The organism is Scytonema hofmannii PCC 7110, from assembly GCF_000346485.2.
Taxonomy (GTDB): Bacteria; Cyanobacteriota; Cyanobacteriia; order Cyanobacteriales; family Nostocaceae; genus Scytonema; species Scytonema hofmannii.
Genome location: NZ_KQ976354.1, coordinates 4935785 through 4993455 on the forward strand (window position 1 = coordinate 4935785; position 57671 = coordinate 4993455).

44 protein-coding genes and 6 pseudogenes (2 of these 50 running past the window's edge) are annotated in these 57671 nt (G+C 41.1%); 30 read left to right on the forward strand and 20 right to left on the reverse strand.

The genetic code is table 11. The features are described 5' to 3' along the window. A protein-coding gene (locus WA1_RS20580; RefSeq protein ID WP_017741651.1) for a TMEM143 family protein crosses the window boundary here: on the reverse strand, positions 1-526 show its beginning. 827 nt of this gene lie to the left of the window's left edge; the window shows 526 of its 1353 coding nt (coding positions 1-526); the start codon lies at positions 524-526; the stop codon falls past the left edge of the window. Positions 527-712: 186 nt separating this feature from the next. After that, positions 713-859: pseudogene (locus WA1_RS52980) on the reverse strand (tyrosine-type recombinase/integrase); the annotation flags it as partial. A gap of 189 nt (positions 860-1048) precedes the next feature. On the opposite strand from WA1_RS52980, the gene WA1_RS20585 reads away from it, so the two are divergent. Further along, positions 1049-1258: a hypothetical protein gene (locus WA1_RS20585; RefSeq protein ID WP_017741650.1), complete on the forward strand. Its 210-nt coding sequence runs from the start codon at positions 1049-1051 to the stop codon at positions 1256-1258. Positions 1259-1426: 168 nt separating this feature from the next. On the opposite strand, the gene WA1_RS60045 is transcribed toward WA1_RS20585, so the two are convergent. Both WA1_RS60045 and WA1_RS20590 read right to left on the reverse strand, forming a co-directional pair. Next, the gene (locus tag WA1_RS60045; protein ID WP_272819189.1) at positions 1427-1561 is read right to left on the reverse strand and encodes a hypothetical protein; all 135 of its coding nucleotides are present in this window, start codon (positions 1559-1561) and stop codon (positions 1427-1429) included. A 44-nt stretch (positions 1562-1605) separates the two neighbouring features. Continuing rightward, a complete protein-coding gene (locus tag WA1_RS20590; RefSeq protein WP_148662728.1) occupies positions 1606-1887 on the reverse strand; it encodes a hypothetical protein in 282 nt (93 codons plus the stop codon). Positions 1888-2799: 912 nt separating this feature from the next. On the opposite strand from WA1_RS20590, the gene WA1_RS55155 reads away from it, so the two are divergent. Beyond that, positions 2800-3027 carry a hypothetical protein gene (locus WA1_RS55155; protein ID WP_148662729.1) on the forward strand — a complete coding sequence of 76 codons (228 nt, stop codon included), beginning with the start codon at positions 2800-2802 and terminating at the stop codon, positions 3025-3027. Between the two features lie 42 nt (positions 3028-3069). On the opposite strand, the gene WA1_RS20600 is transcribed toward WA1_RS55155, so the two are convergent. The 4 genes from WA1_RS20600 to WA1_RS20615 form a co-directional block, all read right to left on the reverse strand. Next, positions 3070-3351 (reverse strand): RNA recognition motif domain-containing protein, encoded by a 282-nt coding sequence (locus WA1_RS20600; protein WP_017741647.1) that lies wholly within the window; start codon positions 3349-3351, stop codon positions 3070-3072. Between the two features lie 40 nt (positions 3352-3391). Further along, a complete protein-coding gene (locus WA1_RS20605; RefSeq protein ID WP_017741646.1) occupies positions 3392-8074 on the reverse strand; it encodes an nSTAND1 domain-containing NTPase in 4683 nt (1560 codons plus the stop codon). A gap of 207 nt (positions 8075-8281) precedes the next feature. Then, positions 8282-9322, reverse strand: coding sequence for a DUF1822 family protein (locus tag WA1_RS20610; protein WP_017741645.1), 1041 nt, complete (start codon positions 9320-9322; stop codon positions 8282-8284). A gap of 30 nt (positions 9323-9352) precedes the next feature. Beyond that, positions 9353-10777, reverse strand: a complete 1425-nt coding sequence (locus tag WA1_RS20615) for a hypothetical protein (RefSeq protein ID WP_017741644.1) — start codon at positions 10775-10777, stop codon at positions 9353-9355. Positions 10778-10909: 132 nt separating this feature from the next. Between WA1_RS20615 and WA1_RS20620 the strand changes: the two are divergent. Further along, a pseudogene (locus WA1_RS20620) lies at positions 10910-11102 on the forward strand (type II toxin-antitoxin system HicB family antitoxin). 329 nt (positions 11103-11431) lie between these two features. Then, positions 11432-12721, forward strand: a complete 1290-nt coding sequence (locus WA1_RS20625; protein ID WP_017741643.1) for a hypothetical protein — start codon at positions 11432-11434, stop codon at positions 12719-12721. 151 nt (positions 12722-12872) lie between these two features. Here WA1_RS20625 and WA1_RS20630 read toward each other — a convergent pair whose 3' ends face one another. Continuing rightward, positions 12873-13922 carry a hypothetical protein gene (locus WA1_RS20630; RefSeq protein WP_148662730.1) on the reverse strand — a complete coding sequence of 350 codons (1050 nt, stop codon included), beginning with the start codon at positions 13920-13922 and terminating at the stop codon, positions 12873-12875. A gap of 356 nt (positions 13923-14278) precedes the next feature. On the opposite strand from WA1_RS20630, the gene WA1_RS20635 reads away from it, so the two are divergent. From WA1_RS20635 to WA1_RS20645, 3 genes are all read left to right on the forward strand, one after another. Beyond that, positions 14279-15484, forward strand: coding sequence for a sigma-70 family RNA polymerase sigma factor (locus WA1_RS20635; protein WP_017741641.1), 1206 nt, complete (start codon positions 14279-14281; stop codon positions 15482-15484). 5 nt (positions 15485-15489) lie between these two features. Next, the gene (locus WA1_RS20640) at positions 15490-16677 is read left to right on the forward strand and encodes a DUF1822 family protein (protein WP_017741640.1); all 1188 of its coding nucleotides are present in this window, start codon (positions 15490-15492) and stop codon (positions 16675-16677) included. A gap of 64 nt (positions 16678-16741) precedes the next feature. Further along, positions 16742-19168 (forward strand): CHASE2 domain-containing protein, encoded by a 2427-nt coding sequence (locus WA1_RS20645; protein ID WP_017741639.1) that lies wholly within the window; start codon positions 16742-16744, stop codon positions 19166-19168. On the opposite strand, the gene WA1_RS20650 is transcribed toward WA1_RS20645, so the two are convergent. Further along, positions 19156-19464, reverse strand: coding sequence for a S1 RNA-binding domain-containing protein (locus WA1_RS20650; RefSeq protein ID WP_017741638.1), 309 nt, complete (start codon positions 19462-19464; stop codon positions 19156-19158). The two genes, WA1_RS20645 and WA1_RS20650, sit on opposite strands and share 13 nt — an antisense overlap. A gap of 126 nt (positions 19465-19590) precedes the next feature. On the opposite strand from WA1_RS20650, the gene WA1_RS20655 reads away from it, so the two are divergent. Beyond that, positions 19591-24264: a two-partner secretion domain-containing protein gene (locus WA1_RS20655; RefSeq protein WP_017741637.1), complete on the forward strand. Its 4674-nt coding sequence runs from the start codon at positions 19591-19593 to the stop codon at positions 24262-24264. A 111-nt stretch (positions 24265-24375) separates the two neighbouring features. On the opposite strand, the gene WA1_RS20660 is transcribed toward WA1_RS20655, so the two are convergent. Continuing rightward, positions 24376-25032: a M10 family metallopeptidase C-terminal domain-containing protein gene (locus WA1_RS20660; RefSeq protein WP_017741636.1), complete on the reverse strand. Its 657-nt coding sequence runs from the start codon at positions 25030-25032 to the stop codon at positions 24376-24378. Positions 25033-25313: 281 nt separating this feature from the next. Between WA1_RS20660 and WA1_RS20665 the strand changes: the two genes are divergently transcribed. Then, complete coding sequence (locus WA1_RS20665) at positions 25314-30512, forward strand: two-partner secretion domain-containing protein (protein ID WP_017741635.1); 5199 nt, start codon at positions 25314-25316, stop codon at positions 30510-30512. 28 nt (positions 30513-30540) lie between these two features. Here the strand turns inward: WA1_RS20665 and WA1_RS20670 are convergent, their stop codons facing one another. After that, on the reverse strand, positions 30541-30903 hold the full coding sequence (locus WA1_RS20670) for a hypothetical protein (RefSeq protein WP_017741634.1): 363 nt from the start codon (positions 30901-30903) through the stop codon (positions 30541-30543). A 261-nt stretch (positions 30904-31164) separates the two neighbouring features. On the opposite strand from WA1_RS20670, the gene WA1_RS20675 reads away from it, so the two are divergent. Beyond that, on the forward strand, positions 31165-32346 hold the full coding sequence (locus WA1_RS20675) for a TRAFAC clade GTPase domain-containing protein (protein WP_017741633.1): 1182 nt from the start codon (positions 31165-31167) through the stop codon (positions 32344-32346). Then, positions 32339-33436, forward strand: coding sequence for a hypothetical protein (locus tag WA1_RS20680; RefSeq protein WP_017741632.1), 1098 nt, complete (start codon positions 32339-32341; stop codon positions 33434-33436). The genes WA1_RS20675 and WA1_RS20680 overlap by 8 nt, the downstream gene beginning before the upstream one ends. A 239-nt stretch (positions 33437-33675) precedes the next feature. On the opposite strand, the gene WA1_RS20685 is transcribed toward WA1_RS20680, so the two are convergent. Next, a complete protein-coding gene (locus WA1_RS20685; protein ID WP_017741631.1) occupies positions 33676-33930 on the reverse strand; it encodes a PIN domain-containing protein in 255 nt (84 codons plus the stop codon). A gap of 2 nt (positions 33931-33932) precedes the next feature. Then, complete coding sequence (locus WA1_RS20690) at positions 33933-34166, reverse strand: hypothetical protein (RefSeq protein ID WP_017741630.1); 234 nt, start codon at positions 34164-34166, stop codon at positions 33933-33935. A gap of 328 nt (positions 34167-34494) precedes the next feature. Between WA1_RS20690 and WA1_RS20695 the strand changes: the two genes are divergently transcribed. The 10 genes and pseudogenes from WA1_RS20695 to WA1_RS20730 form a co-directional block, all read left to right on the forward strand. Then, positions 34495-34680: a CHAT domain-containing protein gene (locus WA1_RS20695; protein ID WP_017741629.1), complete on the forward strand. Its 186-nt coding sequence runs from the start codon at positions 34495-34497 to the stop codon at positions 34678-34680. A 217-nt stretch (positions 34681-34897) separates the two neighbouring features. Then, the gene (locus WA1_RS20700; RefSeq protein WP_017741628.1) at positions 34898-35146 is read left to right on the forward strand and encodes a hypothetical protein; all 249 of its coding nucleotides are present in this window, start codon (positions 34898-34900) and stop codon (positions 35144-35146) included. Further along, positions 35136-35555 (forward strand): putative toxin-antitoxin system toxin component, PIN family, encoded by a 420-nt coding sequence (locus WA1_RS20705; RefSeq protein ID WP_017741627.1) that lies wholly within the window; start codon positions 35136-35138, stop codon positions 35553-35555. Before WA1_RS20700 ends, WA1_RS20705 begins: the two co-directional genes overlap by 11 nt. A gap of 97 nt (positions 35556-35652) precedes the next feature. Then, a pseudogene (locus WA1_RS60050) lies at positions 35653-35859 on the forward strand (transposase); the annotation flags it as partial. A 59-nt stretch (positions 35860-35918) separates the two neighbouring features. Continuing rightward, positions 35919-36002 (forward strand): annotated as a pseudogene (locus WA1_RS60055) (IS5/IS1182 family transposase); the annotation flags it as partial. A 221-nt stretch (positions 36003-36223) separates the two neighbouring features. Beyond that, positions 36224-36544: a nucleotidyltransferase domain-containing protein gene (locus tag WA1_RS20710; protein ID WP_017741626.1), complete on the forward strand. Its 321-nt coding sequence runs from the start codon at positions 36224-36226 to the stop codon at positions 36542-36544. 24 nt (positions 36545-36568) lie between these two features. Further along, positions 36569-36931: pseudogene (locus tag WA1_RS20715) on the forward strand (HEPN domain-containing protein); the annotation flags it as partial. A 102-nt stretch (positions 36932-37033) separates the two neighbouring features. Next, the gene (locus tag WA1_RS20720; protein ID WP_017741624.1) at positions 37034-37243 is read left to right on the forward strand and encodes a hypothetical protein; all 210 of its coding nucleotides are present in this window, start codon (positions 37034-37036) and stop codon (positions 37241-37243) included. Further along, complete coding sequence (locus WA1_RS20725; protein ID WP_017741623.1) at positions 37240-37479, forward strand: type II toxin-antitoxin system HicA family toxin; 240 nt, start codon at positions 37240-37242, stop codon at positions 37477-37479. Before WA1_RS20720 ends, WA1_RS20725 begins: the two co-directional genes overlap by 4 nt. A gap of 219 nt (positions 37480-37698) precedes the next feature. Next, positions 37699-37872, forward strand: a pseudogene (locus tag WA1_RS20730) (Uma2 family endonuclease); the annotation flags it as partial. Between the two features lie 271 nt (positions 37873-38143). On the opposite strand, the gene WA1_RS20735 reads toward WA1_RS20730, so the two are convergent. Further along, positions 38144-39766 (reverse strand): IS1634 family transposase, encoded by a 1623-nt coding sequence (locus WA1_RS20735; RefSeq protein WP_017750193.1) that lies wholly within the window; start codon positions 39764-39766, stop codon positions 38144-38146. 223 nt (positions 39767-39989) lie between these two features. Here WA1_RS20735 and WA1_RS20740 point away from each other — a divergent pair, with 223 nt between their 5' ends. The 4 genes from WA1_RS20740 (at position 39990) to WA1_RS20755 (ending at position 45701) form a co-directional block, all read left to right on the forward strand. Then, a complete protein-coding gene (locus tag WA1_RS20740) occupies positions 39990-42548 on the forward strand; it encodes a CHAT domain-containing protein (protein ID WP_081402911.1) in 2559 nt (852 codons plus the stop codon). Positions 42549-42722: 174 nt separating this feature from the next. After that, positions 42723-42953, forward strand: a complete 231-nt coding sequence (locus tag WA1_RS20745; protein ID WP_017747545.1) for a DUF433 domain-containing protein — start codon at positions 42723-42725, stop codon at positions 42951-42953. Continuing rightward, on the forward strand, positions 42937-43308 hold the full coding sequence (locus WA1_RS20750) for a DUF5615 family PIN-like protein (protein WP_017747546.1): 372 nt from the start codon (positions 42937-42939) through the stop codon (positions 43306-43308). The genes WA1_RS20745 and WA1_RS20750 overlap by 17 nt, the downstream gene beginning before the upstream one ends. Before the next feature lie 605 nt (positions 43309-43913). Then, entirely contained in the window at positions 43914-45701 is a 1788-nt protein-coding gene (locus tag WA1_RS20755) for an ABC transporter substrate-binding protein (RefSeq protein WP_017747547.1), read from the forward strand. An 82-nt stretch (positions 45702-45783) separates the two neighbouring features. Here WA1_RS20755 and WA1_RS57110 read toward each other — a convergent pair whose 3' ends face one another. The 4 genes from WA1_RS57110 to WA1_RS58155 form a co-directional block, all read right to left on the reverse strand. Then, positions 45784-45933 (reverse strand): hypothetical protein, encoded by a 150-nt coding sequence (locus tag WA1_RS57110; RefSeq protein ID WP_158516667.1) that lies wholly within the window; start codon positions 45931-45933, stop codon positions 45784-45786. 48 nt (positions 45934-45981) lie between these two features. After that, positions 45982-47451 carry a GMC family oxidoreductase gene (locus WA1_RS20760; protein WP_066612944.1) on the reverse strand — a complete coding sequence of 490 codons (1470 nt, stop codon included), beginning with the start codon at positions 47449-47451 and terminating at the stop codon, positions 45982-45984. 363 nt (positions 47452-47814) lie between these two features. Further along, positions 47815-48615 (reverse strand): DUF928 domain-containing protein, encoded by an 801-nt coding sequence (locus WA1_RS20765; RefSeq protein ID WP_272819190.1) that lies wholly within the window; start codon positions 48613-48615, stop codon positions 47815-47817. After that, complete coding sequence (locus tag WA1_RS58155) at positions 48569-48787, reverse strand: hypothetical protein (protein ID WP_169886875.1); 219 nt, start codon at positions 48785-48787, stop codon at positions 48569-48571. Before WA1_RS58155 ends, WA1_RS20765 begins: the two co-directional genes overlap by 47 nt. A 1227-nt stretch (positions 48788-50014) precedes the next feature. Between WA1_RS58155 and WA1_RS20770 the strand changes: the two genes are divergently transcribed. From WA1_RS20770 to WA1_RS20790, 5 genes are all read left to right on the forward strand, one after another. Next, a complete protein-coding gene (locus WA1_RS20770) occupies positions 50015-52504 on the forward strand; it encodes a CHASE2 domain-containing protein (protein WP_017747550.1) in 2490 nt (829 codons plus the stop codon). Positions 52505-52536: 32 nt separating this feature from the next. Then, entirely contained in the window at positions 52537-53304 is a 768-nt protein-coding gene (locus WA1_RS20775) for a DUF928 domain-containing protein (protein WP_017747551.1), read from the forward strand. A 92-nt stretch (positions 53305-53396) separates the two neighbouring features. Then, the gene (locus tag WA1_RS20780; RefSeq protein ID WP_017747552.1) at positions 53397-54113 is read left to right on the forward strand and encodes a 2Fe-2S iron-sulfur cluster-binding protein; all 717 of its coding nucleotides are present in this window, start codon (positions 53397-53399) and stop codon (positions 54111-54113) included. Further along, the gene (locus tag WA1_RS20785) at positions 54110-55105 is read left to right on the forward strand and encodes an FAD binding domain-containing protein (RefSeq protein ID WP_017747553.1); all 996 of its coding nucleotides are present in this window, start codon (positions 54110-54112) and stop codon (positions 55103-55105) included. The genes WA1_RS20780 and WA1_RS20785 overlap by 4 nt, the downstream gene beginning before the upstream one ends. Beyond that, positions 55102-57216: a xanthine dehydrogenase family protein molybdopterin-binding subunit gene (locus WA1_RS20790; protein ID WP_017747554.1), complete on the forward strand. Its 2115-nt coding sequence runs from the start codon at positions 55102-55104 to the stop codon at positions 57214-57216. The genes WA1_RS20785 and WA1_RS20790 overlap by 4 nt, the downstream gene beginning before the upstream one ends. A 103-nt stretch (positions 57217-57319) precedes the next feature. On the opposite strand, the gene WA1_RS20795 is transcribed toward WA1_RS20790, so the two are convergent. Beyond that, on the reverse strand, positions 57320-57671 hold the 3' portion of the coding sequence (locus WA1_RS20795; protein ID WP_017747555.1) for a Coq4 family protein. The gene runs 311 nt beyond the window's last position; only the last 352 of its 663 coding nucleotides appear in the window; its start codon lies beyond the right edge, outside the window — the gene reads right to left on this strand; its stop codon occupies positions 57320-57322.

The following is a 57671-nucleotide window of genomic DNA, read 5'->3' on the forward strand; positions in this document are numbered from 1 at the left end:
CCACTTCCTTAAACTTAATCAGTAAAACAATTCGTTCAAAAGTCTCAATATTTTTTTCCTGCTGCCAAAAGAAGAATTTTTTCAGAATAATTTTCTTACTGGTATCGCCTTGATAATAGCAGAAAAAGCAGTCAAAGTCCTCAAAATCAACTTGAGTTTTCAAATCAATTAGCGATTTCTTACCTAATGCTCGTTTTACAATTGATTCAGATAAAGGAATGTAATTAGCCCTTTCTAAAATGTGATGAAACGCTTCAACCACTTTTGACTCCATCGCGTCATATTGGTCAAAAGTTGGTTGAGTCAGCGATTGAACATCTGCACTAGGGTTGAAAGGTACGTAGTTGTCTTTGATAATTTCTAAGGTCTTGTGGAAGCGAAAGTGGTAGTATGCAGATAGAATTTGGCAGAAATCTTTAAATTTTTCAGCCTCAGCAGCATTGAACTGACCATCTTGCAGGCAAAGTTCGATAATATCAGTGCGGCGGTAGGGAATAAACGCTTCTCGATTTTCATAGACTGCCATGAGCTTACATTAAGAGGTAAATGCTGCCAAACAAACTTTACAGTGCTGCTTTTGTTATAGAACCACAAGTTAGGTACTTATAGCAATTTTAGTGAGGATAGTCAATTATCAAGAGTAGGGTTAGGGGTAGGAGCGCACGGCATTGCGCACGCACAAAGGTAGTAAGATGACTGCATGGCTCGTATTTTATCCCGACTTTTCACGGGATGTGGAAAAGTCAGCTAAGTACTTCTGCAACTGCTCAAGATTTCGATGCTCGGATATCTCCTGAATTACTCTTAACGGGATGCCAGCATTGCTTATTTGAGTTAGCATGGTTCTTCTAAAGCTATGGTAGGCACATCATGAGGTTTTTCTCATTGTTTTTTCATCATGGTTTCATCTAATTAAAGAACTTTTTTCCATTATGAAATGATGAAAGCCTTGGAATTGAAAAGTCAGTAACGCATTATAGGAATGGGATAAGAAAAGACATTCATCAAATCCCAAAGACAAATAATGAAATCTTGATGGGAAATTAACATGACTAAAATTACAATTTTCCAACTGCATACTGTTGATGCTGACTCTATTCAAAAGTTAACAGATGCTGAGATTGATGCAACAAAAGGGGGACTTGTAACCATCGATGCTGATGTTCGCAATGCCTTTGTTAGTGCCGTCAATAGCGCGGCTTTCGGTGCTAATCTTGTGGTCAATAATGTGCTAAGAAGTATAGGCTTAGGTGCATGAGTGCTTTTCACTCAAGTTCCTTCACAAATCAGGGGGTTAAAGCAAGACAGTTTGAATAAGTAAACCAATACAAACCCGTTCTTTTAAAGAGCGGGTTTGGTTTGGGACAATTTCCTACAAATCATTAACTGATGGGAAATCAGGGATGACATCAGTCGAAGGTAATTTTCACCAGGAGGATGAAAATATTTTTGAGACATAAGTGTTTTCATTAGTATTAGCAACAGGTGATAGCATTGACAAGCTAGCAGCCGCTCCTAACACCTGCTCTTCCGATACTTCCAAGTAATTGTAAGAGGACATTTCTCTATTCACTTAGTCGGTAAGCATTAACCAAGAGCAATAGTCTATCTGATGACTAACAAAGCTCTCTTATTTACATCAAGAGATTCAGATAAGCAGCCATCTACAAAAATCCCTGGATTTAACTGTGTACAGGAATGACACCAACAAAAATAATCAGCCTGAGTTGCATTCAGTTGAATACGCCCAATATAGTAACTTCCGTCCACGGTATCTTTTGCTATAACGCGAAACCGCTCATACACTAAACGTTGGTCTTCGTGTTTAATCGATTCTGTCTCGTCAGAAAAATTCTCGGACTGCAAATGGTATGTTTGTGAATTCATAGTTAAAGTTGGTAAAAACGCAAGTATTAAAAGTAATACGTAGAGTTTCATTACACTATCAAACAATTCTTTATACGTCATGAGAAAAATCTCATGATTTTTTCATCATGGTTTCATGTAATACTCAAATTATCGTAAGTATGCAAACTCATAAGTATGCAAACGCAGACAAACAACTAAACTATCCCCATATCCCTCATGCCGTAATGCAATCACCAGGAGTTGGGGTTTTTTTTTGTATGTAGGGCGTAGTAGATAGATTGTGTCATTCCATCTCAAAAACAAACTGAATAATAATTGTAATTATTGTAGACAGAAAACCACTAATAATTGTTACTATAAGAACTTGGAATAAAGGGACATCTTGAATTGCATATCCTGTGGTCATAATAATCAGAAATCTAAAAAATTTAAAAAAGAAAGGACTTAATGCAATTGATAGAAATTGTGAAACCTGATAATTATTAATTATTGTTTTATGAAAAATTAGCGAGAAGATAACTTGAGCGACTGTATAAAGTACAATAATAGCACTAATCATCTTTTAATTTTCCATTAAGAAGTTTCCATTAAATACTATTAGCAATCTTCTATTGATTCTATTAATACTTTTCTAGATCGCTTTTTTGAAAACTATATCGGCACTCTAGACATGACTCCCAGGAATTTCATGGACTAATAGAAGTTATTTTCACATAACTACTTCTAAAATACTTACCGAAAAAGAACAATTTCATAAAAATCTCTCTTTAGATAGAGAACAAAATACTTTATTTTAAATAACCAATCTTATTAGATAGGTGCAAGCTACTATAACTTATGCAGTTTCTCAGCCAATCTGTAATAAAAATTTGAAACCCTCCCAACCACCCCTTGCCCATCTACCCGCGAGGGGTGAGTAGGATCGCACGCTTGACCGTGAATCTGCTCACAGCCAGGGTGGACGGTAGGGAGTTGGGATTGGGGATTGGATGGACGCGATGTGGAATCCGCCGCCCTGGTTGCGATCGCAAAGAAATACGGCAGAACTTCTTAGTGAATCCCCTGCCTTTAGGCATGGGGAGAAGTCAATGTCGTAGAAACTTGCCGAACACAGCAATGGTCGAACCAACTTGTGTGTACATGGTAGCGTTAAAGTAAAGAAAGGATGTGACAAATCAAACTCGAGTACTGTATTTATAGTTATCTGTTACGTTTTGGTGGTTGACCGCCAGTTCCATGGCTTGTTGGTCTTAACCCTCTACTATCTTCCTCATCAGCAGAGATTGAAAGTATGTTGCCATTAAATTCGCTACCATTCAGTTCTGCAATAGCACTATCCTCAGTTTCTTGATTTTCTAAGTTGACTTCTACTGTATCTTCAGACAAAAATCTAATTCCCTGAACATCTCCGTATTCTGCAAACAAATTCACTAAATCTTGCTCTGTAGATTGTAAAGGTAGATTTGCAACCCTAATAGTCATGTTTTCCTCCTAAGTTAATCAAGCTAAAAAACAACTCAATTTAAGAACAGAGACCGTTATCTTTGGATTGTACATCGGTATTCGTCCGAAGATAATCTCTTAACCACTCACAGCCGTAAAGGAGTAGTTCATCCTGTTGGCGAAAACTCTTCCAATTCCATAAAAGCACTCTCTTGTCTTCATCACCAGAAACAATTGTTTCACCCTCGGGGCTAAACGCGACTTTCCAAACAGTCGCGTTATGACCTTGAAACGTTGTTAGCTTCTTACCATCTGTTGTCCTCCATAATTTCACAGTCCGATCGCCACTTGCTGAGGCAATGATTTGACTATCAGGGCTAAACGCCACCCCAAAAACCTCAGCACTATGACCAGTAAGGGTTGTCACTCTTGTGCCATCAGGTTTCCACAGTTTCACGGTTTTGTCCCAGCTTCCTGTGGCAATTAGCTGACCGTTGGCACTGAAAGTGACTGCGGTCACTGGGGAACCCACGTTCACAGTTCTCACAAGAGTTCCATCTCGTTTCCAAAACTTGATTGTATTATCTTGACTTGCTGAAACAATTGTTTGACTGTCTGGGCTAAAGGTAACAGCCCAAACCTCATCGGTATGACCGTTCAGAGTGGTAATTGGACTGCCGTTGGGCTGCCAAAGTTTCACGGTTTTGTCATCAGAAGCAGACGCTAACATCTGACCGTCAGGGCTGAAAGCCACTGCGTTTACATAGAAGCGGTGATCGACAAGAGATTTTATTAAGCTGCCATTTCGCTGCCAGAGTTTAACTGTCTTATCCCAACTGGCTGTAGCAATTGTCTCACCATTAGGGTGAAACGCAATATCCCATACAGCATTGCTATGACCCGTGAAGGTTGTCACAGGACTACCATTACGCTTCCATAGTTTTACGGTTTTGTCGTCAGAGGCAGTCGCAATGAACTGTCCATCAGGACTGAACTTGACCCCATGCACTGCAGCACTGTGACCGTTCAATGCGGTGAGTAAAGGATGTTTCCAGTGCCAAAATCTGATAGTTTTATCATCAGAAGCGGTGGCGATAGTTTGACCATCGGGGCTAAAAGTGACATCCCAAATGATTCCACTGTGACCTTTGAGTACGGCAATCTCAGTACCATCAAGCTGCCAAAGTCTGACAGTCTTATCCCAACCGACAGAAGCAATCAGCTGACTGTCAGGGCTAAAGGCGACTCCATGAACCTGACCATCGTGACCTTTCAAAATTTGGTAGGGGCGCGTTTCAAATTCTCCTTTAGTATTTCTTTTCCAGAGTTTCACTGTTTTATCAGCACTGGCTGTGGCAAGAAACTGACCGTTGGGGCTAATTGCGATCGCCAGAACTTTGTCATTATGCTGAAGAGTTGTAAGTAACGTACCATCAGGTTTCCACAGTTTAACTGTTTTGTCCCAACTTCCGGAAGCAATGGTTTTACCATCAGGGCTAAACGCGACAGCATCTACGCTTTCTCGGTGACCTGAAATGGTTGACAATAAAGTCCCATCTCGCTTCCGGAGGTGAACGCGTCCATCCCAAGTTGCTGAGGCCAGAGTTTGCCCGTCTGGGCTAAATGCAACTGCGTACACTTCAGATGTATGATTGAGAGTTGTGAGTAAGGTGCCGTCAAGCTTCCACAGTTTGACTGTGCGATCGTCACTTGTTGAGGCAATGGTCTGACCATCTGGGCTGAAAGCCACTCCGTAGACTGCACCTCTATGTCCGGTAAGCGTTTTTAGCAAACTACCATCTTGTTGCCACAGTTTGACTGTCATGTCTGCACTGGCTGTGGCGACGATCTGACCGTTAGGGCTGAAGGTCACTTTGTGTACTTTAGCACCGTGTCCTGACAGGCGGTTGTACTCATTGGCTCCATATATTGCCTGATTGAGTGCTAAATCAACTTGAGTCTTTGTTTCTGGTATATTTGTACCAAATGTTATTAATTTATGCTTTGCTCTCAGTGCTTCTACGAGGGCATCCAATCTTCTATCGGAAGCAAACAGAGCTTGTGAAGATTTAGTGGTTGCCTGAATTTCATTAATCCGAGCTTTTTGCCACTGCCACCCAGCAAACGCGGCAAGTATTGATGCGATCGCCATCCCACTGGCAAGACCTAGAATAGTTGTTTGCTGCCGTCGCTTTTGCTGTTTGACTTCCCGTTCCCGCAGTTCTAAAGAAGAGTGAATAAAATTGCGATCGCTAACACTCAGTTCTTCCCATCGTTTTGTTTGCCAATATTCTGCATCGGAAAGGGGTTTTCCTCGTAACAATGCCCCTTCATCTAAATTGCTACTCTCCCACTGACCAATTGCCACTCGCAACTTTTCTTGCCAGTTACGAAACTCTCCATCCATTTGCAGCCAGTATTCCAAGCGTCCCCAACTTTTAATCAGGGCTTCATGCACAATTTCTACTGTTTCATAACACGTGTGTCCCTTAAAATTTGTCACGACCAAACGATTTGATGCCAAGTGGGTTACTAAATCCCAGTTTTCTTCTTTGACTTCAGCACGAGTGGCTAACCTCCGGGTTGCTTCACCACCTTCTGCTAATTGAACTAGCTGCATGAATACTCGTTGCGATCGCTGTCTGTCTGTCTCGGAAAGTTGGCTGTATACTCCCTCTGCATGATTCGCTAGCGCTTCTTCCACACCACCAATCTCTTCGTAAGCCTCAATAGTCAGCAATCCCTCAGTTTGTTTTGACCAGAGTTGGGTCAGGGTAAACTCCAATAGGGGTAACCGTCCCGGCTGTCCTTCCAACGCATAAATCAGCTTATTTGTCAACTCTTTTTCTAGTTCCACCTGCATTTGTGCCGCAGGCTTTTCAATGCTATCGCGCAATTCGTCACGGGACATAGGCGCAAGGTTGAGAACTGCTCCTTGCAAAGCATTACTCAAAGGACGATAAGAAAGAGCGTACCCATAAAAATCAGCTCGTAGGGTTGTGACTAAGGTAAATGCGGGAGCGCGAGTACAGGCGTTAAGTAATAATTCTAGGATATGTTGGCGTTCATTTTCAGGACAAAGGGTGTAGAGTTCCTCGAATTGATCGGCAATGAGTACCAGGCGAGTTCCAGGATTTTGTTGAACAAAGGTTTCAATGATTTTGTATAAAGCACCGTCGTCTTGTTCTAGCGCCAGTTCCAATTCCAAATTCACTAGGGAACGGAAGTTTTCATCGGTAAATGATGAATTGTCAGTCAGAGAATTTACACCCGCTAGCAACTGATAATTCGCTTGCGCTGTCAGTTTTAATCCCGCACTCGGAAATCTATCACTGTTGACTGCTTGTGCGGTACTTAAAGGTGCAAAAGCTGCTGCTAGGGCTGTTATTGGCTTATTGCCAGGACGAAAAGAGATAATTTGCCAATTAACATTTGTATCTTGCCGCAACCGAGGTACCAATCCGGCAAACACAACGCTGGACTTACCGCTTCCACTAGAACCTACCACAGCCACAAATGGCTTTTTTTTCACTGCTGTCACTAAATCCTGAGTAAACCTTTCCCGTCCATAAAATAAGTGTGCATCTTCTTCGCGGAACGCAAACAAGCCACGATAGGGACAGGGCGGCATTCCAGACAAATTGAGCCAAGTCGGCGGTTTGACGGCGGGATTTTGACAAATTGTTGGCAACCAAGAAGCGCCTGGTAAGTCATCTTCCAAACCTTGCAATTTTCTGCGTGCTTGTTGTACCGAAAGATATAAAGAACGTCGTTCAACGGCAAACGCTTCTAGAAAATGTTTGAAAAACTCTTGGGCAACATAATTTGGGACTGGTTCCCGCATCACAATAACTGTGGGAATATTCAATTTTTCCAGCGCTAAAGATAATCCCAATCCATCACAAGAGTTGAAAATTGTTAGTTTTAAACCATTTTCAATAGCTGCTTTGAGTGCTTCTTCTAACTGTTCAACCGTCAAACTGTTGTTGGTTTCGCTTTCATTAATATAAAGTCTGCCAGTTTCACCCTCAGTTTGACTGTGTCCTGCAAAAAATACAACGTCCCAACCGATGGAGTCCCAAAGGTGTGTATTCAATTCTTGTCTTGATGGCTTGACAAGAAATACAACTTCTGCATCTGCTAAATTGTTCAGAAAGTGACGTTCTTTATCCAAATCGATCCCAAAGCTGTTCCCCAGAATCGCCAAAATTCTCACTCTTTTTCTCTTGACTTTAGGTTGCGAGACTTGAGCTCGTTTGTATTCCGGTCTGGAGAGAGCTATTTCTGCTAAAGGATAATCTTGAAAGAAATCACAGCGATGCCAAGGTAATTTTCGCAGCAGTAGATCGTTTGTTTGAATAATAACTCGAATTTCATCTGTTGGGTTCAGTGCAGAACGCAATTGTTGGCTAATCTTAAGAATTCCTTGAGATTGCAACCAATCATTCATTCTTTGTTGTAATTTGTTACATACACTATGAAAATCTAAAACTGAGATGTTGGTAACAGCGCCTTCATCTATTTCTAGTTCATCATCATCTTCGTCATCGCGGGGTGAAGAACGCCAGTGTTTGCGATCGCAAATATTTTGATAGATTGATTGCCAATTTCTACAAAGTTCAACGAGCTCTGGTGCTGGGGGTAAGTCGCCAATGAATTGCTCTGGAAGAGGATAATCCGCCCCCCATAGCTGAACAGTAACTCTTGGAAATCCTTGGTCTAAGTTACCTTGACCTAAATTAATAACAATCGACTTGCTCATTCAACGATGCACTTGATTGTCAAAGATTGTAGTGAGTTTTACTTTTATACCATATCCTTGTATTGCCGTGTTGAGTAGATAAAATGAGGTGCTGTGAAAAATTTGTGTGTAGGAGGAGCATGAAACAACAGAATGCAAGGAAACAGGGATTTTGTCTTGTGTGGGTGACCTTTCGGAACTTACACCCTTTTGATTGAGAAAGCTTTTTTACAATTCAAAATACTCTCTCACTCTAGCATCTTCGAGACTGACTTCTAAACTAAAGCGCTTTCCTGGTTCACCTTTAAAGGGTTTGAGTTGAATATAGTTATCTTGACTTCTTGCGGTAACCTCTTGAAGAGTTTTTCCAGCTTTAGAAAATAGTGTTAATTTAATATTTGATGGTAAGACTCTTTCTCCATTGGTAGGATGTAACTGAATCAAAACGCCTAATTTTTCCTCACTCTCTTCTGAGATATTGACCAACAACGCTACTGTTTGATTACCGAGTTGTACTCCCAAGTCAATTAATTTTGCTCTCTTAATACCTGATAGAATATGTCTGGTATTAAACGCCAAATTGGTTTCGCGCTCCAGCAAGTTATCAATAACCTCCCAACCTTCATCACAAACCCCTTGGAACCATTGGCTCAACTTAATTCTCGTTTCCTTGAAGTAGGTTAATAGATTTTCTGAGACTTTTTCGGTTGAAGTCACGGGTAAGGGAATAGAGCTAGGTTCTAAGTAAAGATAATAATGCAATAAATGATTGGGTTCTAGATCGAATACTGATAAGGGTAATTGATAAGAACCATCTTGCAAGCGATCGCTACTGCAATAGGTAACAAGTTGATCGTAACGCAAACAACCTCTAATAATAACTTCTTCCTGTTCTTCAGACACTTCTAGCACGACATAAAAATGAGCTACTAGTTCGGGGTGATGAATAGTACCAGAAGGTATGCTTACCACTTCATCAAGCAGATGCTCGGTAGAAATCACACAAAATTTAAACTCTCCTAGTTGGAGTTGAGCACAGGTCTCAATGACATGAGTTTGTTTTTGAATAGGTTGTTCTGGAAGACGTGCGGTCAACCATTCTTCAAACCCAAACAATCCCAAGCTATTGAGATAAGTTTGCCACTGTTGTGTTTCATTCATAATTCGGTTACTTATTTGTGTTGCTTGATAAAAGTGTTCTGGTTCCAACCATATACTTTCAGGCAATATCAACCTGATACCTGTTGTCTTTATTGATGGCTGGGACATAATAAGTTCTCTCCTGATTTTGAACTATGTTTATTGTTGCTCTAAATATTGAAAAAGTTGTTGTGCGTATACGCTGTTCATTGAGCGGTTTTTACCCACTCTAATTTCTTCAGAAGCTTCATTGAAAACTTCTTCATCAACAAAAGCTTCTATTTGTTCGGAAATAGCTTTGAGATAATCTGGTGGTGGAGGAATTTTAGTTAAACCTTTTTCCTCAGCCTTTTTTAAAATTCTCTCAAGTAGTTTTTGAACTGTGGCATAGCGTACCTTATTTAAAAGTTCACCAGGGTTTAAGATTCGTCTTGTTTGATCCCAGCTACTCATTCCTAGTTTGGGAGCAATTTCTTTAAGAGCTAAACCTTGACCGTAATATAATTTCAATCCGGGAATGAACTTGTGAGCTAGGGGCGCATACTTTTTGCTTTTTTCCAATCGGCTAAGACTCGCTTGAATTTCTTCTTTAATAGCCTTAAGCAAAGCTAATTGTAGTTGCTCGTGCAAAAACTCTAAAAGTTCTCGCTGTTCCACATCAAGTTCACTCAGAGATTCATAAGGTAAATCAGGTCTAAGTGTGTAACCTCCAGTTTCCGGATCTTGAATTTCTATCGATTCTCTATAGCTCCAAATATCATACTGCCTGAGTTGTGCAACAACGAGTTTGAGTTCTTTAATTAACTCCATTGAGTCATTGATAATAACATTTCGTTGTTTCAACCGGGCAAGCATTTCTTGCTGTTGAGCATTAGTAGGATCGGGACATCGTCTAGTTTGGTAGGAACGTTGCTGTTGGCGATCGCGACGATAAACGGCATGAAAAACTTCTACTAAATGACGTTCGCGTTGTGAGAAGCGTTCTAGCTGTTTGGGTCTAGCACGATTTAACAGCGCCCAGTCACTCAGATGCTGAAAACCAAATTCTGATAAAAACTCTTTTAGCTCTGAATTTTGTCTGGTTTGTAAATAAGCCCAGTTTTCTAAGCTCATTCTAGACTGAGAGTCAGGCTTGTAGGTTTGCAGAACCCTAAGAGAAAAGAATTTGAAACTTGCTGTCTTCGCTTGACCGTTTTGATCTAAAAGCAGTTGATTTTTGCCATCTTTATCCAGAACGAGGAGGCTTTCACCATCATCATTAAGAACAAATGGTAGCAAATCTTGGTATGTAAAGTGCTTTTCTGTACCAAATAAATTGTCAATTTTTTGACAAGCTTTTAGGATCGGATCGGAAATGTAGCATCTAAGACAAAGCCCAGCAACAGCACGATTTTTGTCATCAACCTCAAGTGTTTGATTGTAGAAGTAAGCGTAAAGAGCAGTTTCCACATCTCCATTCTGGGAACGTGACAACTGTTTCTGACAAAAATCCTCTGCCAGAGGAACAAAGAAAAGTTTGTACCTCACTTGTTCGCTGGCTGGATTAATTCGCCAAATTTTCCAGTATCTGGATGAAGCACCCATAGTGTTGTATGGTCTCCTGTGATCAACTGACCTAATTCTACAGTTGCAATAGGAAATAGATGTCGTGCCGTTTACCTTATGCACTTGCTTGGGGAGTAGGGAGTGGGGAGTAGGGAGTGGGGTGTGGAGGTGATGAAGTTTAAAGCGATTGTTCATCAAGCTGAAGAAGGTGAATACTGGGCAGAAAAAAGTCCCTGCTTTACCTGGTTGTATTACTGAAGGTGATACTTGGGAAGAACTGATAACTAATCTTAAGGATGCAATTGAAGGATGGCTTGAGGTGGCCAATGAAAGTCATTCGACATGCCTTGCGCCCTTACAATAAATTACCGCTTCCCTAGGGCAAACGCATCTAAAAAGCAGGGAAGCAGGGAGGCAGGGAGTTCAAAGCGTTAGCCCTGACCGCTTCCCCGGTAATATCATGTCCGGTTAAAGACTTATCATCAAGACTGCAGAGCAGGGTGCAGGGAGCAAGAGGATTTCAGATAAAGTCTTAAAAAATTAAAGATCGCTTGGCGGAATGCTTGGAATGCTAGTGGTAGTAATTATTGCTGTGTAGAATGCAAAGTGTGAGACTTAACAGGAAACAGCATTACACTGTGCATACTGTTTCCAGTAGCTAAGTATTGCCCTTTTTCAAACCCTAAGTTTTTTATGTATAAATTTATATCTAAAATCAACAAGCGTGATCTTCAACTTCTTTACTCAAGTAAATCTATCAATGAGAAGCTTAATATTTTGACACAATTAGGCCCTTTACAACCAATATTTGAGAAATTTCTGGAAATTGAAAGCAAAACTCAACCTATTGAAAATGATAAACTAATAGAGCTATTTGATAGCTGTAGTGATAGTACCAAAGATGTTGAAGAACTGACAGAGACCTTACGAAAATTAGCCCCAGGAAATGGACAAGTCGGCTTTCACCAAGTCAATTTTCTTGTCGATCGCCTAAGAAAACAAGTTTGGAACTATCTCCAAGAAAAGGGATATAATCTTGATTTGATACCTCACGATCATGCATTTGGTAGTGGAGGCGATTTTATAAAAACAATGCATGCAACAACTAGTGCATCTATTGTTGTTGCACCTCTAGTCACTATTTGTAAAACGGGAACCACAAACGTGACCTCTCATCATGGTAGTTCTCAAGCCATGATAGAAATTGGATACAATCAAATTCCTGTTAACCCATCTTGTCTTAAAGACCTACTTTCTCAATATCAGTTTGCTTTTGTTTCACTTGCTGATTTAGGTTTTCCCTATTCAAAGACACTCAAGAAAGCTAGAAAAAATTTATGGGGTAGAAATTTACTTGAAATTCATCAGCAGTATAAACCTCAAGAAAATAATTGGCAAAAAGTTTTACAAAATTTAGATATACCTGTAGATATAGATATTTTCAAAATATTAGCGCCAAATGCTCAAGTTTTAAAACCTGTTCACCATTCCACAGGAGTTTGTCATTTAGGAATGATACCTTATGTTCTTGGTATATATCTCCATTTAGATAGTCGCGGTATTATTTACCATAGTTATGATGGCATTGATGAAATATCGAATGCTTCTACTGATTTGTTGAGCGATCGTCCCAACAATTTAATCCTTAAAATTGACTCAACAACTATTACGATCGCTGAATTTTCCCCAGAAGACATTGGTCTTGAAAGAGCGAGTCTAGAAGAAATAAAAGAGGAGAAAAATCTCAAAGAGGAGATTAACACGTTTTGGAAGATTATGTCTGGAGACAAACAAAATTTACAAGCAAAGAGAGACTTTATTGTAGCAAATGCAGCTTTGTTACTTGTGGCTGGTAATCAAATACCCGACCTTGATGGAAATATTATAAGTCAACTAAGAATAGGAGTTGAAATCGCTGAACATTTAATTGACTCAGGTAAATCTTATGAAAACTTTAACCGGCTTTTAAATAGAATAATATAAAAAAACGTAAGATATATAAATCCTAAGACATAACACAACTATCAATACTACTCTGATAAGAATTTTTGTGGATTGGGAAAACCCTTGGAAAAACTCAACAAATGCCTGTAAATGTTGGGTTTCGTTCCTCAACCCAACCTACTAAAAATATTTATTCCAAAAAAATGAATAATTTCTCAACCCTTGGATATTTACTTAAAAAAAGTTTTTGAACAATTTCTGATAGATCGTTAATAACTACATTTTTGTATTTAAAGGTTCGTCCCCTAATTTTGAGATTGATATTTTGTTTATTAGCAATATCATTGAAAAGTTCTGCATGTTGTATATAGTATCCTTCCTCACAACGAATGTACTGAACTTTATCATAAATACCTTGAGTCATTCCTCCTTGAGTCACTTCTACTTTTACATAAAGACGATCTTCGAGAGATTTGGTTTTAGGATCTTGCCATATTTCATCAAATCGTTCATTAATAAATTCAGCCATCGGTGAATTTACAGGTAATTTTAACTGCTTACTCATCGTTGTCAGCTTACCGGAACGGAAAAAGCTAACAAACAAGTTTGGGCTACACATATAAAGAGCGATAGATGGACTAGTATTATAGAACTTGATTTTTAGTTTGTCTGATTTTCCTCTTTTTTCTAACTGTTTTTTAATTTCTTGAATTTCATATAGGTTAGTATAAATATTTTCTTCAATATTGATCTCAGAAAATTCAGGCGATGTATCTTTTAATTCTTTTGTACGGGCTTTAATCAAATCTCTATTTTCTGGATCGAGAAGTAAAATTTCAATAGCAGCATTATTGTTATCAATTGAATTAAAAATTGCACTAATAAATTTTTCTTTATACTCTTTGTCTCTTAATAAACCCGTCCAGGTCTCCATTATTCTAATAGGAGCCGTATGATTTTGAAGAAATTTGTAGGTGAAATTGGTTTGAAAAACCATCTTAATAAATTCTGTCTTTTTAAAGAAATCTAACTCAACTCCTTGCTGTTCTTCCGCCTCTTTAAGTTTACGAAAAATAATTTCAAAGGCAACAAAAGCTGCTACTGCACCCAGTAAATTAAAACCAATATTTTGCGAAATCTCTGAAAAATTTACATTTTTCCCTGATAGATAGGGAGTTATAATCAAAATTAATGATAAAATACTGAGTACGGAACCCACAGAAAATGATGGAGACCGCACCAAGCTTTTCAGTCTGAGAATTATGAGATTAAAGTTTTGATTTTTTAATTTCCTGTGACTTGGTAAGATACGCCTTTGGTTAATCATGGAGATGAAAATGAGATGAGGAGTGCTAATGGGCTGCGAGATCCCCGACTTCTCAGAGAAGTCAGGGATCTGACTGCTAATCTGTTCTTCATCAGTACAACACACCATTTCGTAAAATCTTTAAAAAACCACCTTAAAAGTACGTAAACTAAAGAGTATTGGAAGCTAAAGCTGGCTAATTACAGGGCAAATCCCGCATTGAACAAGACAATCCCTCTCAGATCCCTCCCAACCCGTGACTCCTGACCCCTAGATTCAATGAATTACCTATGCGTCCTCGACAAGACATTACCGAGATGTTCTCAACATTCGTGCAGCTGGAAAAAGACAAATTTGGCAAATGGTTGAGCGATCGCAAACTGCGTCGAAGTATCCAAAATTGCTTGAACTCTTCACCAGAAGTCACTAACTCAGAGAATTTTTGGGCACTTTATTGGCACAAGCACTGGCAAACTCAGTCCCATCACCTAGCCAAAATGCATTTGGTGGCTTATTTGCAAGAACCATGTTATTGGACGGCTTCAAAAACAGTTGCCAAATTTACAAATAGCCAACACAGCTTAGCTGATTACTTCCAAATGGCGAATGCAGAAATCGAAACAATTCTCAAAGACTTCAAGGCAGAAAAATGCTCTAGCTTAAAAGCCTACGCTATTATGGCGATGCCCAGTCGGTTAAGAGATATTTTACGCCAACGCCAGGAAGCCGATCTTTGCACCAACTGGGCATTATTACGCAAAGTCAGTAAAAAGCTGCTTCTCGAAGCTCTAAGTGAAGCTGGATTATCACTTGCCGCAATTGCTCAATATCGTCTAGCCTGGGCTTGTTTCAAAGAACTGTACGTCCAGAAGCAACCGTCCGGGGTTGATAAGCTACCGGAACCAACTCGCCAACTTTGGGAAGCTATTACCGACCTTTACAACCGCGAACGCTTCAATCAACTCACTCAATCTACCAAACAATGCACAAGCGAGACAATTGAAAAGTGGTTAACTCAGACTGCTCTCTACGTGCGTGCTTATCTGTTTCCACCTGTTAAATCTCTAAATACTTTCAAGCAAGATGATGACACAACAATAACGTTTGATGTGCCTGACCCATCCTCCGATTCATCTATAGTTGATATGATAGCCGAAGAGGATATGGCAACCCGACAAAACCAAATTTCTCAGATGTTTGCTGAATTGTTAAATTCTTTACACAGCTTAGATGTAAAATCCCAACAAGTACTCAAGCTTTACTACCAACAGGGACTCACTCAGCAACAGATTGTGCAGGAATTACAGATGAGTCAGCCCACAATATCTCGCAAACTGGTTAAAGGTAGAGAATCATTGCTAGCAGCATTAGTGAAGTGGAGCCAGTCAACTTTGAATATTCCTGTTAATTCCAACCAAATTAAAGATATGAGTATTCTTTTAGAAGAGTGGTTGAGAAATCAATATGGTGAACATAACATGAATCATACAAGGTAGTGAACATGGCGTGCGCGTTTGCAGATCCCAGAGAATGGTTGTTAAAAATATCACCAAAAGTTCAGGCGCAATCCCGGCAGCAGAGCCAGGTTTATGCCACGCCTAGCAGTCGTTGGTGCGCTTACATAAATCAAATTTGCCTCCATGCCTTTTTGGATTGGATTTCTACTGAATCCTTTGCTGAGGTGAATGTTTGGTACAGTTACCCCGGTAGTAACACAGCTTTTTGGGAATTTGTTAATGGCACAGCAATTTTGTTAGAAGGGAAGCAAGTCGTGTTGATTCCCAGTGAAGCAATTGATGATAGCGAGTTAGAAGTTCCTCAGGAATGGGTAGATATTCCCAGTTGGGCAGCAGACTATTATTTAGCAGTGCAAGTCAAACCAGATGGCGAGTGGGTACGAATTTGGGCTTACACAACTCATACCGAACTAAAATCTCTTGCTGACTATGACCCGGTAGATAGAACTTATTGTATGGACGCACGGCATTTGACGCAAGACCTCAATGCTTTCTCTTTGAGCTACCAATTTTGTAGGGGAGAAGAGACAAAAGCACCAACAGATCCTTTACCACAATTATCAACCGAACAAGCAGACAATCTTTTGCAAAGATTAGACACTGATTCAGTGACATTTCCCAGACTATCAGTGCCATTTACAACTTGGGGAGCGTTACTAGAGAACGAACAGTGGCGTCAGCGCTTGTGCCAACAACGACAGCAAACACAATCTTCCCAAGTGCAAGTCAATCTCAGTCGTTGGCTTGAAGGTGTATACGATACTGCTTGGGAAACAATCGAGACTCTTTTAAAGTTAAATTCCAACGCTCTAGCTTTTAATTTTAGAAGTTCTTCTGGAATTGGAGTAGCCAGAGTCAAACGAGCTAAGCTTATTGACTTAGGAATAGAAATAGAGTCTCAGAAAGTAGTCTTATTAGTTGCTTTGATACCAGAGAATAACCAACAAGTTAGTATTCGCGTGCAATTACACCCAGTCAGTGAAAAATTCTACTTACCTGATAACATTAAGATAGCTTTGCTTTTAGAATCGGGAGAAATCATTCAAGAGATACAAGCAAGAGAACAAGATAACTACGTGCAACTGAAGCTCTTCAGTGGAGAAGTAGGAGAATGTTTCAGCATCCAAGTAACGCTTAATAATTACCAGATAACAGAAAATTTCGTTATTTAGTCATTGGTCACTGGTTACTGTTCACTGGTCACTGGTCACTGGTTACTGTTCACTGATTAAACAAATGACTAAACTAGTCGTATTTAGTTTGTTAGGAGGAGATTTAGAGCGAGGCTTTCCTGTTGTCACGGCTCAACTTTGGCATAACGACCAATTTTTTAAAATTATAGGGAGTTTACCAGCCGTACCAGAACTCAGCGAACTCTATAAAAGATGGCAGTTGCTCTATGAAGCTGTCTATCGACGGTTGGGTAGCAATCGTATCAAAGTAAAGTCACAAGATATCACTCATATTTCTGTAAATGATTTCGAGAGCCTGTGCCAACAACTACAAATACATATTAATAGCTGGTTAAAATCCGAATCCTTCCAAAATATTGAACGGCAATTACGAACTCTACTCAGTCGAGATGATGAAATTAGAGTCATTATTGAAACTCACATAACACTACTACATCGATTACCATGGCATTTATGGGATTTTTTTGAGGATTACCCCAACGCTGAGGTTGCGTTGAGCAATCATGAGTATGCGTCTCCTCAAATATTGCAAAAATTTCCTACAGGTAAAGTTAAGATTTTGGCAATTTTAGGTAACAGTGTTGGTATCGATCTTAATAAAGACCGTTCTTTGTTGCAAAAGTTAAAAGATAGCCAAACTACCTTTCTGGTCGAACCTACACGTCGAGAATTGGACGAACAACTGTGGGATCGAGATTGGGATATTCTGTTTTTTGCAGGGCATAGTGTCAGCCTTGCAGGTGGTGAAAAAGGGGAAATTCAGATCAACCAGACCGAGAGTTTAACAATTTCTCAGTTTAAACACGCTCTTCAGACAGCAATTACACGAGGTTTAAAACTCGCAATTTTCAACTCTTGTGATGGAATTGGTTTGGCTCGAAATTTGGCAGATTTGAATATTCCTCAAATAATTGTCATGCGCGAACCAGTATCAGATTTGGTGGCGCAGCAATTCTTGAACAATTTTCTAATGTCTTTTACAGGTGGAAAGCCATTTTTCCTTGCTGTACGAGAAGCGCGGAAAAGACTTCAAGCATTGGAAAATGAATTTCCGTGTGCTAGTTGGTTACCCGTTATTTGTCAAAATCCTACAACTATCCCGATAACTTGGCAAGCGTTACGCGTTCGCGAAGCGGCGGCTTTGCAGCATCGCTCCTGTAACACCGAGACTCACAGTCATACTTCGATCCGGAGCAGAATTTCGGTTTCAAAAACTAAACTATGGACTGTACTGCTAAGTAGTGTTATTGTTACTCTCATAACGATAAGTTTAAGATATTTGGGGGTTTTTCAGAAAGCTGAACTGCAAACCTTTGACCAAATGCTGCTCTTGCGACCAAAGGAAGAGTTAGACCACAGGTTGGTCATTGTTGAAATTACTGAGAAAGACATTCAATCCCGACAAGGAATAACAACAGGACTAAAATCCATTTCGGATAGTACGTTAGCCGAACTACTTAACAAATTACAACAGTATCAACCGCGAGTCGTTGGATTGGATATTTATCGAGACTTTACCGATCCTTCAGATAAATTAAAGCCGATACAACTTGCAACTGAACTAAGCCAAGAAAATGTCGTTGTCGTTTGCAAAGGTAGAGATAGCAAGCACGATCCTCAAGGTGTTAAACCTCCCCAAAAAGTACCTGTAGAACGTCAGGGTTTTACTGATGCAATCCAAGATCCGGATGGTATTATCCGTCGCCAAATTCTGATGATGCGACAAGAGCCTTCTTCTCCTTGTGCAACCGAGCGATCGCTCTCGTTACAATTGGCTGCTCGTTACTTATTTTACGAAAATATTCAACTTGATTTAGATGAGGATTACATACAGTTTGGCTCTAAAGTCTTTAAACGCCTAAAGTTTGGTCGCAGTGGTGGCTATCAGCAAGGAGTAGATCTAGGCGGAATTCAAATACTTGTTAATTATCGCGATGTAAATTACCAAAGCGTTTCTCTTGAAGATGTATTGAGCGATCGAGTTAACCTTGATTTCTTTAAAGATAAAGTTGTTCTCATAGGAGTGATAGCAAACACTGTGGGCGATACTTGGCGAACTCCCTACAGCGAAGCACGGCAAGATTATCAGGAAACTCCAGGCGTATACATACAAGCGCAAATGGTTAGTCAAATGCTGAGTGCAGTTTTAGACGAACAACCAATCCTTTGGGTTTTACCTGACTGCGGTGATATTCTCTGGATATGGGGATGGGCGAGTGTGTCTGGTTTGATTGCTTGGAATGTGCGTTCGCGCTCCGCGCGGCTCCCTTTGGGAGCATCGCTGTTAAATGGGGGATGTGCCATAGTTGCTACAGTCATCATTTTATATGGAGTTTGTGCGATCGCGCTTTGTACGGCTCCTTCTTGGAGCATCGCTTTTTTCCAACCAGGAGCATGGTTACCATTTCTTCCTACAGCTTTTGCTGTGGTTACAAGCAGTTTGGTTGTGTTATCAGTTCAAAGTCGGTGAGAAATAGGTACAAGAGCCTTGTGTAAAACACTGGGTTTAGCATTCAAATAAACTTGACTCCGATTGCTTTCGTTGTATCCAACAACAATCGCCCCAATTGAAGCACCAATCGCGGGATACATTTCTTCTATCATCTCTCCTTCATCTAAAAAGTCGGGGATTTTAATTAAACCTCTTACTTTTGACTCACCAATATCGACAAAAACACCAAAAGGTGTGTGATGCTCAACTTTACCTTGTACAAATTGACCTAGCTTGTACTCCGACTTGATTTTTTCCCAAGTTTCAGTGTTCATAGTGTTTATTCTAACTTAAGCATACATGGGAATTTGTTGAGGATTGGAAAGACTGCATAATATTATAACCGAATAATCGCTTACGATAAAACAAGGAAGTAAGTGGTTATACGGAGAATAAGTTTAATGAAAACAAAACCCTGGCTGAGTTGTTGGCAATTACGATTTGTAGGACTTTTGACATTAATAGGGATAAATATCTTTGCTAACAAAGCCTTGGCTCAGAGTACTCCCAGTAATATCCAAGCCGATGATACCCTTGGAACTGAATCATCTCAAATCATACAAAATTTTCAGGGACAACCAAGAGAAGTCATTACTGGTGGTGCAACTCGCGGAATTAACTTATTTCATAGTTTTCAAGAATTTAACGTCAGTGAAGGAAGAGAAGCTTATTTTTTCAGTCCTAGCGCAGATATCCAAAATATTCTGGCACGAGTCACAGGTGGAAACCGCTCGGAGATTTTGGGTACGCTGGGTACTAATGGCAACTCCCAACCCAATTTATTTCTAATCAATCCCAATGGCATTATATTTGGGGGAAATGCCAGATTAGATGTGCCAGGTGCTTTTGTAGGGACGACTGCAAATGGAGTCCAATTTGGAGATCGAGGATTATTCAGTGCGACAAATACCCAAGCACCAGCTTTGTTAACAGTGAATCCCAGTGCATTGTTTTTTAATCAAATGAATCGCGGTGAAATAATTAACCGGAGTCGTCAAATTTCAACACCAGGAAGTTTTTACTTAATAGGGGGAAATATTACGTTCGATGGTGGTATTGCAGCTTCGCTAGGAAATCGTTTGGAATTGGGTGCAGTTGCTCTAACAGGAACTGTTGAGTTGATTGGTAGCGGTAATCAAATGCAGTTAGCCTTCAGAGAAGGTGTACCAAAGGCAGATATAGTCCTGCAAAATAACGCCCTTGCCTTCACAACTGGAGGAGGTGCAATATCAATCAATACTGGTAACTTAAGCCTTTTTGGAAATAGTATTATTGGTTCATTTCTTGCAGCAGGGGAAGGTCAACCAGGTGTAGCTGGGGGAGATGTCGTAGTTAATGCAACTGGCAATGTTACACTAGACGATCGTAGTAGCATTGCTAATCAAGGTTTAGAAAATTCTTTAGGCGATACCGGAAATATTACAGTTAACGCCCAGTCAATTCGTCTCACAAATCAAAGCCAAATTAGTAGTCCTAGTCCAAGAAGCCGGGGAAATATTAATTTAAATGCTAAGGATAATGTCAGCCTTGATAATAGTGTGATTAGTACCAATGGAATCTTGAATCCGATAGGGAAATCAGGCAACCTGACAATCGCTGCTCGAAATATTAATTTAAGTAACCGATCCATAATTGATTCTGGCAATATTGGACAAGGACAAAGTGGAAAGATCGACTTAAAAGCTCAAGAAACTATTTCGATGACTAGTAGAAGTACTATTTCAAGTGGTTCTACTGCATTTGGTTTTGGTCAAGTTAATAATCTGCCTAGCGGTGATATTGAAATCAAAACAAGAAACCTCACGCTCGATGGTAATAATACTTCCATCAATTCTTCAAATCTTGATGAGGGAAGGGGTGGAAATGTTCGTATTATCGCTGATGATTCAATTGCATTAAATGAACTTGCATCAATTTCATCTACCAGCACTGGTCAAGGCGATGCAGGAAATATCGAACTTCAAACGCGATCGCTAACGCTTGCTAACGGAGGAAGTATTGGTACGCAATCATCAGGACGTGGTAGTAGTGGAAATTTATTAATTAATGCTTCTGACTCTGTTAATTTGAGCGGTATAACAACATTTATCGATCCACAAACTGGAGAGACAATCACTACAGGAAGTAGACTAGCAACCAGTACTTTTGGTACTGGAAATAGCGGACAATTAACTATTAATACACAACGATTAAGCGTTAACGATGGTGGAGAGATTACTACGAGTACTGAGTTTGGTCGCGCAGGAAATTTAACCATAAACGCTAAAGATTCAGTAGAGGTTGTAGGTCAAACTCCTAGCTCAGGAAATACTCGTAGTACTATTTCTACTAGTACTTTTGGGTCTGGAGATGCCGGAAGTCTCAGCATAATTACAGGTCGTTTAAGTATTCGTGATGGTGGATCTATCACAACTTTGACATCTGGTACGGGCAAAGGAGGAAATTTAACTGTAGATGCCAAAGACTCAGTAGAGGTTGTAGGGAGATCGCCTAGCTTACCTAATGGTCTAAGCAATATCTCCACTAGTACTTTCGGCTTTGGAAATGCAGGAGATATGAGGATTAACACAAACCATTTCAGCGTTCGAGATGGAGCACGAGTCACGACTTCCACCTTTAGTAGAGGTAAGGGAGGTAATTTGACTGTTAACGCTGACCTTAGTGTAGAACTCATTGGTACATCTAGTGACGGTCTTTTTTTTAGTGGTTTGGGTGCGGCGGCTGAATCAGGCTCAATTGGCGATGCGGGAGATTTAACGATTACCACTCAAGATTTACTCGTGCGAGATGGAGCACAGATTAATACGGGTACATCTGGTGAGGGTAAGGGAGGAAATTTAACTATCAATACCTCTAATAAAGTACAACTCACTGGTACGTCTTCTGACGGTCGTTTTGTCAGTGGTTTGGGTACTTCTAGTAACCAAGATTCAACTGGTGATGCAGGAAATTTGACAATTACCACCCAAGATTTAATTATCCAAAATGGGGCATTAGTTACAAGTGCTACATCTGGTGCAGGTAAAGGAGGAAATTTGACAGTCAATGCGAGTGGTAGCGTGGAAGTCATGAGTGCTAGCAGGTTGAGTGCATCCACAAATCAAGGCTTAACAGGAAACGCGGGAGACTTAACGATTAATACCCAGAACTTACTTGTGCGCGATGGTGGACAAGTGGATGCAGTTACATTCGGCGCACGTAACGGAGGAAATTTAATTATAAATGCTTCTAAGAAGGTGGAAGTTATTGGTAAGTCAGCAGATGGTCAAACTACCAGCATCTTAAGTACTTCTGCGTTAAGAGGTTCAACTGGAGACGCAGGAAGTTTGAAAATTACTACTCAAGATTTACTTGTGCGAGATGGGGCACAAATTGACGCTAGCACAAATGGTAGAGGCAAAGGGGGTAATTTAACTGTAAACGCCTCAAACAAGGTACAGTTGATTGGCACTTCTGCTGATGGTCGTGTTATCAGTGGTTTGGCCACGTCTGCTCAAGCAGGTTTAACTGGAGATGCAGGAAGTTTAACGATTAATACCCAAGATTTACTTGTACGAGATGGAGCACGGATATTTACTGGAACATTTGGTACAGGTAGGGCGGGAAATTTAACAGTCAATGCCTCTAATAAGGTTGAACTGGTTGGCACATCTGCTGATGGTTTTCCTGGTGGTTTAATTGCATCTGCTGAAAGAGGCTCAACCGGAAATGCAGGAAGTTTAAAGGTTGATACAAAAAATTTAATAGTAAGGGATGGGGCGCAGGTTTTAGCAAGCACGTTTAGTTCTGGACGAGGTGGAAATTTAACTGTAAATGCTTCAGAAAGCGTGCAACTTATCGGTCAGTCAGTGAATAGCAATTTTCTCAGTGGCTTATTTGCCTCTTCTGAAAAAGGTGCAACTGGAGATGCGGGCAATTTAAATGTTAATACTCAACGTTTACTTGCGCGAGATGGGGCGCAAGTCATAGCTTCTACGTTTAGTTCGGGACAGGCGGGAGATTTAACTTTAAATGCTTCACAAAGCGTGCAACTGATTGGTCAATCAGCTCGTGGTGGGTTTTCCAGTGGTTTATTTGTTTCTGCTGAACCAGACTCAACCGGGGATGCAGGAGATTTGAAGGTTAATACCCGTCAATTACTTGTAAGCGATCGCGCTGGGATATTTGTCAATAGTCAGGGAACAGGGAACGCAGGTATTATGACCATCAACGCTAATACTATCCGCCTAGACAACAACGCCTCACTCAACGCCAACACTCGCAGCCCCAACAAAGATCCTAATAGAGAACAAGCAACCATCAACCTCAACTCTCGAAACCTAGTTCTTCGTCGCAACAGCAACATCACCACCAATGCAAGTGGCGAAAATGTCGTTGGTGGTAATATCAATATTGACACCGATTTCTTGATTGCGATCGAAAACAGTGATATCAGTGCCAACTCAACTGACTTCCGGGGTGGAAATGTAAGAATCAAAACTCAAAGCATCTTTGGGACGCAGTTCCGCGATGCACTCACCTCTTTGAGTGACATCACAGCTACAGGCGCAACGCGAGAGTTAAGTGGGAATGTAGAAATCACTCCACCGGATGTGGATCTTACCAGTGGATTAGTCGAACTCCCAATTAATCTGGTTGATGCCTCCAATCAAATTTACACTGCTTGCACTCCAGGAACTCGACAATTCCAGAATACTTTTATTTCCACAGGACGTGGTGGATTGCCGCTTAATCCTATTGAACCACTTCAAGATGCAACTACTATTGCACAATGGGTGAGATTGCGATCGCCCCTCAACGCCCAAACCACTCAAAGTCCCTTGATTACAGATTATAATGTGCGATCGTCCAACAGACAACGGCAAAGTCAAACGCAAAGAGAAAACTCAGCCAACACCGCACCTCAATCAACAGATATTTTAAGCACTACCAAAGTTACAGTAGCAACTCAAATTGTGGAAGCTTCAAGCTGGGTAGTTGATCGCAATGGTAACATCGAACTCCTGGCACAAACTCCTAGTGTCACCGCTCACAGCTCTTGGTTTCCATCTGCTTCTTGTCCCGTGTCTCAATAATAAATCTATATTCCAATAGTCTTGACAGGAAAAAACCTTGCCAGAATTTGTATTAACACTCTAAAATCCCGGTTTCACGTGAGTGACCGAGATTTTAAACTTTGACTCTGATTAAGCTACTACCTGTATGTTTTGGTGGGTGAAATTTAAATTAGATGATAGTCGTGCGATCGCGACTTGCGCTTGTAAACCTATACCATCTGCGTCATAAGCTAGGATTCCATTAGTAGAGTTGTATATGAAGCGTACATCACTGGTAGTAGCACTGCTACCCAAGCTCAACTGTCCTGAAGTTAGTAAGATTTCTTGAGCTAAGGTCGGTGGTGTAAGTCCTACAAAGCCTGAAGCAGACACGACAATCTTGTCCTCAAGAACATCAAAATCAGTAATCGTGTCAATGCCATCATTTGAAGATAGAAAAACAAAACTGTCTGCTCCAGTTCCGCCAGTAAGAGTATCATGACCACCACGACCAATCAGCACATCCTTACCGCTACCTGCTTGCAAGATGTTATCTTGAGAATCACCAACAACAAATTGCCTTGTAAAGCTTGTACCGTCTGAGGAAGAGCTAACAAATCCTCTAGTATAGACAGAATTATTATCTAATAGTTTAACAGCACCAATAATGTCAGAAATACTGCTGTTAGCATTGAGAGAAGACCAAGTTACTGAATTTCCTTGCGTTGGAAGGTTAGGTGCTGGATATTTTATAGTAAAGGGAATCCCCTTATCTGTCAAGTAATCAACTATAGAAAAAGTAGCCATATCTCACTATCTCCTTTGGTTTCAATGAATGAGTTAGAGCTTTTGCATTGACAACAAAAATGTAGAGCAAGCCGCACTGAGTTTGCAAGTAGAAGTTAAGCTTGACTCAATTTTCTTCTATCTCTTTATTGGTTGAGCAAAATTAATTTATTCACCACACAGTTCGTAAAAGGCGATCGGGTTCCTGCAATGTTATTTGTAAAGCTTATGTATCAATCAAGTTTCTTGACACCTACACTCTATAATTGAGAGTGCCAAACTAAATTGAATAGGAGAGTGCCATGTCTGGGGTGTCTGCGGATTTGTGCTACTGGCAAGGATTGGGAATAGCGATCGCTTGCACAATAGTCTTGTATGCAAATAACTCAGTTGCTCAAATCATCCCAGATACCACTCTTCCCAATAATTCCAACGTTAGGTTAAACGGCAATACGACGATTATCGAAGGTGGAACCACAAGAGGAGTGAATCTATTCCACAGCTTGAGAGAGTTTTCCATTCCACAAGGTTTAGGGGCTTTTTTCAATAATGCACCAGAAATTCAAAACATCTTGACACGAGTAACAGGTGGATCGATATCTAATATTGATGGTTTGATTCGTGCTAACGGCAAAGCCAACCTATTTCTCCTCAATCCCAATGGAATTATATTTGGTCCGTCTGCACGGTTGGATGTTGGGGGTTCGTTTCTAGCAAGTAGCGCCAGTAGCTTGAAATTTGCAGACGGTTTTGAGTTCAGCGCCACTAATCCTCAAACAACATCATTGCTGAGTATAAATGTCCCGATTGGTTTGCAGTACGGAACTAATCCAGGCAAGATTCAGGTACGGGAGTCCTTTCTGGAAGGAAAACTAGGTCAAACTTTGGCGCTAGTGGGTGGTGATGTGAGCGTCGAAGGAGGGAGTTTGCGTTCACCATCAGGTAGGATTGAGATTGGGGGAGTAGCTGACCTTGGGATGGTGGAGATAAAAGGACAGCAGCCTGATGGAGTGTTTCGGTTAACATCGCTGCTATTTCCAGAAAACATTGGGCGATCGGATGTTTTACTAAGCAAAGGAGCAGCTATTAATGTTACTGGTGCGGGTGAGGGTAGTATTGCAGTCAACGCTCGTAATTTAGATGTTTTGGAAAGAAGTGTCCTTTCGGCTGGGATTGGGGATGGTTTAGGGACAATTGGCGCAGCAGCTGGAGATGTCACCCTGAAAGCAACAGAGGATATAAAATTTGTAGAGAGCAACGTCTTTAATGTTGTGCGCCCTCAAGCAATAGGCAATGGAGGAAATATCATTATTTCTGGGCGATCGTTGTCTTTAACTAATGGTGCTATATTATCAGCTAGCACAGCAGCAGAAGGCAATGCAGGCAATGTTAATGTTGATGTCACAGGTACAGTTACGATTTCTGGAGCTAAGGATGGATTTGCTGGTGGAATTGTCAGCATTGTGGGAACGGGAGCAAAAGGTAATGGTGGGAACATCACAATCTCTGGTGGTTCCTTCTCCCTCACCGATGGTGCTAAACTACAAGCCAACACTTACGGAGAGGGGAATGCAGGTAATGTTACCATTGATATTACAGATGCAATAACGATTTCTGGTGTGAAGAATGGATTTCCTAGTGGAATTGACAGCGCTGTGGGAACGGAGGCAAAAGGTAAGGGCGGAAATATTACTATTACCAGTAATTCGTTGTCTTTAACTGATAGTGCTCAATTAGTTGCTAGCATCTTTGGAAAAGGGGATGCAGGAAGTATAACAATCAACGCCAGAAATATCACTGTTGCTGGAGGTAATCAAGGCTTGAGGAGTGGCGTATTTAGCAATGTGGAATCAGGAGCCGTAGGCAATGGTGGGAACATCAACATTAACGCAGCTACATTGTCGCTCGTTGATGGTGCTCAGCTACAAACTTTGGTTCGTGGATCTTCTGACAACACACTTGCTCAAGGAAATGCAGGCAATGTTAACATTGATGTTACAGGTGCAGTCAGAATTTCTGGGAGAAAGGACGGATTTTTTAGTGGAATTGGCAGCAGTGTGTTACCGGGTGTAAAAGGTAATGGCGGAAACATTACGATCGCTAGTGGTTCTTTGTCCTTAACAGATGGCGCTCGACTATCTGCCAGCACTAATGGAGAGGGAAATGCAGGCAATGTCTTGGTTAATGCTAAAGGTGCAGTCACAATTTCTGGGGTGAAGGATGGATTTTCCAGTGAAATTGCCAGCACTGTGGCAACAGGAGCAAAAGGGAATGGTGGGAACATTACTATCTCTAGTAGTTCGTTCTCTTTAACTGATAGTGCTCGACTAGTTGTTGGCACTGGTGGAGAAGGGAATGCAGGCAATATCAAACTTGATGTCACGGGTGCAGTAACAATTGCTGGACTCAAGGATGGAATTCCTAATGGAATTTTCAGCGGTGTGGTACCGGAGGCAAAAGGGAATGCTGGAAATATTACGATCGCTAGTGGTTCTTTGTCCTTAACTGATGGCGCTCTACTATCTGCCAGCACTAATGGAGAGGGAAATGCAGGCAATGTCTCGGTTAATGCTAAAGGTGCAGTCACAATTTCTGGGGTGAAGGATGGATTTTCCAGTGAAATTGCTAGCGCTGTGGAAAGGGGAGCAAAAGGGAATGCTGGGAATATTACGATCTCTGGTAGTTCGTTATCTTTAACTGATGGTGCTCTACTGATTGCTAGCAGTGCTGGTAATGGCGATGTAGGCAATATCAATATTGATGTTACTGATGCAGTCACAATTTCTGGGAGAAAGGATGGAATTCGTACTGGAATTGGCAGCACTGTAGAGACGAGCGCAAAAATTAATAGTGGGAACATTACGATCGCTGGTGGTTCGTTGTTCTTAAATGATGGCGCTCAACTATCTGCTGCCACCTTTGGAAATGGAGACGCAGGAAATATCAATATTAATGTCACAGGTGCAGTCACAATTTCTGGGGAGAAGGATGGATTTCCCACTTCAATTGGCAGTAATGTAGAAAGGGGAGTAAAAGGGAATGGTGGAAACATCAGTATCTCCGGTAGTTCGTTCTCCCTCTCTAATGGTGCTGTTCTAGCCGCCAGCACTGCTGGTGAAGGAAATGCAGGTAATGTTAACGTTGATGTTACAGGTACAGTCACGATTTCTGGGACGAATGAAGGCTCTTTTAGTGAAATTAGCAGCAGTGTAGAAACGGCAGCACAAGGTAAGGGCGGGAATATTACTATCTCTGGAAATTCCTTCTCCTTAACTGATGGCGCTCGACTGACTGCTAGCACTTTTGGACAAGGGAATGCAGGCGATGTTAACGTTGATGTTACAGACGCAGTGATGATTTCTGGAAGAAACAGTGCAATTAGTAGCGCCGTGGGAAGGGGATCAAAAGGTAATGGTGGGAACATTACAATCTCTAGTGGTTCGTTCTCCTTAACTGATGGTGCTCTACTGCAAGCCAGCACCTTAGGAGAAGGGAATGCAGGCAATGTCAACATTAATGCTACAGGTGCAGTGATAATTTCTGGGCATAAGGACAGATCTTTTAGTGGAATTATCAGCGGTGTGGCATCGGAGGCAAAAGGTAACGGTGGAAACATCGCGATTTCTGGTGCTTCGTTCTCCCTGACTGATGGCGTTGGACTATTTACCAGTACCTTAGGAGAAGGCAATGCAGGCAATGTCAACATTAATGTTATGGATGCAGTCACAATTTCTGGAGTCAAGGACGGACTTCGCAGTGGAATTCTTACTACTAATTTGGGAAGGGAGGCAAAAGGTAAGGCTGGGGATATTCGTATTTCAGGCGGCTCGTTCTCCCTCACTGATGGTGCTAGATTGCAAACCAGTACCTCTGGAGAAGGAAATGCCGGAAATGTCAACATTGATGTTACAAATGCAGTGACAATTTCTGGGGAGAAGGATGGATTTTCCAGTGAAATTAGCAGCAGTGTAAGAACGGGGAAGGGTAATGGTGGAAATATTACGATCTCCGGTGGTTCGTTTTCCTTAACAGATGGTGCTGCACTGACTGCTAGTACTAGTGGACAGGGAAATGCAGGTAATGTTAACGTTAATGTTACAGGTGCAGTAATCATTTCATCTGAGAGTAAAAATGAATTCCCCACTGGGATTTTCAGCCCTGTGGGAACAGAGGCAAAAGGCAATGGTGGGAATATTATTATTTCTAGTGCTTCATTATCCTTAACAGATGGCGCGGTACTGCAAGCCGGCACTACAGGAAACGGAAATGCAGGCAATATCAATGTTGATGTTAAAGGTGCAGTCAGTATTTCTGGAAAGAAGGATGAATTTTCCAGTGGAATTGCTAGCGCTGTTGAAACGGGAGCAAAAGGTAATGGTGGGAACATTACGATCTCTAGTGGTTCGTTCTCCTTAACTGATGGTGCTGAAGTATCTGTCAGCACTTCTGGAGAGGGAAATGCAGGTAGTGTGTTTGTGCAAGCAAAAGATTTCGTGGTTCTGGCACGTGATGCCAAAATCTTCTCTACTGTAGAATCTGAAGGTGTCGGCAAAGGAGGCAACATCAATATCGGCACCGCAAGACTCTTCCTCAAAGACGGTGCTCAAATCACTGCTAGCAGTACAGGAAACGGATCTGCTGGAAACTTGGATGTCAATGCTCGCACTATCTTTTTGGACAACAGTACTCTCAGTGCTAATACTCGCAGTCAAGACAATAACCCAAATGTAGAACAAGCAACTATTACTCTACGTGCAACAGATTTGGTGTTACTACGCCGTGGTAGTAGGATGACCACTAATGCTTCTGGAGAGAATATCATTGGCGGTAACATCAACATCAACACCAACATTCTAGCAGCATTTGAAGACAGTGATATTAGTGCCAACTCAACTGACTTCCGGGGTGGAAATGTGAGAATCAAGACTCAAAGTATCTTGGGTACGCAGTTCCGCAATGCACCCACTTCCAGAAGTGACATTACAGCTACAGGTGCAACGCGAGATTTAAGTGGGAATGTAGAAATCACTCCACCGGATGTCGATCTCACTAGTGGATTAGTCGAACTCCCAATTAATCTGGTTGATGCCTCTAATCAAATTTACACTGCCTGCACTCCTGGTACGCGACAATTCCAGAATACTTTTACTGCAACAGGACGAGGTGGACTACCACTTAATCCAACTGAACCACTGCAAGATGTAACTCCCCTCGCACAGTGGGTGAGATTGAGATCGCCCCTCAACGCCCAAACCACTCAAAACCATTTGAGTGCAGAACAAGATTCACAATCCCCCTTAGAAAACTCAGCCAAAACAACAAACGGAGAACCAACAGCAATCTCGACCACTTCCAAATTTACTACAGCGATCGCTCCACTTGTGGAAGCGCAAAGTTGGGTAGTGGATGTTCATGGGAACATAGAATTAGTAGCGCAGACTGCTCAAATCAATCCTAACAAGCCCAGGTTTTCAAGCGCCTCTTGCCCTGTTTACGAATAATAATATTGTGCAGAGTACTACCATATTATTATGCACATTCAGAGTCAGAGCGCACTCTGAGAATATAATTAAATACTCTAGTGTAGGCAGGACTTCGAGGTTGAAGTAAACGCTGATTAATTAAATCTTGTAAAGTTGCCAAATGTATTGCTGTAATGATGCAAGCGTTACCTTTAGCTCCCATACAAGAAATGTTATTATCCGACTTAAAAGCACGTGATAGGTCGCACATACTCTGAGTATTACTTTCAAGCAGTGCCAAATTTTGTTCCATGGTATTCAAGACTACTTGCACTCGTGCGTTTTGTGCATATGCATTACTGGATGCAAAGGTCAATGAACTGACGAATGTCGCAGCGATTAATCCAATCTTGGTAATTTGTTGACGCATTAAGATACCTCCTTCTGAGGGTAATGGTATTTAAACTAAAGGTTGAGCCTGTTTGCTAAAGGATGCTAATTCTTAATTGGTAGCAGTGACATTAGTTTATTCATTCTCAAGCCGCACTCCAGTGTCTTTAACTCATCTCTAGTTAGGGCTTGCTGAAAGAGAAAATTCAACCAAAACAACTGAACTACAAACAACAGCAGTTGGTAATTTTCGAGAACTCTCCATTCCTAAGTGAATAAAAAGATAAGAGCAAACCAATTAATGAGTAGAGAAGTTCTGGTGTTTGCCAGAGATTTCAATAAGGGGCGTGTTATGCCAAAGCAGTCGATTTTAGTAACCGTTGCTGATATAGAGGAGTGTATGATGCGTGTTTTTAATGAGGAACTGCAAAGAAGAGAGCACCCTCGTTATATGGTCATGGTTCAAAGGCTTTTAGAGCGATTTGTAACTACTTTGCTTGAAAAAGCAACAAATGTTGGAGACAGTCTAAAGGAGGTAAAAATGCCATTGTTACAAAACAAAACTCTGAAAATTACTATGTTGGGTACGGTTGGAGCCGGTAAGACATGTTATATGTTAGGTATGTACGCAGAAATGGTAACTGGAGTAAATGGGATTACGATTAATTCTATCGATTTAGATGTAGGAACGAAGCTTCTTAATCAATGGGAGCGTCTTGTTAGTAGTGAAGGTAGTGATCGATGGCCTCCTGGTACTCCAACAGGAACTGAGGAATTCAATTTCCATCTTAGCTACAATACAAAGCCAATTATGCGGTTCAACTGGATGGATTATCGTGGTGCTGCATTGACTGAGACTGCCAATGAATCTGATGTTAAACAACTACAGGATAGGCTAATTATTTCAGACTGCACTTTACTGTGTGTTCCTGCTGAGGCTATAGCTCAAGACGTGAAATCAACCACGGTGGTAAAATATAAAACAAATAGATTGAATGATTTGCTCGCAAGATTCGCTACAGAAAACACTCTGGCAGATGAGGAATCCTTTCCTGTAGTAATCGTTTTGACTAAGTTTGATGAAATCGCAGATAAAATTTCTCAAGACGATTTAATTAGGCGTGTTAAGCGACTGTTTCCAGCATTATTTCCGGTGGGAGGGATATGGGATGTTGCCATTTGCCCAGTTTCACTTGGCTTAGAGCTAGCTCTTGACAAAGATTCTGGGGACATTAATCCTTTTAACCTTCATTTACCAATTGTGTTCGCTGTATGGCACAAGCTTGTAAAAATGAGAATTGCTGCGGGTTTGCCCAAAAATAAAGATTGGCTGGGTAAACTTCTCCCAACAATGGTGCTTGGAACGATACCTCAGTCAGATTTGAAAGACTTTGAAAAGAAGATAGTGCTTCTGAGCGAAGAATTGAAGGACATCCCTATTTTCAGAAAGGGCGAACAATTATTTGGGTATGAAGATGTCTAATACATTATGTGCTGCTTTGATTCATAGCAGAACTTATGAACTTGACTACCAATGGTTAGTTATTCCAAACGATTTTACTGAAGAAGATCGGAAGAGTGCGTCTGAATACATTCGATCTGTCAATAAAGCTCTTAAAGACCATTATTCAGGATCTCCTCCTCGCGAACTTGTGACTTGGCTATTTTGGAGTAACGAGCAGTACTATGTGTTCGGGGTAGTATGTAATGTTTCATGTGTTCTTGATAAAGACTCTGTTCTGCGAGCGGGAAAAGATTTATCTCTTGATAGTATGGGAAGACCTATACCCTATACTTTTCTAGGATATGTTCTCAAAAGAACAACCAACATCTGTACACTTCCGTTTATTTACCCCAACTTGAAACTATTCGAGCCTGTCTGCAAGTACATTAGTGCAAGGTGGTTTGAGAAGTATACTAATCTTCCCATTGAGATTCAGTATACATCTCTTGAAGAATTAGGTTTGTCAAATCTCGCTCCGCTTCCAGTCCTTCCTAAAGGTGAAGTAGCACTGAATTTGAGAGCTGAAACGGTAAACTTTTATCCCAATAAAAACTCCTATCCTGAAATGCTGCTAGCTTCTGTTGCTCAATGTGATAAACCGACTTCACTTCTCATTGGACAATTGGCTAAAAAATGTATTCCGGCTGGCTCATTTTTGAATGTAGTTGTCTCTGATATTGATTCACCAGAAATTGCTTTAGATGATGTTGTATCTTCCATTACCGAGTCTAATTCCTCTCCAGACACCCCTCCCAACACTGGTACTTCTTCATCAGAGAGTGGTAAGGGTGGCTTTTCCTGGATGCCTTGGGATTCTACTGCTGAAAAAGTTGTGAAGGAGATTACTAGACAATTGTCTCAGCAAGAAGCTAAATTCGAGCAATCTCTTGAGGCAAAGTTGAAGGAAGTGAGTGACCAATTAGAACAATTCTTTGAAAAGAAATTGAGGGAAAACTATGACAAATTAGAAAAATTATTTGAAGATAAATTAGAGTCAAAGCTGGAGGAAAAATATGACAAATTACAACAATTCTTTGAGAATCGATTGGAGGAAGAACGTGACAAATAATAGCGCTTGTACAGCGATCGAGTTTGTTGACACTTACACTTTATAATTGAGAGTGCCAAAATAAATTGAATAGGAGAGTGCCGTGTCTAGGGAAGCTAAGAGTTTGTGCTACTGTCAAAGTCTAGGAATAGCGATCGCTTGCACAATAGTCTTGTATGCAAATAACTCAGTTGCTCAAATCATCCCAGATACCACTCTCCCAAATAATTCCAACGTTACATTTAACGGCAACACGACGATTATTGAAGGTGGAACCACAAGAGGCGCGAATCTTGCACTGCTCGTTCGGTTTCTTCTGGTGTCCATCCCAATCCATTTACATCAATAGGACGAGTGGCTACAACCCAAAATTCAATTAAAACTTGAGATGTAATAAAACATTGATGATTGTTAGATATTAGATACCTGATTGTACGATCGACAAGATTGTAATCGGGTGAAGCTATATCCCTGGAACGCAACAGGATATTGGTATCTAATAGATAATGGGTCATACTTAATCATCGTAGATATTTTCTCGACGCAGAGCTTCATCAGAAAGGTTGGCATAGCTTTTTGGTGCTATATCCATCCACTTCTGCCAAAGTAATAATCTCTCTTCTGATGTTTGAAGTTTATTAGTTTGTAACATTAAATGCTTGTTACTAAGCTTTTCTTGAAATAGTTTTTGCTCTTCGAGAGAGAGGTTTAGTACCACTTCTACGAGAGAGTTAACAAGTTGTACATTCATGGTTATGTATACCCACAAAACGCTACACAATCACGGCAGCCACTCCGGCAGAATTTTGGCTTATTATAACACTCAATGCAATTTAGATAGCACATTAAGCTAGATTATGCGCTTTCTTGCAAACGAAAATTTTCCAGGAGATACTGTAGAAGCTCTTTGCCATCAGGGTCATGATGTGACTTGAACTCGCACGCTCTGCTCCTGGTATTGCTGATGCCGAAGTTTTAAACCGCGCTTAAAATGACGATCGCAGTCTATCTGATTATTTACGCGAGAAGGGTTGGTGGGCTTGACAAGAGGAATAATGTATGCCTAAGGAGAAAGACTGGTGGTGTCGTTGTGGCAAGTGAGCGATGAAGGCACATCTGTGTTTATGCAGGAATTTTACAAGCAAATGTGGCAGTCCGGGAAGTCAGCTTCGGCGGCATCGCGAGCAACACAGTTAAAAATGTGGCATTCTAAGAAATGGCGCAATCCCAATTATTGGGCTGCCTTTACCTTCTTGGGTGAATAGCATGATTAAGAGCTTAACCCATAACGTCTGACACCGCCTAACCATACTCCCGTGGCGAAATTGGTAAACGCTTCTGTTTGAGGGATGGAATTCTTGCAGGTTCAAAATTGTCAAGTGAGTCGGGAAAACTCTAAGTTAAAAAGTACTACAATTGAGTAGAAACAATTCATACTTATGATTACGATTAGAGACAAGAAATTATAAAGTCAAACAGCCCATGATTACCAAAGCAGAAATTACCATTAAAGTTCCCTCTGAAATAGCACAAGCATATCGGAATGCTACTGAAGAACAACGAGAACAATTACAACTTAAGATTACAGCAATTATGCAGTCTCAATTGACAACTCTCAGACAAGAAGCTGTTGCACGCTTGAGAAACACAATGGATAAAGCAAGCCAAGAAGCTCAAGAGCGAGGATTAACACCGGAAATTCTAGAATCAATTTTAAATGATGACGAATAATCGACGGTTCGTTTTTGACACAAATGTGTTGATTAGCGCATTTTTATTTAGTCAAAGTAAACCTCGTCAAGCATTTGATAAAGCTCAAGATATAGGTGTTATAGTATTTTCTAATTCTAATTTTTTAGAGTTGAAAGATGTTTTATACCGTCCAAAATTTAATAAATACCTTACCTTAGAAAGACGGCAAGAAATCATAGATAATTTAATGGAAAGTGCTCAGTTTATTGAAGTGAATGAGCAGATTAATGAATGCCGAGACCCAAAGGATAACAAATATCTGGAATTAGCAATCAGTGGTCAAGCAGAATGTATTGTGACCGGAGATGATGATTTGCTAGTGTTAAACCCTTGGAGGGGCATTGAGATTTTTAATGTTCAACAATTTTTAGCCAAAAATGTAGTGTAAAACCTAAGAGGATGTTTGAAAAGTCGGCAATTGGGTCAAAAAAGCTCTCAGGGCTAATCGCTGTTCATAAGTAAAGACAACAGCACCACTGAGAGACATTAGTAAATTATACTCCAGCAACCTTACGCAAGAACAATGGGAACTGATTGAACCTTTAATCCCAGCACCATTGCCCGGTGGTCGCACAAGAGAAGTGAATATGTGGGAGGTGCTTAACGCGATTTTTTGTGTTCTGTGTGTTCGCGTAGCGTCTCGTAGAGAAGGGTGTCGATGGCGCTCATTGCCAGGTGACTTTCCCAATTGGTAAACAGTTTACACATATTTTCGGATTGGGTAATGGATTTCTGTCGTTGGATTGTGCAGGTAGTTATACGACCAAAAGAAAGTAAGAAGTTTGTATTGCTACCTAAACGTTGGGTTGTCGAGCGAACCTTGGGTTGGCTATCAATCAAGTTTGTTGACACCTACGCTCTATAATTGGGAGTGCCAAACTAAATTGAATAGGAGAGTGCCATGTCTGGGATGCGGGCAGTGTTAACATTGAAGAACTAATTGCTAGCACGGTAAGATTTATGCTACAAAACGAGTACGTCCCATCTTTGTTGAAAAAGATATAGAAATCGTGGTTATAACTGATTAAACTGTTACTCTGAAAGCTTAAGCTCAAGATGCATGAGAAATTATCAAAAATCCTAACTGAATTACGCTCTTACCTTGAAACACTGTATCATGAGCGGCTAGTTCAGATTATCCTCTATGGTTCCCAAGCTAGAGGAGATGCTCGCCCAGACTCAGACATTGATGTATTAATTGTGCTAAGGGAACCTGTTGATTTTGCTGCCGAAATAGAGCGTGCAAGTTACTTCTTGACGGAACTATGTTTAAAATATAACGTTCTTGTTACCTGCGCCTTTGTAGAAAGCGAGCGATTCCAGCATGAGAATGGCGGTTTCTTTCGCAATGTTCGTCGAGAAGGAATAGCCGTATGACATCCTGAACAACAAGCACTACTTCAAAAAGCTGTCAGGAGTTTACAAGCAGCAAAAGTTCTCAATAAAACAAATTTACCAGAATTTGCTGCTGCCCGTGGTTACTACACCATGTTTTACATTGCCTCAGCTTTTTTAGAAGGTGAAGGGCTAGCTTTCTCCCGACATTCTGCTGTAATTTCAGCATTTGGTCAGCGATTTGCCAACACAGGGCGTGTACCAGTAGAATTCCATCGCTACCTCATAGCCGCAGAACAGATTCGCCGCCAAGCAGACTATAACATTAATCCAGGACTTACGGAAGAACAGGCACAAGAACAGATTGAACGTGCCGAAGAATTTTTGGAATTGGCAAAACAACTACTTGGTTCGATTCCACCTACATAACTAACTAAGCAGATCTTATTTTTTTGGAATTGCCGATAAATGACATCAAGAAGGCAATTTGTATTTGTTAACTTAGATAGTAAGGCATTTTACTAATAGCATATGAGCGAAATTGTTTTTTTAGTTGAAGATGACCTAGACGGTGGATACAATGCAAGAGCGCTTGGTGAGTCCATTTTCACACAAGCAGATGACTTGACAACTTTGCGGGAAATGATACGAGATGCAGTTCAGTGTCATTATCTTGATGAGCAGAGTCGTCCCAAACTCATCCGCCTACATATTGTCCGAGACGAGGTGTTTGCCTTGTGAAATTGCCCAGAGATTTGTCTGCTGAAGACCTTATTAAAGCACTTAGCAAGTTGGGCTATGAAACGACTCGCCAGACTGGTAGCCACATTCGCCTGACAACTCAGGAAAATGGAGAACACAACCTGACAATTCCTGCTCACGATCCGATTAAAATAGGAACACTTAGTGCCATTCTTCGAGAGATCGCTAATCACTTTAATTTAGAACGAGAAGAATTACTCAATCGCCTCCTCTGATAAGAACAGACCAAACACTCATAAACACGTCGCACGTAAGTCAAGACGTTTTATCTAATCTACAACTACAAATTCAAGCCTCGGAAGAAGTTGCACCCGAAGGTTGTTGTGTCTTGCGCTACCAGGCACGAGGTCAAAAAGGAACTTATTCAAAGTGGATAGGATTGCTAATACGATACTAAAATTGAGCAATATATCGTTGCTATCACAACAGATAATATGAACACTAATATCGTCTGTTTACCTGCTACCCTCGAATTAAATATTGACTTAACTGACGAGCAATTTTTTCAGCTTTGTCAAAATAACCGTGACTTGAGATTTGAGCGTACAGCTACAGGGGAATTAATTATTATGCCACCTACGGTTCGTGAAACTGGCGATGCGGAAGCCGCCGCTGCGCGAACGCAATGCCGATCTAACTTATCAGCCCACATTCCGCACTTCAAATTGAAGTACAAAAAAACTACAATCAACGTAAAAGTCAAACAATTAGGATAATTAAGAAAAGAATATTGAACCAATCCGTGGCATAAAGAAAAATTATCAATTATCAAATATTTAACTGATAAAACAGGTTATTTAAGCACTAAAAATTGGAGGAATAATTATGATTTCCTCGGAAACTGAGAAATTTTTATTCACTCTCCATATACTGCTTAAATTAAGAAAGCAAATAATATTTTTGACAAGATGATGGCAGATTATTCAAAATAAAATGACGCTCTTCTGTTAAATTAACTATTTGACTAACACCGTTTAAAATTAAAATATGAATTCCTTGAAAACATTGAAATACCCACCTTAATGTAGGACTAAAAGTTAATTTTCCTAATTGATTTTTGATTCCCATCTTGACTCTTTTTAAGCTGTTTCTTAGTTGCCTTTGACCGAGATTATAAACTAATAAACACAGAGACATTAAAAATAACATCGTCTCTATTCTTTCAGGATTTTCTACAAAAAAACTATCAACAAAAAATAATGGGTCTTTCAGAAATCTAAATCCTCGTTCACATGATTGTTGATTTTTATAATTTCTCAGAATTTCTTCTGGCTCTAACTTATTCTCGTCTACTAAATTAGTTGCTAAAATAAACCTTCCTGCTTCTTTTCTTTGGATTTCTATCTCTTCTATTTTTTCATGAATGACTCCTGATATTTTATAAATAGTCTGATTCTCTTTTGATTGACTTTCAAAAATTTGAACATCTTTAATTTCAAATAGTTTCAATTTCTTATTAATGGCTTTTAGTCTGTATCTGGCTTGCTCCGGTGTTTCAAAATCTTCTTTTTTGAATGCTTTCAACTGCTTTTCAACTTTTTCTTTTTCTTTTTTTAGCTTTTTCTCTAGCTTTTCTAAATCACTAATTTTTCTGTTTTGACTTTCTACTATTAGCCATATTTGTTTAATTCCACCATAATTTACTATTTCTTCTTTCCATTTATATCCTTCTAAGTTTAGGGCTGCTCTTTTATCTCTTTCTTCTGGACTTATCTCTTCTATTTCTACAAACTTCACTAATCCCTGTGCTTTTTTAATTGTCATCGGTACTCTACTTATCCATTTTAGATGTTCAATTAATTGGAGATTTTCTTGACTATATAATGCGCTATCGCAGACCATAATACTTTCAAAATCTATTTGCTTTTTAAACTCTACTAAAATTTTTCCAAATACGGCTTTATCCGCTTCATTACCATCTCCCGCTCTCATTAATAATGGTATATCTCCATCACTACTCGTAATTAAATCTAAAATACATTGTTTCAAATCTGGTCTATGGTCACGAGAATATCCTTTGGTTACAATTATTGGTCTTTCTCTGCTTACTTCTTCTTTTTCCTGATTTTCTCCACTTTTATATTCTCCATGTAGATGAAATGATGTCGCATCCAGATGTGAATATTTTGTATTTATCTGAAATTTTTTAATCACTGATAATCCAATTTCTATAAACAGATTATTCAATCCATATTTATATAATTTATCCATGACTCTTCCCAGTTTATCGTCATTCATATAATCTTTTTTTACCTCTGAACCCAATAATATTTCGATTCCTTTATCTTCAAAAAACTGGCTAAATAAATATAAAGGTCTTGATACAAATCCTAATCCATTGATTAAAATTGCTTTCACCAATATTCCCGCTGAAATCTTCTCTCGGGTGTCTATTCCTAATTTAGAATTTATTATTTCAACTATTCCTATTTCGTCAATCAGCCCAGCTACTATTCCTAAGTGGTCGATATTCTTAATTTTCGCATCTGAGATTGGGAACATTTTTTACCTATCAAAGATTTTTGAGTTTTTCTGATTGTCCCATTTGAAATTAATCAATGTATATTTAGTTTTATCAAAAGCTGGAAATCAATTTTCTACTTTGCTTTTGCTTTATTTCTTCATGCCAACTCAATGCCGAACTACTGAAAAAATTCGTGTACTTTTATTTACCTGCATCTGAGAAGAATTATGTGACTCTCTGTACTACATTTTGAAGTGCGGAATGTGGGTAGTACTATTTACTCTTACTTTGTCCCTAATTGTTATCCCCAGCACATTTGCCACACAACCCCAAACAATCCAAATCACTACATCCCCAACCGCAACATCACGACAACTTATCGAGCAAGGAGAAGCACTTTATCAAGCTGGGCGCTTTACCGAAGCAGTGACAGTTTTACAACAAGCTGTTCGTACTTCCGAACAACAAGGCGATCGCATCACACAAGCCGCCGCACTCACAAACCTCTCTCTAGTCTTCAAGCAACTCGGTTCGTGGCAAGAAGCCGCAAAAGCGATCGACACTAGCTTAAATTTACTTGGCTGGAACAGTAACAATCAAAAGCTAAATGTCAACAATCCAAAGTCAGATTTATTAGAAATTCTCGCACAAACTCTCGATATTCAGGGCGGATTGCAACTGTCACAGGGACAGGCGGATGTATCATTAAAAACATGGCAACAAGCAGAGAAAATTTGGAAGCGAATAGGCAACAATGCTGGAGTAACACGCAACCGTATCAATCAAGCACAAGCTCTACGAGTTTCTGGTTTTTACAGCCGTAGCTTAGACGTATTAAATGAAGTTTCCCAACAGTTGAAAACCCAACCTGATTCACTTGAAAAAGTAACTGCTTTACGCTCTCTTGGGAATGCACAGCAACAATTCGGTGACTTGGAACAATCTTGGCAAAATTTAAAACTTAGCTTAGAAATTGCCCAACGCCTGAAACAGCCTTTAGAAATTAGTCTGACAGAATTTTCTCTTGGTAATACTGCCAGAGGATTAAATGATATAAAATCTTCTATAATTCATTATGAAAATGCTGCTAAAGTTGCACCTACTCCACTCACCAAAGTTCAAGCTCAAATTAATCAACTTAGCTTGCTTGTTGAGAATGAACAAATAGCAGAAGCAAAAACATTAATACCTACAATTCAATCCCAATTAGCAAGTTTACCGACAAATCAAGCGGGTATTTATGCACGGATAAATTTTGCTCGCACTTTAACCAAAATAGGTAATAAAAAAGACATTGCTGAAATTTTGGCAAGCAGCGTTCAACAAGCCAAAACCATTGGTGACGAACGCGCTCAATCCTATGCACTGGGAAGTTTAGCAGAAGTCTACGAGCAAAACAATCAATGGAAAGAAGCACAGAAATTGACGCAGCAAGCATTGTTTCTCGCTCAAAAAATCGATGCTTCAGATATAGCTTATCGTTGGGAGTGGCAGTTGGGACGCTTGCTAAAAGCACAGGGAAATATCGAGGGAGCGATCGCTGCTTATGATACCGCAGTCGCCACACTTGAGTCTCTCCGCAGCGATTTAGTTGCAGTCAATCGAGAAGTGCAATTTAATTTCCGTGATAGCGTAGAACCTATTTATCGTCAGTCAGTAGAGCTGCTACTGCAAGAGAAAGGACAAAAAAAACCCGATCTAGATAAAGCCCGCAAGCGCATAGAAGCCTTGCAACTAGCAGAACTGGACAATTTTTTCCGGGAATCTTGCTTAAGTAACCAGTTTGTGGTGCTGGACAAAGTGGTAGATCGCGATCACCCTAACACTGCTATTTTTTACCCCATTATCCTAGATAACCAATTAGAGGTTATCCTCAAACTTCCCAACCTACCGTTGATGCATAAAACTTCTGTCGTGAATCGTCAAGAAGTAGAGCAAGCCATTACAAAAATGCGAGAGACGATAGTCGAACCCGATGGAATTAAGAAATTTCAAGCAGTTTCTCAACAGCTATATGACTGGTTAATTAAACCAGTTGAAAGTGACCTGAAAAATAGTAAAGTGAATACTTTAGTCTTTATCCCAGACGGGTCACTGCGAAATATTCCGACATCGGCATTATATGATGGCAAAGAGTATTTAGTTCAAAAGTACGCTGTTGGTGTTAGCCCAGGACTGCAACTCTTTACTCCCAAACCTCTAGCACAGGAAAAGTTGAACGCTCTAGCTGGAGGGCTATCTCAACCACCTAGCAACGAAAAGTTTGCACCACTTCCCAACGTTAAAGTCGAACTGAAATTAATTCAGCAATCAGGCGTATCGACAACGACATTATTAGATGAAAATTTCAAAAGTACAACTTTAGGAAAAACCATCAATGCCCAACCTTTTAGAGTTATTCACCTGGCAACTCACGGGCAATTTAGCTCTAAAGCAAAAGACACTTTTATCTTAGCAGCTGATAAACGCATCTACGTGGGTGAATTAGATAGCTTGCTCAAAAGTAGAGAGCAAAAACGAACAGAGCCAGTAGAACTACTTGTTTTGAGTGCTTGCGAAACAGCCGCAGGAGATAACCGCGCTACCTTGGGATTAGCAGGAGTAGCCCTACGTGCTGGAGCGCGGAGTACTTTAGCGTCCCTATGGCAGATTGGTGATAATTCCACAGCGTTGTTTATTGATGAATTCTACCGTCAGTTAATAACTGGCAAAAGCACGGCTGAAGCCCTACGCCTTGCTCAATTAAAGCTGTTGTCTGGTTCTGAATACACCCGTCCTCTTTACTGGGCACCCTATGTACTAGTGGGCAATTGGTTGTAGAGATTTTCAAAATATTTTTGAACCGCAAAGACACAAAGAGCACGAAGGTAAGATATGGAGGATCGGGTAAAATTTACTTGGTTTTTGAGCCGTCTGGTCGAAGATCTGAAAGAGACTTTGAATTGGTGGGTGAAAGCGATCGTAAAATAAAGGCAATACACTTAACTTAACTATATGGACTGGCAATCCCGAATCATCATCGATCCTAACGTCCTTGTCGGCAAACCAATTATTAAAGGCACTCGTCTTGCTGTTGAATTTATTATTGACCTTCTTGCTCAAGGTTGGACAACTGACGAAATTCTCCGCAACTACCCTGGTATTACCCGCGAAGATATTCAGGCTTGTTTGGGCTATGCTAGCGCCACCCTTAAAGCTGAAAAAGTTTATGCTTTTCCAGCATAGATTATGCGTTTTCAAGAAGAACGAAAATTTTCCAGGAGATGCCGTAGAAGCCCTTCGCCATCAGGGTCATGATGTGACTTGGATTCGCACTGATGCTCCTGGTATTGCTGATACTGAAGTTTTAAACCGCGCTCAAAGTGACGATCGCATTCTCCTGACCTTTGATAAAGACTTTGGTGAGTTGGCGTTTTGTTCACATTTGCCTGCAACTTGCGGGATTATCTTATTTCGGGTTAAAGCGCCTTCAGGTGCAGTTGTTGCTCAAAAAGTGGCAAGCGCTATTGCATCTCGAACTGACTGGTCAGGACATTTCAGTGTAGTTGAAGACGATCGTATCCGAATGCGAATCCTCTAAAAAATCAAGTTGGGTAAGCGCCTGCAAGCTCAATTAAAGCTGTTGTCTAGTTCTGAATACACCCGTCCTCTTTACTGGGCACCCTACGTGCTAGTGGGCAATTGGTTGTAGAGATGCAAAGCAATGTGATATGGAGCACATTATCTACCTGTGAATTTTCTGATTTATGTTGGTCGCACTGGCAATGACAACGCTGAATGCGTATTTTGGTGAATTTGTACAGCTATAGGACTTACGCATTGACAGAAATCGTCAGATATGAATCAAGCACTTTTAGCATTTCAGCATTTGATTTTTTAACGAATTAGAACCAACATCATATACCGTAGGGGCGCAAGGCCTTGCGCCCCTACAGCCTGAAACGACCATTATCCGTTGATCCATATGATGGTAAATTTGTACAGTGCGTAAGTCCTAAGCTATAATTTCAAAAATTTTCAATAATAAGCTTTAATTTAATCTCGCAATGCGATCGCAATTCCGCCGTGTGGCAGAATCTACGCCCGTACTGTGTGAGAAGTCGCAAGCCTTTGGAACCAGGAATTTAGCTCTTGGAGTAAAATGTCAAAGTTACCCAAACAACTTTTCCTAATTTGGTATTAGAGATGGTTGCTACTGTTTTTCGACCTCTAAAATTGGTGGTGGCTTTGGCAGTGTCTTGTTGTTTGCTGTTAGCAGGTTGTCACAAGAGCAACTTTCAAACCTCTTCGGCTCAAGTCTCTCAAGTAGTTTTAGTTTCTCTGAGTGACCCGCCTAGCTTTAACTATGCCATTAATGACTCTCCCTATAGTATTTTTCCTTTCATCTATAGGGGATTGATTAATGAGAACGCTTTGACTAATAAGTTGGAACCAGGATTGGCAGAGAATTGGTCAATTTCTAGCGATCGCCAGCGAATTACTTTTACACTCAAACAAGGGTTAAAGTGGTCAGATGGCAAACCTCTGACAGCAGATGATATTGTCTTTACCTATCGAGATATTTACCTCAACAAAAAAATTCCCACTGTCTGGAGAGATTTTCTGCGTATTGGCAACAAAGAAGCGTTTCCAACTGTGAAGAAACTCAACGACCAGCAAATAGAGTTTACCTTACCAGAACCTTTTGCTCCTTTTTTGAGAAACATAGAAAGACTGGCAATTCTTCCAGCTCATGCATTGCGCTCCTCTGTGCTAAGGAGTGATGCTAATGGCAATCCTGAATTTTTATCAACTTGGGGAACCAACACCCCTCCTGAAAAAATTATTAGTAATGGACCCTACCAAATAGAAAGTTATACTCCATCTGAGCGAGTTGTCTTACGACGCAACCCCCATTATTGGCGGCAAGATGCTCGGGGAAATCAATTGCCTTATATTGAACGCATTGTTTGGCAAATTATTTCATCAACTGACAACCAGTTGCTAAAATTTCGCTCTGGGGAACTGGATAACCTGAATGTGACACCATCCGTATTCGGGTTACTGAAGAAGGAGGAAAAGCGGGGAAAATACACTATTTATAACGGCGGACTCAGTGGTGGTTTTGCGTTTGTTGGTTTCAATCTCAATCAAGCTCGCAATGCCAAAGGACAGCCTTTTGTAAGCCCAATTAAGTCTCGGTGGTTTAATAACTTAGCTTTTAGGCAAGCAGTCGCCTATGCTATCAACCGCAAACGGATGAAAACCAATATCTATCAAGGGCTAGGCGAAGTACAACATTCGCCCATAGCGGTGCAAAGTCCTTATTACCTGTCACCAGCCGCGGGGTTAAAAGTTTACGATTACAATCCTAGACAGGCAAAGCAAATGTTGCTCGAGACTGGTTTCAAGTACAATTCTCAAAAAGAATTGATAGATTGGGATGGGAACCGGGTACAATTCAACCTCCTGGTGAAATCAGAGGATCGGTCTCGGGTAGATGCCGCCGTGCAAATCCAACAAGATTTAAGCCAGATCGGTATTAAAACGGCGTTGCAGGTAGTCAACTTTAACGTCGTGTTGCGAAAGTTGCTCTCCCACCGAGATTGGGATTGTTATGTAGGTGCATTTGGCGTTCCTGGTGCAGATGTGGAACCTAACCTTGTATCATTGTTTTGGACTAGTCAAGGCTCGTTTCATCAATTCAACCAAGGTATTCAAGCAGGAGAACCACCCCTCAAAGGGTGGGTAATTTCTGATTGGGAGAGGGAAATAGACAGTCTTTTCAGTGCTGGAATCAAAGAATTAGATGAGAACAAGCGCAAAGCGATTTATGGCAAATTCCAGAAAATTGTTGCCGAACAGTTGCCTGTGTTTTGCCTAGTCAATCCTATGTCATTTCAAGCAGTGCGCGATCGCATTGAGCCAATCAAATATTCTAGTTTAGGGTCAGTTTTCTGGAACATTGATGAATGGAAAATAGCTAATGAATGATGAGTGATAACTGGAGTTTAGCTTAGACTAGACCAAACCACACGACCTCCTATCCATCAAGAAAGCTAATAAGTTCGACGAACTAAGATTGCAAGTATTGTAGCAAGGTTTCGGCGTAAAGTTTGGGATCGCGCAGATACATTAGGGGGCTGCCGTGTAGAACCTTGGTAGTAGCATACCGAACAAGTTGGGCAGTGTCCTCAATAAAAGACGTGAACATGGTGTCTTCCATTGCCCACATTAGTAAAGTCGTTGATGTATTGCAGTCAACTGAAAACCGCTATATTATGTCAGTTCCCTTATTAGCAATCATCATGGTTGCTGCCGCCGTATTTGCGGTTATTGGAAGCGGAAACACGGAAGAGTCTATTATGCGTAGCTTAGACGTGCTACGCACCTTGAGTTCTGTGTCCACCACGGAATCGGAATCAGATCCCATCCTGCAAGTCCCACAATAGTGCTGTGTTGTATCGGCGTTTTCTCTGATGTAGGTTTCCAAATCTTGACCTGGTTGTGGAGCGATTTGCTGTTCACGCCATTGGCTCAAGCCCGGTTGATTGCCAATGCAGATGCTTAACTCAAGCGCCTTTTTACACTTCTCTATATCTCCTGGTGCCGTCAGGTATCTTGGGTCAATAAGGGGAGCGTCATCAGGATTGCTTGAGCGCAAGGTAACAGTTCCCATACTTTTCAGACGCATTATGTTTGGCCACAACCAGAAAGAATGCTTTGGACCCTTAAAACCTTTCAGTGTTCCAACACCTATAGAGGATTCTACATCGATAACTGAACTACTGTTTTCTGTAGAATCGAAGATAACTGCGGGTGCTAGACCGTAGGAATAGAAAGGCATATCAAGACTTGGGAATATAGAAAATCCGGCACTGACAAAAAGGTCATCGTGAAAATTTTTCCCGACTTCCGGAAGATTCGCAACTACAGAAATCCCTAATTTTTTTAATTCATTTTCGTCGCCAACACCTGAAAGCATCAAGATTTTTGGAGTTGCGATCGCACCTGCACTCAGAATAATTTCATTCTGTACATAAGCAAGCTGTTGTTGAGAGTCTTTGATATATTCAATACCAACTGCACTTTCTTTCTCGAATAAGATTCGGGTTACAAAAGCCTGACTTAGCACGGTTATATTCTGATATCCATCTGGTCGGAAAGTGCTGTACGTGGTTTCTCGAGTCAGATTGGGTGAGTTAGTCACGTTAAATTGAAATCTAGCGTAACCATATTGACTGTCACTGGTATTGTAGTCAGGATTACAAGGAAAGCCATATTGGGAGGCAGCAGTAAACAAGTCGTTGATGAACTTATCTGCTTCTGGTGTCATCACTTTCATGGTCTGCTCTACCTGCTGAAAGTGTGGCAAAACATCATTCCACGACCAACCGGGGGCTACTTTTCCCCACGCATCAAAGTCAGAGATACTACCCCGCACGTAGACCATCCCATTATGCAGCGCACACCCTCCTAAAACTTTTGCTTGCGCTAGCTGAATCACACGATTGTTTAGGTTTGGTTGAGGTACTGACTGATAACCCCACTCAATTTCCGGACAATTCTGCAAAACTTCAAACCAGTCGCTTGGTATCCACATCTGTGGGTTATCTGGAGTTTTTCCAGCTTCGATCAGGAGAATACTTGTACCTGAGTCGCGAGCGGCAAGTTTTGAGGCAACTATGCTCCCCGCCGATCCCGCACCAACAACAATATAGTCATAATAAACTCTTTTTTCCATCTCACATAACTCCCATTCGCCTAATTCTTAATCATCTTTTGATTACCTCTAGTACTAGAATTATTTTTTGTCCGTACTGAAGTCCTGTTTTCCAAAACGACTTCTTTACATTAATATGTAGAAAATCTAGAATACTTCATAGTAATATCACAGAACTATAAAACAAAAAAATGTTGAATTATCTTGAATAAACTTTCTCCTGTATTTACCCAAATTAGCTTTTACATCAAACTCTACCTCTCATTGGTGTATTGATTAATGACGAACTTTTTTAAAACTTATTGTTAGTATTATCTACTGATATCATGTTCAACTGATGACTTATGATTGGTACACCCCAATCTGACTGATAAATGAATGCTGTTATTTTACCAGAGGATCTGTAGCAACATTATCCAAATTGACAGAGCGCAGTAAACTTTGCCAATCAGCAGCAAGAGATGTGTCTTTAGGATTAGAAAGGTACAGTTGTGCCAGTATCGTCAGAGAATCAAACCAAATACCTTCTTCTGCATAAATTGCCACTTTTTGTCGGGGATCGACTGCTGCTTGTAACTCCTGCATGACACGAGAATCCAAATTGACTCTCTGAATATCTCCTTCTACGTAGATAGGAACACTGGCTGTTTTTTGTCGATCGCAACGAATTTTTAAGTACCAGCGATATATTTTACCTACTTGTAAGGATGCATTAGATGGTAAAGAAACACCTATGACACTGGGACTTGCAGGAAGTGAGATTGCATCTTTATAAATATCATTTCCCGTACTATCCTGTAAGCTAAACTCAGCACTAGCTTTTAAATCCTTAGTATAGGGAACGTAAAACCAAAAGGTTGGTCGTTCAGAGGTAGTGAGTCCCTCCACAATCCCCGCACTTGATTTATCTGTCTGTTTGCTATCCCCTTGTTCCTCTCGCAATGGCACTAAAGCAGTGAGTACAGTTGCAACTGTAGGACAATTATCCCGGCTACCCATTCCTGCTCTGCGCCCAGAAACAGGACTCAATCGCTTAGGTGTTTTTGGCCAAACAAAAACTGGTCGAGAGGTACGTCGTTTTTGAAGTGAAGTCCGCTCTCCAGATAGTTGTCCAGGTTGCTTGGTAATTGCTGGTTGTTTAGTTTGGGCTGTTACCTTTGATGGATAGTAAATTACGGTACTCAAAATTAGAGCGATTGTTAGCATCCATTTCATAAAGTAGGTACAGTTCTTGATTTTGGCTACCATCAGCATAAATCAAATTCGCCCTAAGGGATTTCCAAGAATAAATTACCACTACTTGTGGTACGGGCGTCCCCGCCCGTTCTATATGACGGGCGAGACGCCCGTACCACACAAAAGATATTTGAATACTTTAGGACACCTACAAATAACCTGAAAAAATCTACTCATAACTGGTATATTCAGCAATTCTCATTATGAGAATTGCTGCATAGAAATACAAATGTATTTCTGTAACTCAACCAATGTGTTATGATTCAAATTCACGAGCGATTAAGATCGTCCCTACAACAATGAGTAGTACTCCTATTGCGTGATGGAGAATTGCCGTGTTATAGTCACCAATTATGTTTCTGAAAAATTTCCGACTAGCGTTATTCCAGTAAGCACTGGGCTTGTAGTAGGTCAACATAATGGTAAGGAATCCAGAAAAAATGCAGGCGGAACTGCTGATGAGATGCATTTGAGAAATCCCTGAAGTCTAAAGAAAAGCACCAAGTCGCATCGCAGGTGTCAATGTGCGAAAACTATTCCACCCTCTTTTATCACTTTCGCCAGAGAAAAACAAAGCCCAAATTCCTTATTGGAACAGCTTTTCAGCATTAGGATTTATTTTTATCTCGCCAGAGTCAAAGAAGAGGGTTAATTGCAGGGTACAATGTTTTCATATTTGTTTCATAATTCTAGTTATACTTTTTCATATTTATTCCATCTCTCAATCATAAGTTATGCTTATGTTAATGCTGCGAGCGGAACAAATTTTGTCGTCAAAGCCTGATAAAAAAAAAGTACCCAGAAGACACTGAGCACTGTTTGACTTAGCTTTTTTTCTCACCGAACCGTATAGCGGAGAAACGGGGTGAAATACCCAGAAGAAGTAAAATTTTCCTTCTATTAATATTCAATATTTGGATGAAAAAAAGATGAACAATGAATGAGAAACTTCTCATCGGTCAAAAATCAATCTTTGAGAACAATTATCTTGGCTTAACGACGAAAAGTATTAGAGAAAGCATGCGGGACAACCGAGTAATTGTATCAAATCCGGTAGCATCTGAATGATTAAAAAACTGCTCCAGACGAGAGAGAGGGGACCCTTGATTGGCGGTAGTGAGGTTGGGACAAGAGGTAGTTTTGTTTTTTACATTTCTTTACAAGAAACATTACTATTTACACATTGACAAAATTTGCAAGAAGTAAATGAATGGGAAATAAGAAAAACAGATTGCGATCGCCAGTGAACTTTACAATGGAAAAGTCTGTGGGTATGTTACAATTCAATCCAAGAATCTACTGAAAAGTAGTTGTCATCTGACCGCTTTTTTGTTTGTGTCCAAAGCTTATGAGTCGGTTAGTCGTTATATGCTTGGGTCAAGGAAATTTATATGAAGGCTTTCCTTCGGTGAGAGCATATATCGGTGAGGCAGATAATACTTATCGGATGAAGTTTGCTGCTAGCTTGCCAAAAGCACCAGAGATAGCCGAACTTTACCGCAATTGGCAATTACTTCATTCAGCTTTGTATCATCGATTGAGTTTTCGTCGTGGTTTTCGAGCAACGTCAGAACTTGACGATATTCTTGAAATTGAGACTGGTTACATCACTAATATTTCTGAATTAGATATCCAAAATTTGTGCCAGCAATTGTTAAACCGTATTAATACTTGGCTCAATTCAACAGAATTTCGCAAAATTGAACAGCAATTACGAACGCACTTAAAACAATCAGAAGAAATTCGCTTTATTATTGAAACCAACGACGACTTATTGAGACGACTGCCCTGGCATTTGTGGGATTTTTTTGAAGATTATCCTAGAGCAGAAGTAGCTCTGAGTAATGCTGAGTATCAACAAGTACATTTCACTTCCAAAAAATCTCAGAGAGAAAAGTTAAGAATATTAGCCATATTTGGTAACAGTCAAGGAATAGATATTAGTCAGGATAGAGAACTTTTAGAAAAATTATCAACTGAAGCAGAAATTGAATTTTTAGTAGAGCCAAACCTGAGTAGCTTTCACCATCAACTTTGGGAAAAACCATGGGATATTCTCTTTTTTGCGGGTCATAGTTCCAGTCAAGAAAAGAATGGTCTCCAACTCAATCAAACAGACACAATTACTTTAGAGCAATTAAAGTATGCTCTCAAGCAAGCGATTTATTATGGCTTGCGTCTGGCAATATTCAACTCCTGCGACGGCGTGGGATTATCACAGCAACTTCAGGAACTGCACATTCCACAAGTTATTGTGATGCGAGAACCAGTTCCTGATGTTGTTGCTCAAGAATTTCTCAAAAGTTTCTTGGCAGAATTTTCACGGGGACATTCTTTATATACTGCCGTGCGTTGTGCGCGAGAAAGACTCCAAGCACTTGAAGAAGAATACCCCTGTGCCACTTGGTTACCAGTGATTTGCCAAAACCCAGCCGAACCAGTCATGACATGGAATGTTCGGCAAATACCAACGGATAGAGACGAGACAGCCCCTTTTCCAATCGATAATGTCAGCGCCCCGGAACAAGGACAAATACGATTAGTTCCCAGAAGCGTCATCCGCAGTTTTAAACACAAAACATTTGCCAAAAATCGCATTTATCGTACAAACAATCATCGCTTCTTAACTTTGCTGGTAGTCAGTGTGTTTGTTACAGCTTTGGTGATGGGAATCCGGCATTTGGGAATACTACAATCTTCAGAATTGCGAGCTTATGACCATTTTGTACAACTGCGCCCGGTGAATGAAAAGCCCGATCCCCGTCTTTTGTTAATTACTGTTGATGAAGCAGATATTCAGTATCAAGTCCAGAAAAATATGAATATGCGCTGGTCAATCTCAGACCAAGCAATGGCTCAACTGTTGCAGAAACTAGAGAAATATCAGCCGAAAACTATTGGTATAGATATTTATCGTGATTTCCCTACTGACCCGAATTATCCCTATTTATCCTCTCGTTTGCAACAAGACGATCGCTTGTTTGCAGTGTGCAAAGTTTCTGCACCTAATGATGGCGCATCAGATGGGACTCCTTCTCCTCCGGAAGTTCCAAAGAAACGCTTGGGTTTTAGTGATTTTGTGGCAGATGCAGATGGTATTCCCCGCCGACAACTCATACATTTAACTCCTCCCCTAGAATCTCCTTGTGTTGCAGAATATGCGTTTAGTTATGCGATCGCACGACATTACCTAGGAGCAAATGGGATCGAATCAAAAATTAACAAAGAAGGTAATTTGCAAATTGGTAATACTGTATTTCACCAATTAACATCCCATACAAGCGGTTACCAAAATATTGATGCTGCAGGTTATCAAATACTGCTCAATTATCGCTCTATGCCTTCTTTGGAAAATATTGCTCAAAAAGTCTCTCTAAGGGAGATTTTAGATGACAAAATTCAGCCAGAATTATTGGAGTCAGTGAAAAATCGTGTTGTTCTGATTGGCGTGACTGCTCCAAGTTCTTCTGATTTTTGGGCAACTCCCTACAGTTCCCAAGGCTTGAATAAAGAAAAACAAATTCCGGGAATGTTCATTCAAGCACATATGCTCGGTCAAATTCTGAGTGCTGTTTTAGATGGCAGACCTTTAATATGGTGGTGGTCTGGGTGGATAGAAACATTTTGGGTTTGGGTATGGGCTTTCATAGGAGGGGCGATCGCATGGCAAATTCGTCAACCTGTTTATCTATGGTCAGCGATTGCGATCGGGTCTTTCTCCCTTTTTACGATCTGTTTTGGTATATTTACTCAAATGGGGTGGATTCCATCAATCCCCCCAGCTTTAGCATTGGTTTTTTGTGCGGTTGTCCTCAAAGTCTTACCGCGTCCTCATTGAAACAACATTAAGAAGCGTTGGAACTCATAATAATGATAACAAGTATATCACGTCATAAGCAATTTTCACTTGCTTGTGCTATTGTGCTAGTTGCTAGCAGTGCAAGTTATGCAGCAGAAGTGCAAGCAACCAAGGTGCAGCCCATTATCCTAGCTCAAAAATTCCCCCCAAATGGCGAACCCACAGGTCGGCGTCGTGGAGGAACCAGCCGTGGAGAAAACTGCCCAGACCTAGAAACGCCTGTCACTGCTATAGTACCAGGTGACGAGAACAATAACAAATCTTTATTTGCATCAACAGTCGCAGAATATCCAACTTTTTGGGTTTATCTCCCTAAATTACCAGATAACTTACGTTCTGGAGAATTCGTTTTGCAGGACGAACAAGGTCAAGATATTTATCGCACACCTCTAACATTACCTAGAAAACCTGGTGCTTTATCGATCGCTTTGCCATCAAATCCCAAATACGCTCTCAAGCTTAACTCAAAGTATCAATGGTTCTTTCGAGTTTACTGCAATAACAAGCAACAAATCCCATCTGATTATTTCTTTGTTGACGCATGGTTGCAACGAGTCGCACTCACGCCCAATCTTCAGCAGGAATTAAACAAGGCAAAAGCGAAAGAACACACTGTATATACAGCCAATAATCTTTGGTATGATGCTATTACCAGTTTAGGTGAACGTCGTCGCGACAATCCAAACGACCGCCTGCTAGCTGAAGAATGGGCTAAGTTGCTGAAAACAATGGGATTGCTAGAACTGGCACAAGAGCCGATATTACACGCCTTGGAATAAATTAACCATAGAGAAAGAAAGCTGAATCTGGAGAAAATGATAATGTAAGCGAGAGTGCATTTCAGCACTTTCCGATCCAGAGGAAGAGAATCATGCAAAACCATAAAAAGGGGGCGGGGAAAACGTCCCGCCGTGGTTTTTTGGGACAGGCACTAACCGCAACGGGTGCGGCTATAGCGGTTCCTTCATTGCTCGAACAGGCAAATGCAGCAAAGGCGACTGCCCAAAGTTCCGGAGGTGAAATGAGTGTCTCACTGAATGTGAATGGTAAGCCGCAAACCCTTTCTATTGAACCTCGCGTCACACTCTTGGATGCTTTGCGCGATCGCTTGGGATTGGTGGGTAGTAAAAAGGGATGCGATCGCGGACAGTGCGGGGCTTGTACTGTTCTCATCGATGGCGAGCGAGTCTATTCCTGCCTGACATTAGCAATCATGCAAGAGGGCAAAGAAATTGTCACCATTGAAGGGCTAGCAAAAGGCGATACCCTCCATCCCATGCAAGCCGCTTTTATTGACAACGATGGTTTCCAGTGCGGCTATTGTACACCGGGACAAATTTGTGCTTCTGTTGCCCTAGTCAATGAAGTCAAACGAGGTTGTTCCAGCGTTGTCACTCCAGATTTGTCCCGTCCCCCACAACTGGCGGAACTTTCTGAAGTGGAAATCAAAGAGCGATTGAGCGGCAATCTCTGTAGGTGCAGCGCTTACAACGGTATTGTTGCTGCAGTCCAACAAGTCGCCGGACAAAAACCACCCTCTCCCGTGGCAACTGTTCTGGTTCGCGAATCCGAGGAATTGCCCACATGAACAATTTTACCTATATTCGTGCGACTTCCGTAAAAGATGCCGTTCAACGTTCAACAGCTAACAAAAATGCTACCTACATAGCAGGCGGTACAAATCTGGTCGATCGCCTTAAGGGTTTTCTCGATGAGCCATCCCAACTCATAGATATCTCCCGGCTAGAGATGAAGCGCATTTCTCGTACAACTAATGGAGGTTTGCTTATCGGGGCGCTGGTAAGCAACACCGCTGTTGCAGATCATCCCGATATTCGTCGCGACTACCCAATTTTATCCCGCGCAATTCTCGCTGGTGCGTCTCAGCAAATCCGCAACATGGCAACTGTAGGCGGTAACCTGTTGCAACGGACTCGCTGTCCCTACTATTACGATACCGCCTTCCCATGCAACAAGCGTCAGCCGGGAACTAGCTGTCCCGCAGCAACGGGAATTAATCGCGGTCATGCTATTTTAGGTGCTAGCGACCAGTGCGTGGCTGTTCATCCCTCAGATATGTGTGTTGCTCTCGCTGCTTTAGATGCTGTCGTTGTAGTGGAAAGCCCCAAAGGTAAACGGCAAATACCAATGGTGGATTTTCACAGATTGCCGGGAAATACTCCCCAGAGAGACACAAATCTGGAACCAGGTGAGTTGATTACTAGTATTATTCTGCCGCCAATCTCCTTTGCTAAGTCAGGAGTTTATTTGAAGTTACGCGATCGCACTTCCTATGCCTTTGCGTTAATATCAGTCGCTGCGGCTGTTGACCTTTCCGGCGATAAAATCAAAGAAGCTCGCCTAGCAATGGGTGGTGTCGCCCACAAACCTTGGCGTCCAACAGAAGCAGAAAAATTTTTAATTGGCAAGACTGCCAACGTGACAACATTTGAACAAGCAGCAGATATTGCACTTCGGGAAGCCAAACCCCTAACTCACAATAAATTCAAAGTTGACATGGCAAAACGGGCAATTCGTCGCGCACTGACAATTTCAGCGAAAGGAGGAGGGGTTGCATGAACACACTCAAGGGATCTGCAGTCAGCCGCAAGGACGGGCGAGCAAAAGTCACAGGTACGGCGACTTATGCAGCCGAACATCAAATTCCAAATCTTGTTCACGGTTACCTTGTCACCGCTAGTATTGCCAATGGGCAGATTAAAAGTATTGATACCAGTGCTGCAGAAAAAGCATCAGGTGTTATCGCTGTATTCACTCACAAAAACGCGCCCAAGGTCTTCAAGCCAGCCAATAATTTTATGACCTCGAAAATTTACGAGGCTCGTTTACCATTATCTGATGATAAGGTTTATTATGCGGGTCAAATTATTGGCCTAGTAGTAGCGGATACCTTTGAACGAGCGCGTCATGGCGCACAATTAGTCAAGGTTGAATACGCAACTCAAAAGCCCCTCATAGATCCGACAAAGGGTACTTATAAAGAACCTCCACCCCAGTTTGGTGAGGAGCTGAAGTTTGAGAAGGGAGACTTTACCACAGGAATGGCAAGTGCAACAACAAAGATGGAAGTCACCTATAAAACTTCCACCGAATTGCACGCGCCTATGGAACCTCATGCTACCATTGCTCGGTGGCAAGGTTCCGACTCTCTGACAATTTACGAACCGACTCAGTGGGTGATGGGTACCCAGCGTACCTACGCGGAACTTTTTGGGCTCCCAACAGAGCGCGTGCGTATTGTTACTCCCTATATTGGAGGAGCTTTTGGTTCTAAAGTCTTCCCTTGGCCTCACGGTATTCTCTGTGCAGCAGTTGCTCGCCAACTCCAACGCCCCGTCAAAGTCGCTCTGACACGACCTCAAATGACGGCAAATGCGGGACACCGTTCTGAAACCGAGCAAAAGATCCGTTTGGCAGCCACTGCTGATGGTAAACTCATTGCTATTGAACATGATGTTAAATCTTGTACATCGCCAGTAGATGTTTTTACAGAGCCTTGTACGGGTATTACACCAGTGATGTATGCTACGCCAAATTTGCGGTTGAAGCAAGAACTAGCGGTGATGAACATCGGTACACCAACATTTATGCGAGCACCAGGCGAAAATCCCGGTCTTTGGGCATTGGAGTCAGCAATGGATGAACTGGCTTGGAAGCTCGATATTGACCCCGTGGAACTGCGGTTGAAAAATGAAACAAAGGAACACCAGCGTAAAGGTTTGCCATTTTCAGCCAAAGCATTTGCCGAATGTTTGCGTGTTGGTGCAGAGCAATTTGGTTGGAAAGACAGACCGAAACAAGTGCGATCGCTGACACGTAATGGTAAGCTTATCGGTTGGGGGATGGCAGGGTCAACTTTCCCTGGTGGCAGGGGTGCAGCATCGGCGAAGGTACGGTTACTACCAGATGGTACAGCACATATCCTGACTGCAGCAAATGATATGGGTACTGGTGCGTATACGGTTGTTGCGTCCACAGCCGCAGAGGTTTTGGGGCTATCTGTAGAAAAGGTACGGGTGGATCTGGGTGACTCCTTACTACCAGATGGTGGCTTAGCAGGTGGTTCCATGATGACAGCATCCCTCCTTCCTGCGGTAATGTCCGCTTGTCAGGAAATTCTGAAAACTGCTCAAGCCAAGACTGCTGAGGAAGTGTTTGCCAACCTTCGTCAGTCCGGACGAGCTGCTGTTGAAGCAACAGCATCTTCAAAACCAGGTGAAGAAGGAAAGAAATGGGCGTTTCAATCTTGGGGGGCGCATTTTTGTGAAGTCAGTATAGATGAAGAAATTGGACGCCTACAGGTGACGCGTTGGGTATCCGTGATGAATATTGGGCGCGTTATGAATGCTAAGACTGCAGCAAGTCAGGTGCGGGGTGGCGTTATCATGGGGATTGGGCAAGCTTTGATGGAAGAGTGCCACTTTGACCCAAATATTGGTTATCCGGTGGTGTATGACCTTGCTACCTACCACTTCCCAGCACATGCGGATATTCCCCGCATTGAGGTTGCTTTTGTTGGCGAACCAGACCTCAACTTTAATCCGGTGGGTGTCAGGGGTGTGGGTGAAATAGGGATTACTGGTGTTTCATCTGCGCTTGGTAATGCAGTTTACCATGCTACAGGTAAGCGTATTCGCGATCTACCTATTACACCAGATAAGTTGTTGTAAATTTGGCTACTACCCGCCTGTGAATTTAGAACGGGCGTTCCGCCCGTTCCACAAGATGGATAATTTATGCCATTTTAGATTTTAGATTTTAGATTTTGGATTTCTAAGTTTCAGAAAGATTGATATTGAACGAAGCCCGGACATTCGCCAGTGGCTGCTCCAACAATAGATTCCATTCAACACCAAATAGAGGCTTGGCTTGTTTTCCCATGATCCATCCTTGAGTGATGGCATCCATGTATTTTGTTGATACCTCAATATCGTAAATAGTAGCTTTAACAAGATTTTTAGCTAATAATGCCAACCAAAACCGCGTAAAGTATAGTTGGGCGACATAAAAAGCTTCTAATTGAATTTCTCCAAGAATATCCGTGCTGCATCCAGTCATAATATGCCAAATGTCATGGGTTTCTGTGATATGCGCTCCTAAGAATTGGCGATCGCTTTCTACTTGT

Excerpts from the sequence above, each read along its gene's own strand:
- WA1_RS20585 (WP_017741650.1), top strand. The coding sequence starts at position 1,049 with ATGACTAAAATTACAATTTTCCAACTGCATACTGTTGATGCTGACTCT.
- WA1_RS60045 (WP_272819189.1), bottom strand. The coding sequence starts at position 1,561 with ATGTCCTCTTACAATTACTTGGAAGTATCGGAAGAGCAGGTGTTAGGA.
- WA1_RS20590 (WP_148662728.1), bottom strand. The coding sequence starts at position 1,887 with ATGAATTCACAAACATACCATTTGCAGTCCGAGAATTTTTCTGACGAG.
- WA1_RS20600 (WP_017741647.1), bottom strand. The coding sequence starts at position 3,351 with ATGACTATTAGGGTTGCAAATCTACCTTTACAATCTACAGAGCAAGAT.
- WA1_RS20605 (WP_017741646.1), bottom strand. The coding sequence starts at position 8,074 with ATGAGCAAGTCGATTGTTATTAATTTAGGTCAAGGTAACTTAGACCAA.
- WA1_RS20610 (WP_017741645.1), bottom strand. The coding sequence starts at position 9,322 with ATGTCCCAGCCATCAATAAAGACAACAGGTATCAGGTTGATATTGCCT.
- WA1_RS20615 (WP_017741644.1), bottom strand. The coding sequence starts at position 10,777 with ATGGGTGCTTCATCCAGATACTGGAAAATTTGGCGAATTAATCCAGCC.
- WA1_RS20625 (WP_017741643.1), top strand. The coding sequence starts at position 11,432 with ATGTATAAATTTATATCTAAAATCAACAAGCGTGATCTTCAACTTCTT.
- WA1_RS20635 (WP_017741641.1), top strand. The coding sequence starts at position 14,279 with ATGCGTCCTCGACAAGACATTACCGAGATGTTCTCAACATTCGTGCAG.
- WA1_RS20640 (WP_017741640.1), top strand. The coding sequence starts at position 15,490 with ATGGCGTGCGCGTTTGCAGATCCCAGAGAATGGTTGTTAAAAATATCA.
- WA1_RS20645 (WP_017741639.1), top strand. The coding sequence starts at position 16,742 with ATGACTAAACTAGTCGTATTTAGTTTGTTAGGAGGAGATTTAGAGCGA.
- WA1_RS20650 (WP_017741638.1), bottom strand. The coding sequence starts at position 19,464 with ATGAACACTGAAACTTGGGAAAAAATCAAGTCGGAGTACAAGCTAGGT.
- WA1_RS20655 (WP_017741637.1), top strand. The coding sequence starts at position 19,591 with ATGAAAACAAAACCCTGGCTGAGTTGTTGGCAATTACGATTTGTAGGA.
- WA1_RS20660 (WP_017741636.1), bottom strand. The coding sequence starts at position 25,032 with ATGGCTACTTTTTCTATAGTTGATTACTTGACAGATAAGGGGATTCCC.
- WA1_RS20665 (WP_017741635.1), top strand. The coding sequence starts at position 25,314 with ATGTCTGGGGTGTCTGCGGATTTGTGCTACTGGCAAGGATTGGGAATA.
- WA1_RS20670 (WP_017741634.1), bottom strand. The coding sequence starts at position 30,903 with ATGCGTCAACAAATTACCAAGATTGGATTAATCGCTGCGACATTCGTC.
- WA1_RS20675 (WP_017741633.1), top strand. The coding sequence starts at position 31,165 with ATGAGTAGAGAAGTTCTGGTGTTTGCCAGAGATTTCAATAAGGGGCGT.
- WA1_RS20680 (WP_017741632.1), top strand. The coding sequence starts at position 32,339 with ATGTCTAATACATTATGTGCTGCTTTGATTCATAGCAGAACTTATGAA.
- WA1_RS20685 (WP_017741631.1), bottom strand. The coding sequence starts at position 33,930 with ATGACCCATTATCTATTAGATACCAATATCCTGTTGCGTTCCAGGGAT.
- WA1_RS20690 (WP_017741630.1), bottom strand. The coding sequence starts at position 34,166 with ATGAATGTACAACTTGTTAACTCTCTCGTAGAAGTGGTACTAAACCTC.
- WA1_RS20700 (WP_017741628.1), top strand. The coding sequence starts at position 34,898 with ATGATTACCAAAGCAGAAATTACCATTAAAGTTCCCTCTGAAATAGCA.
- WA1_RS20705 (WP_017741627.1), top strand. The coding sequence starts at position 35,136 with ATGACGAATAATCGACGGTTCGTTTTTGACACAAATGTGTTGATTAGC.
- WA1_RS20710 (WP_017741626.1), top strand. The coding sequence starts at position 36,224 with ATGCATGAGAAATTATCAAAAATCCTAACTGAATTACGCTCTTACCTT.
- WA1_RS20720 (WP_017741624.1), top strand. The coding sequence starts at position 37,034 with ATGAGCGAAATTGTTTTTTTAGTTGAAGATGACCTAGACGGTGGATAC.
- WA1_RS20735 (WP_017750193.1), bottom strand. The coding sequence starts at position 39,766 with ATGTTCCCAATCTCAGATGCGAAAATTAAGAATATCGACCACTTAGGA.
- WA1_RS20740 (WP_081402911.1), top strand. The coding sequence starts at position 39,990 with ATGTGGGTAGTACTATTTACTCTTACTTTGTCCCTAATTGTTATCCCC.
- WA1_RS20745 (WP_017747545.1), top strand. The coding sequence starts at position 42,723 with ATGGACTGGCAATCCCGAATCATCATCGATCCTAACGTCCTTGTCGGC.
- WA1_RS20750 (WP_017747546.1), top strand. The coding sequence starts at position 42,937 with ATGCTTTTCCAGCATAGATTATGCGTTTTCAAGAAGAACGAAAATTTT.
- WA1_RS20755 (WP_017747547.1), top strand. The coding sequence starts at position 43,914 with ATGGTTGCTACTGTTTTTCGACCTCTAAAATTGGTGGTGGCTTTGGCA.
- WA1_RS57110 (WP_158516667.1), bottom strand. The coding sequence starts at position 45,933 with ATGGAAGACACCATGTTCACGTCTTTTATTGAGGACACTGCCCAACTT.
- WA1_RS20760 (WP_066612944.1), bottom strand. The coding sequence starts at position 47,451 with ATGGAAAAAAGAGTTTATTATGACTATATTGTTGTTGGTGCGGGATCG.
- WA1_RS20770 (WP_017747550.1), top strand. The coding sequence starts at position 50,015 with ATGAGTCGGTTAGTCGTTATATGCTTGGGTCAAGGAAATTTATATGAA.
- WA1_RS20775 (WP_017747551.1), top strand. The coding sequence starts at position 52,537 with ATGATAACAAGTATATCACGTCATAAGCAATTTTCACTTGCTTGTGCT.
- WA1_RS20780 (WP_017747552.1), top strand. The coding sequence starts at position 53,397 with ATGCAAAACCATAAAAAGGGGGCGGGGAAAACGTCCCGCCGTGGTTTT.
- WA1_RS20785 (WP_017747553.1), top strand. The coding sequence starts at position 54,110 with ATGAACAATTTTACCTATATTCGTGCGACTTCCGTAAAAGATGCCGTT.
- WA1_RS20790 (WP_017747554.1), top strand. The coding sequence starts at position 55,102 with ATGAACACACTCAAGGGATCTGCAGTCAGCCGCAAGGACGGGCGAGCA.